Source organism: Mesorhizobium sp. dw_380 (assembly GCF_018588885.1).
Classification (GTDB): domain Bacteria; phylum Pseudomonadota; class Alphaproteobacteria; order Rhizobiales; family Rhizobiaceae; genus Mesorhizobium.
In genome coordinates, this window is sequence record NZ_JAFFIW010000008.1 from 113416 (window position 1) to 170703 (window position 57288).

52 protein-coding genes, 1 tRNA gene, 1 pseudogene and 1 riboswitch (2 of these 55 cut by a window edge) are annotated in these 57288 nt (G+C 63.0%); of the genes and pseudogenes, 27 read left to right on the top strand and 27 right to left on the bottom strand.

Annotated elements, in window-relative coordinates; genetic code table 11:
* The 4 genes from JT360_RS10680 to JT360_RS10695 all read right to left on the bottom strand — a co-directional run.
* Positions 1-9 carry the 5' end (the start) of an Hsp70 family protein gene (locus JT360_RS10680; RefSeq protein WP_214471534.1) on the bottom strand. The gene continues 1248 nt to the left of window position 1, outside the view, so 9 of the gene's 1257 nt are visible here — the first part of the coding sequence; it begins with the start codon at positions 7-9; its stop codon lies off the left edge, out of view.
* A 183-nt stretch (positions 10-192) separates the two neighbouring features.
* Positions 193-984, bottom strand: coding sequence for a TIGR02186 family protein (locus JT360_RS10685; protein ID WP_214471535.1), 792 nt, complete (start codon positions 982-984; stop codon positions 193-195).
* Entirely contained in the window at positions 981-1907 is a 927-nt protein-coding gene (locus tag JT360_RS10690; RefSeq protein ID WP_214471536.1) for a sulfite exporter TauE/SafE family protein, read from the bottom strand. The genes JT360_RS10685 and JT360_RS10690 overlap by 4 nt, the downstream gene beginning before the upstream one ends.
* 196 nt (positions 1908-2103) lie before the next feature.
* Positions 2104-6120 (bottom strand): peptidoglycan-binding protein, encoded by a 4017-nt coding sequence (locus JT360_RS10695; RefSeq protein ID WP_214471537.1) that lies wholly within the window; start codon positions 6118-6120, stop codon positions 2104-2106.
* 468 nt (positions 6121-6588) lie between these two features.
* Here JT360_RS10695 and JT360_RS10700 point away from each other — a divergent pair, with 468 nt between their 5' ends.
* The 8 genes and pseudogenes from JT360_RS10700 to JT360_RS10735 all read left to right on the top strand — a co-directional run bounded on the left by JT360_RS10700 (position 6589) and on the right by JT360_RS10735 (position 15690).
* Positions 6589-7050, top strand: coding sequence for a MerR family transcriptional regulator (locus tag JT360_RS10700; protein ID WP_214471683.1), 462 nt, complete (start codon positions 6589-6591; stop codon positions 7048-7050).
* Between the two features lie 291 nt (positions 7051-7341).
* Complete coding sequence (locus JT360_RS10705; protein ID WP_214471538.1) at positions 7342-9132, top strand: acyl-CoA dehydrogenase; 1791 nt, start codon at positions 7342-7344, stop codon at positions 9130-9132.
* Between the two features lie 113 nt (positions 9133-9245).
* Positions 9246-10415, top strand: coding sequence for an acyl-CoA dehydrogenase family protein (locus JT360_RS10710; protein WP_214471539.1), 1170 nt, complete (start codon positions 9246-9248; stop codon positions 10413-10415).
* 33 nt (positions 10416-10448) lie between these two features.
* Positions 10449-11657: an acetyl-CoA C-acetyltransferase gene (locus JT360_RS10715; protein ID WP_214471541.1), complete on the top strand. Its 1209-nt coding sequence runs from the start codon at positions 10449-10451 to the stop codon at positions 11655-11657.
* Positions 11658-11671: 14 nt separating this feature from the next.
* Positions 11672-13891: a 3-hydroxyacyl-CoA dehydrogenase NAD-binding domain-containing protein gene (locus tag JT360_RS10720; RefSeq protein ID WP_214471543.1), complete on the top strand. Its 2220-nt coding sequence runs from the start codon at positions 11672-11674 to the stop codon at positions 13889-13891.
* A gap of 9 nt (positions 13892-13900) precedes the next feature.
* A pseudogene (locus JT360_RS10725) lies at positions 13901-14026 on the top strand (thioesterase family protein); the annotation flags it as partial.
* Between the two features lie 161 nt (positions 14027-14187).
* Entirely contained in the window at positions 14188-14826 is a 639-nt protein-coding gene (locus tag JT360_RS10730) for a S24 family peptidase (RefSeq protein ID WP_214471545.1), read from the top strand.
* Positions 14827-14835: 9 nt separating this feature from the next.
* Positions 14836-15690 (top strand): thermonuclease family protein, encoded by an 855-nt coding sequence (locus tag JT360_RS10735; RefSeq protein ID WP_352127071.1) that lies wholly within the window; start codon positions 14836-14838, stop codon positions 15688-15690.
* On the opposite strand, the gene JT360_RS10740 is transcribed toward JT360_RS10735, so the two are convergent.
* Positions 15656-17302: a lysine--tRNA ligase gene (locus tag JT360_RS10740; protein ID WP_214471549.1), complete on the bottom strand. Its 1647-nt coding sequence runs from the start codon at positions 17300-17302 to the stop codon at positions 15656-15658. The two genes, JT360_RS10735 and JT360_RS10740, sit on opposite strands and share 35 nt — an antisense overlap.
* A gap of 169 nt (positions 17303-17471) precedes the next feature.
* On the opposite strand from JT360_RS10740, the gene JT360_RS10745 reads away from it, so the two are divergent.
* Positions 17472-17885 (top strand): tellurite resistance TerB family protein, encoded by a 414-nt coding sequence (locus JT360_RS10745; RefSeq protein WP_214471551.1) that lies wholly within the window; start codon positions 17472-17474, stop codon positions 17883-17885.
* A 14-nt stretch (positions 17886-17899) separates the two neighbouring features.
* Here JT360_RS10745 and JT360_RS10750 read toward each other — a convergent pair whose 3' ends face one another.
* Positions 17900-18751, bottom strand: coding sequence for an ABC transporter substrate-binding protein (locus JT360_RS10750; protein WP_214471552.1), 852 nt, complete (start codon positions 18749-18751; stop codon positions 17900-17902).
* A gap of 279 nt (positions 18752-19030) precedes the next feature.
* On the opposite strand from JT360_RS10750, the gene JT360_RS10755 reads away from it, so the two are divergent.
* The 3 genes from JT360_RS10755 (at position 19031) to JT360_RS10765 (ending at position 21278) form a co-directional block, all read left to right on the top strand.
* Entirely contained in the window at positions 19031-19762 is a 732-nt protein-coding gene (locus JT360_RS10755) for a helix-turn-helix transcriptional regulator (RefSeq protein WP_214471553.1), read from the top strand.
* Between the two features lie 116 nt (positions 19763-19878).
* Positions 19879-20517 (top strand): acyl-homoserine-lactone synthase, encoded by a 639-nt coding sequence (locus JT360_RS10760; RefSeq protein ID WP_214471554.1) that lies wholly within the window; start codon positions 19879-19881, stop codon positions 20515-20517.
* Positions 20514-21278: an enoyl-CoA hydratase-related protein gene (locus JT360_RS10765; protein ID WP_250888714.1), complete on the top strand. Its 765-nt coding sequence runs from the start codon at positions 20514-20516 to the stop codon at positions 21276-21278. Before JT360_RS10760 ends, JT360_RS10765 begins: the two co-directional genes overlap by 4 nt.
* Positions 21279-21399: 121 nt before the next feature.
* Here JT360_RS10765 and ppk2 read toward each other — a convergent pair whose 3' ends face one another.
* Entirely contained in the window at positions 21400-22308 is a 909-nt protein-coding gene (ppk2, locus tag JT360_RS10770; RefSeq protein ID WP_214471555.1) for a polyphosphate kinase 2, read from the bottom strand.
* Positions 22309-22490: 182 nt separating this feature from the next.
* Between ppk2 and JT360_RS10775 the strand changes: the two genes are divergently transcribed.
* The 3 genes from JT360_RS10775 (at position 22491) to JT360_RS10785 (ending at position 25698) form a co-directional block, all read left to right on the top strand.
* Positions 22491-23756 (top strand): ATP-binding protein, encoded by a 1266-nt coding sequence (locus JT360_RS10775; protein WP_214471557.1) that lies wholly within the window; start codon positions 22491-22493, stop codon positions 23754-23756.
* Positions 23757-23869: 113 nt separating this feature from the next.
* Positions 23870-24595, top strand: coding sequence for a phosphate signaling complex protein PhoU (gene phoU, locus JT360_RS10780; protein ID WP_214471559.1), 726 nt, complete (start codon positions 23870-23872; stop codon positions 24593-24595).
* Positions 24596-24690: 95 nt separating this feature from the next.
* Positions 24691-25698, top strand: coding sequence for a magnesium and cobalt transport protein CorA (locus JT360_RS10785; RefSeq protein ID WP_214471561.1), 1008 nt, complete (start codon positions 24691-24693; stop codon positions 25696-25698).
* Positions 25699-25829: 131 nt separating this feature from the next.
* Here JT360_RS10785 and JT360_RS10790 read toward each other — a convergent pair whose 3' ends face one another.
* Positions 25830-26348 (bottom strand): GcrA family cell cycle regulator, encoded by a 519-nt coding sequence (locus tag JT360_RS10790; protein WP_115144759.1) that lies wholly within the window; start codon positions 26346-26348, stop codon positions 25830-25832.
* A gap of 359 nt (positions 26349-26707) precedes the next feature.
* Here JT360_RS10790 and JT360_RS10795 point away from each other — a divergent pair, with 359 nt between their 5' ends.
* The 3 genes from JT360_RS10795 to JT360_RS10805 all read left to right on the top strand — a co-directional run bounded on the left by JT360_RS10795 (position 26708) and on the right by JT360_RS10805 (position 29945).
* On the top strand, positions 26708-27907 hold the full coding sequence (locus JT360_RS10795) for an aspartate aminotransferase family protein (RefSeq protein ID WP_214471562.1): 1200 nt from the start codon (positions 26708-26710) through the stop codon (positions 27905-27907).
* Between the two features lie 16 nt (positions 27908-27923).
* Positions 27924-28835 (top strand): ornithine carbamoyltransferase, encoded by a 912-nt coding sequence (argF, locus tag JT360_RS10800; protein ID WP_214471563.1) that lies wholly within the window; start codon positions 27924-27926, stop codon positions 28833-28835.
* A 78-nt stretch (positions 28836-28913) separates the two neighbouring features.
* Positions 28914-29945 (top strand): Hsp33 family molecular chaperone, encoded by a 1032-nt coding sequence (locus JT360_RS10805; protein WP_214471564.1) that lies wholly within the window; start codon positions 28914-28916, stop codon positions 29943-29945.
* 187 nt (positions 29946-30132) lie between these two features.
* On the opposite strand, the gene apaG is transcribed toward JT360_RS10805, so the two are convergent.
* Both apaG and JT360_RS33530 read right to left on the bottom strand, forming a co-directional pair.
* A complete protein-coding gene (gene apaG, locus JT360_RS10810) occupies positions 30133-30525 on the bottom strand; it encodes a Co2+/Mg2+ efflux facilitator ApaG/CorD (RefSeq protein ID WP_214471565.1) in 393 nt (130 codons plus the stop codon).
* A gap of 86 nt (positions 30526-30611) precedes the next feature.
* Entirely contained in the window at positions 30612-30968 is a 357-nt protein-coding gene (locus JT360_RS33530) for a hypothetical protein (protein WP_250888740.1), read from the bottom strand.
* Here JT360_RS33530 and JT360_RS10815 point away from each other — a divergent pair.
* On the top strand, positions 30889-31977 hold the full coding sequence (locus tag JT360_RS10815) for a ceramide glucosyltransferase (protein ID WP_250888735.1): 1089 nt from the start codon (positions 30889-30891) through the stop codon (positions 31975-31977). The two genes, JT360_RS33530 and JT360_RS10815, sit on opposite strands and share 80 nt — an antisense overlap.
* A 28-nt stretch (positions 31978-32005) precedes the next feature.
* Here the strand turns inward: JT360_RS10815 and JT360_RS10820 are convergent, their stop codons facing one another.
* A complete protein-coding gene (locus tag JT360_RS10820; RefSeq protein ID WP_214471567.1) occupies positions 32006-33196 on the bottom strand; it encodes an O-succinylhomoserine sulfhydrylase in 1191 nt (396 codons plus the stop codon).
* Positions 33197-33253: 57 nt separating this feature from the next.
* A riboswitch (SAM riboswitch) is annotated at positions 33254-33331 on the bottom strand.
* Between the two features lie 138 nt (positions 33332-33469).
* Here JT360_RS10820 and JT360_RS10825 point away from each other — a divergent pair.
* Positions 33470-34564, top strand: a complete 1095-nt coding sequence (locus JT360_RS10825; protein ID WP_214471569.1) for a 2'-deoxycytidine 5'-triphosphate deaminase — start codon at positions 33470-33472, stop codon at positions 34562-34564.
* Between the two features lie 43 nt (positions 34565-34607).
* On the opposite strand, the gene araD1 is transcribed toward JT360_RS10825, so the two are convergent.
* The 4 genes from araD1 to chvE all read right to left on the bottom strand — a co-directional run bounded on the left by araD1 (position 34608) and on the right by chvE (position 39856).
* Positions 34608-35600: an AraD1 family protein gene (araD1, locus tag JT360_RS10830; RefSeq protein ID WP_214471570.1), complete on the bottom strand. Its 993-nt coding sequence runs from the start codon at positions 35598-35600 to the stop codon at positions 34608-34610.
* Between the two features lie 270 nt (positions 35601-35870).
* The gene (gene mmsB / locus JT360_RS10835) at positions 35871-37157 is read right to left on the bottom strand and encodes a multiple monosaccharide ABC transporter permease (RefSeq protein WP_214471571.1); all 1287 of its coding nucleotides are present in this window, start codon (positions 37155-37157) and stop codon (positions 35871-35873) included.
* Positions 37154-38686 carry a multiple monosaccharide ABC transporter ATP-binding protein gene (gene mmsA / locus JT360_RS10840; protein WP_214471572.1) on the bottom strand — a complete coding sequence of 511 codons (1533 nt, stop codon included), beginning with the start codon at positions 38684-38686 and terminating at the stop codon, positions 37154-37156. Before mmsA ends, mmsB begins: the two co-directional genes overlap by 4 nt.
* A gap of 99 nt (positions 38687-38785) precedes the next feature.
* Positions 38786-39856, bottom strand: a complete 1071-nt coding sequence (gene chvE, locus JT360_RS10845) for a multiple monosaccharide ABC transporter substrate-binding protein (protein WP_214471573.1) — start codon at positions 39854-39856, stop codon at positions 38786-38788.
* Positions 39857-40269: 413 nt separating this feature from the next.
* On the opposite strand from chvE, the gene JT360_RS10850 reads away from it, so the two are divergent.
* The 3 genes from JT360_RS10850 to JT360_RS33535 all read left to right on the top strand — a co-directional run bounded on the left by JT360_RS10850 (position 40270) and on the right by JT360_RS33535 (position 42709).
* Positions 40270-41259 carry a LysR family transcriptional regulator gene (locus JT360_RS10850; protein WP_214471574.1) on the top strand — a complete coding sequence of 330 codons (990 nt, stop codon included), beginning with the start codon at positions 40270-40272 and terminating at the stop codon, positions 41257-41259.
* 106 nt (positions 41260-41365) lie between these two features.
* A complete protein-coding gene (locus JT360_RS10855; RefSeq protein ID WP_214471575.1) occupies positions 41366-41698 on the top strand; it encodes a protamine-2 (modular protein) in 333 nt (110 codons plus the stop codon).
* A gap of 528 nt (positions 41699-42226) precedes the next feature.
* Positions 42227-42709 (top strand): Stf0 family sulfotransferase, encoded by a 483-nt coding sequence (locus JT360_RS33535; RefSeq protein ID WP_250888737.1) that lies wholly within the window; start codon positions 42227-42229, stop codon positions 42707-42709.
* Between the two features lie 86 nt (positions 42710-42795).
* On the opposite strand, the gene JT360_RS10865 is transcribed toward JT360_RS33535, so the two are convergent.
* The 9 genes from JT360_RS10865 to JT360_RS10905 all read right to left on the bottom strand — a co-directional run bounded on the left by JT360_RS10865 (position 42796) and on the right by JT360_RS10905 (position 51591).
* A tRNA-Gly gene (locus JT360_RS10865) sits at positions 42796-42869 on the bottom strand.
* Between the two features lie 97 nt (positions 42870-42966).
* Positions 42967-44853, bottom strand: coding sequence for an acyltransferase family protein (locus tag JT360_RS10870; protein WP_214471579.1), 1887 nt, complete (start codon positions 44851-44853; stop codon positions 42967-42969).
* A 208-nt stretch (positions 44854-45061) separates the two neighbouring features.
* A complete protein-coding gene (locus JT360_RS10875; protein ID WP_214471580.1) occupies positions 45062-46552 on the bottom strand; it encodes a hypothetical protein in 1491 nt (496 codons plus the stop codon).
* 49 nt (positions 46553-46601) lie between these two features.
* Positions 46602-47021, bottom strand: a complete 420-nt coding sequence (locus JT360_RS10880) for a GtrA family protein (RefSeq protein WP_250888715.1) — start codon at positions 47019-47021, stop codon at positions 46602-46604.
* Positions 47022-47095: 74 nt separating this feature from the next.
* On the bottom strand, positions 47096-48121 hold the full coding sequence (locus tag JT360_RS10885; protein WP_214471584.1) for a glycosyltransferase family 2 protein: 1026 nt from the start codon (positions 48119-48121) through the stop codon (positions 47096-47098).
* Between the two features lie 127 nt (positions 48122-48248).
* Positions 48249-49679: a sensor histidine kinase gene (locus JT360_RS10890; RefSeq protein ID WP_352127080.1), complete on the bottom strand. Its 1431-nt coding sequence runs from the start codon at positions 49677-49679 to the stop codon at positions 48249-48251.
* A complete protein-coding gene (locus JT360_RS10895) occupies positions 49676-50350 on the bottom strand; it encodes a response regulator transcription factor (RefSeq protein ID WP_214471586.1) in 675 nt (224 codons plus the stop codon). Before JT360_RS10895 ends, JT360_RS10890 begins: the two co-directional genes overlap by 4 nt.
* 49 nt (positions 50351-50399) lie before the next feature.
* Positions 50400-50792: a hypothetical protein gene (locus tag JT360_RS10900; protein ID WP_214471588.1), complete on the bottom strand. Its 393-nt coding sequence runs from the start codon at positions 50790-50792 to the stop codon at positions 50400-50402.
* A gap of 181 nt (positions 50793-50973) precedes the next feature.
* Entirely contained in the window at positions 50974-51591 is a 618-nt protein-coding gene (locus JT360_RS10905; protein WP_214471590.1) for an outer membrane protein, read from the bottom strand.
* A gap of 476 nt (positions 51592-52067) precedes the next feature.
* Between JT360_RS10905 and JT360_RS10910 the strand changes: the two genes are divergently transcribed.
* Positions 52068-52331, top strand: coding sequence for a DUF6460 domain-containing protein (locus tag JT360_RS10910; RefSeq protein ID WP_214471592.1), 264 nt, complete (start codon positions 52068-52070; stop codon positions 52329-52331).
* A gap of 17 nt (positions 52332-52348) precedes the next feature.
* Here the strand turns inward: JT360_RS10910 and JT360_RS10915 are convergent, their stop codons facing one another.
* Entirely contained in the window at positions 52349-53251 is a 903-nt protein-coding gene (locus JT360_RS10915; RefSeq protein ID WP_214471593.1) for a histone deacetylase family protein, read from the bottom strand.
* Positions 53252-53380: 129 nt separating this feature from the next.
* Between JT360_RS10915 and JT360_RS10920 the strand changes: the two genes are divergently transcribed.
* Positions 53381-54721 (top strand): MATE family efflux transporter, encoded by a 1341-nt coding sequence (locus JT360_RS10920; RefSeq protein ID WP_214471594.1) that lies wholly within the window; start codon positions 53381-53383, stop codon positions 54719-54721.
* Here JT360_RS10920 and JT360_RS10925 read toward each other — a convergent pair.
* Positions 54714-55793, bottom strand: coding sequence for a quinone-dependent dihydroorotate dehydrogenase (locus JT360_RS10925; protein ID WP_214471595.1), 1080 nt, complete (start codon positions 55791-55793; stop codon positions 54714-54716). The two genes, JT360_RS10920 and JT360_RS10925, sit on opposite strands and share 8 nt — an antisense overlap.
* Positions 55790-56140, bottom strand: a complete 351-nt coding sequence (locus tag JT360_RS10930; protein WP_214471596.1) for a DUF952 domain-containing protein — start codon at positions 56138-56140, stop codon at positions 55790-55792. The genes JT360_RS10925 and JT360_RS10930 overlap by 4 nt, the downstream gene beginning before the upstream one ends.
* A gap of 107 nt (positions 56141-56247) precedes the next feature.
* Here JT360_RS10930 and JT360_RS10935 point away from each other — a divergent pair, with 107 nt between their 5' ends.
* Together JT360_RS10935 and JT360_RS10940 are read left to right on the top strand one after the other, a co-directional pair.
* Positions 56248-56682 (top strand): hypothetical protein, encoded by a 435-nt coding sequence (locus JT360_RS10935; protein WP_214471597.1) that lies wholly within the window; start codon positions 56248-56250, stop codon positions 56680-56682.
* Between the two features lie 122 nt (positions 56683-56804).
* A protein-coding gene (locus tag JT360_RS10940) for a response regulator transcription factor (RefSeq protein WP_214471598.1) crosses the window boundary here: on the top strand, positions 56805-57288 show its 5' portion. 176 nt of this gene lie beyond the right edge of the window; 484 of the gene's 660 nt are visible here — the first part of the coding sequence; the start codon lies at positions 56805-56807; its stop codon lies off the right edge, out of view.

Genomic DNA, 57288 nt, shown 5'->3' on the forward strand with positions numbered 1-57288 from the left:
TGGTCGCAAAGCAGCCTCCTGTCATTGGTGGCAGGCAGGGGATCGGCGCTCGCAGGAAGCGTGCGCTGCGGTTTCGGGCGACCGAACCACTCTGTCGAATTGACCACTCTGCCGAATTGAATTGCTTGCCCGTTGGGCGGGGAGGTGCGGTCTACAGCATGATCCGCGAAAGGGGAACCCCTTTCGGACGGTTCAATCCCTGCGGAAGACCAGCCTGCCGAGCCAGCCCGTTATCATGGCCAGCGATATGGCGAAGACGCCATAAAGGAAGGAATAGTCATGGGCGACGCGGAAGATCGACTGTTCGAAGCCGGACTTGCGGATTTCGAGCTGCGCCGAGCTCTCCTTGATGAACAGGCCGCTCTTGAACAGGAAGGCGCGCGCCTTGTGAGTGCCGACCGGAACATTCGGCGCCAGCCTGACGGTGGCGCGGAACAGGTTCTGCGACAGGAATTGCACGCCGCCGACATTCTCGCTGTAGAGCCCGGCCGCCGCCTTGCGCTCGCGCAACGCCGCGGTGAATTCCTCGATCGTCGCCGGGCTGTCGCCGGCATCGGCGGGCTGCATGTAGAGGTTGGAGGCGCCGAGCGACAGCTGCTTGTAACTGTTCGGTTCGGTGATGTCCTGCAGCGGCCGCGTCGTCGCCACCGAATAGGAGACCGGGACATTCTCGAAGGTCTCGGAGTCCAGATTGACCCAGACGCCGAGAACCCGGTCCTTGCGGCGCACCACCACCGGCTTGGCTGGCCCTTCGAGCACGACGATGACGTCATAGCGGCCCTGGCGCGCCACCAGCGGGTCGGGATTTTCCAGCGAGCCGAAGATGGTCAGGTCGGCGCCGGAAAAGCCGGCGGTGATCGAGACATTGTCGGTGGAGAGCCCGATCTGGATGCCTTCCGTCAGCGGCGTCTGTGCCTTCGTCGGCATGACGACCGCAAGCAAGGACAGGAAGATGGCCGCTGCGAAGGTTCCCGGTCCCTTCATCCGCTGAGGCCCGCGCCCGACAGCGAATAAAGATTGGGCGGCGTGACGAAGAGGTCGATCGCAAGCCGGATCGCCACGGCCAGCACCAGCAACGCCAGCAGCGCCCTCAATTGCTCGCCGCGCAGTCTCTGGCCGGCCTTGGCGCCATATTGCGCCCCGGCCACGCCGCCCGCCATCAGCAGAAAGGCCAGCATCACATCGACGGTCTGGTTGGTGGTGGCGTGAACCAGCGTCGTATAGGCCGAGGTGAAGATGATCTGGAACAGCGACGTGCCGATGACGACGTTGGTCGGCACCTTGAGCAGATAGATCAGCGCCGGCACCATGATGAAGCCGCCGCCGACACCCATGATCGAGGACAGGAAACCGATGCCGGCGCCGAGACCGAGCACCGGAATGACGCTGACGAACAGTTTGGACGCCCTGAAGCGCATCTTCAGCGGCAGCCGGTGGATCCAGTTGTGCTGACCGGATTTCTTCAGCACCGGTGCGGCACCGCTGCGCGTGGCGCGTAGCGCATTGACGCTTTCGACCAGCATCAGCCCGCCGACCGTGCCGAGCAGCACGACATAGAGCAGCGAGATGAACAGGTCGAGCTGGCCGAGCCTGCGCAGGATGGCGAACACGTAGATGCCGCCGGTGGACCCGACGATGCCGCCGGCCAACAGCACGCCGCCGAGCTTGAAGTCGAGCGTACCTCGCTTCATGTGCGACAGCGCGCCGGAGAAGGAGGAGGCGATGACCTGGTTGGCGCCGGTGGCGACCGCGATCGCCGGGGGGATGTTGTAGAAGATCAGCAGCGGGGTGATGAGAAAGCCGCCGCCGACGCCGAACATGCCCGACAGGAAGCCCACCGCGGCGCCCATGGCCAGCAGCACGAAGACGTTGACGGAAATTTCCGCAATCGGGAGATAGATGCCCACCCGTCAGTCTCGATCAGTTTGCCTGTCGGCGAATACAGCCGTTGCAGCCAGTCTCGCACCGAAAAGCCAATTTTTTCTTGCACCGACGCGGCGGCGGCGGAGTTTAACTCCGCCGCCGCGCCGAAACAAAAAACATCTCAAGCAGTTAACAGGCAAATGTGTGGCAAGAGCATCGTGGAAACGACGCTTCTCCCCGTTATTTGCGCGCCAGCAGCGCCCTGACCAGTTTTTCATCGACGGCGCCGGTCGCCGGCAGCTTGTTGTCGGTCTGGAAAGCGATGATCGCGTTCTTGGTCTTGTCGCCCATGACGCCGTCGGCGCTGCCGGCATCATAGCCGTTCTTGTTGAGGATGAGCTGGATGTTCTTGACGGCCTTCTTCATGTCGATGCCGGCGGTCGTCTGCGGCGTGCCCTCCTGCCAGGATTCAGGGACATCGGCCGAGTTGGCCGCCGCGTTGAGTGGCTTGGCCTTCCACAATTCGGTCGCGGCGCGGGCGCGCTCGAGCTGTTCGGGCCGCAGCGCATTGGCGATCTCGTCGCGCTTGGCGGCAGCGTCCTTGTCGCCGGTCTTGGCGACGAGCGCGAACCATTTGTAGGATTCCTCGAGGTTCTGCTTCATGCCGACACCCTTGGCGGCGAGGATGCCGAGATTGAACTGGCTGTCCTTGACGCCGAGGTCGGCGGCCTCCTGGAACCAGTGCGCGGCCGATTCATTGTCGGTCACGCCATCGGCGGCCATGGCGAACAGCACCGCCAGATTGTGCATGGCGCTGGCGTTGCCCTGCTCGGCGGCCATCTGGTACCAGGTCTTCGACTTCTTGATGTCGCGCGCGACGCCGATGCCCTTCTCATAGAAATTGCCGATGCGGTATTCGGCCGGCGCAAAGCCGAGTTCGGCCGATTTCTCGTACCACTTGGCGGCCGCCGCCATGTCTTCCTTGACGCCGCGCGACTCGGCATAGCGCGAGCCGACCTCGAACAGCGCCTTGGCGTCGCCGCTGGCGGCGGCATCACGCAGCGCCGCCGGGCCGGCATCGGCCGGAATGTCGAACTTGGCCGTGGCTGCCGCTGCCGGCGCATTGGTTGGCGCAACGGCACCGGTGGTGTCCTTGGCCGTGGTATCGGTGGCCGGCATTGGGACGGCTGCGGCCGGCTGGGCATCGGCATCCGTTGCTCGCGCGCCGGCGATGGTCGCCGGTGCCGAAGCCGTCGGGGCCGGGGCGGCGGAAATGGGGTCAGCTGGCGTCGGCGTAGCCGAAGCCATGGCGTCGGAGGCGGTCGCGCTCGGGCCGGGAGCCGGAGCGGGCTGGATCGCCGGCGCTGCATTCGCCATTGCATCCGTGTCCGACGGCACGGCCAGAACGGGCTGCGCCACCATATCGTCCTTGGTCGTGGACACGGATGGTTCGGCCTGCCGGACGGCACGGGCCGCCGCGCTGTCCGTTGCCGCCGGCTGCGCTTCCGTCTTCGGCTGGCTCGTCGTGTCGAGCGATGCCGTTTGCACCGGTTGCGCGGCGACGATCGGTGCCGCGTCGTTGCTTGCCACCTGGGCGGGATCCGAGAGAAACGCCTTGCCGAGCTGCAGGCCGGCAAGCGCCAGCATGATCGCCGCCGCCGCCATCAGGATAGGCTTGCGCCGCGCCTTGAGCAGGTCGCCGATCCTGAGCGCCTTCACCGGCCCCTTCATCGTCGACTGGCGCTTCAATGCGTCGGCCTCGGCCGCGGCGGCCTGGGCGGCGCGGCGCGCTGCCGCGATGAAATCCGACTTCGCGGCGTCGCTATCGCCGAGCTTTGCCGGTTGGCCCCGCTCGTCGCGGACACGCTTCATGATGGCGTTGAGGTCGGGCGCGCCGGAGCCGGGCTCCAGCGGGCGGTTGGCCACTTTCGGGTCGAGCGGCTCGTCGAGATCGACAGTCGGGACATCGCTGCTCGGCGCCGAGCCGGCCAGCGGCGGAACATCCGCCGCCTTCTTGCCCTTGAAGGCGCGCGCCAGCCCGCCGAACATCGATTTGCGGCCTGCGGGCGGGTCTTTCTCGGCGATGGTGTCGGAACCGAGTGCGGCCATGGCGGCCGCAGCGGCGGCTTCCGCGGGTGTGCGCGTGCCCAGGTCGCTGCGTAGTGAGGCGGCGGCGCGGCCATCAAGATCGGCCATGTCGCCGGTCAAAGGCATTGGCGCGTCGATATCCATTGACGGCGCCTCGACAGCCATCTTGGCGGTCCGTGCGCGGCGCTTGCCGACTGCCTCGTCCGACCGCGTCTCCAGGAGCTCGCTCACCGCTTCCGACGGCTCGCTGGTCTCCAGCGAACCCAGCCTGTCGACGATCTTGAGCAGCGTGTCGTGGATGGCCTCGAAAGTTCTCGAATTGCGCTCGTCGGAACGCCGCGTCAGCGTTTCCAGGGTTTTCAGGTCCTGGGCGAGGCCGGAAACGGCCGTCGTGTTGGCAGTCGATCCGGCCAGCGAACGCACTGCGCTCTCGGCCGCCTCGCGTGCCGCGCCGAGGATGGAATCGCGGGTGCCGGCCAGCGCCTTCTCGATTTCGTCTAGGCGCGGGCTGATGTCCTCGAATTCCGGCAGCGGCGTGCTGGGCTTGGAAAGGTGGGCGGACAGGCCGGCGACCTGCGCCTCCAGGCTGCGGATCAGCGCCGGATCGATGCCGGCCACCTGGGCTGCCGATGCGTCGAGCCGGCTGGAAATATCCTCGAGCCGGCTTTCCAGGCCACGGATCGCCGCTTCGCCGGCAGGATCGGCAGCGCGCTTCTCCATGCGCGTCGCGAGTGCGGTGAAGCGGGCGTCGATGGCGTCCATGATGCCGGCGCTGTCGACCTGCGGCATGCGCTGGTCGAGCCGGTCGGCTACCTCGTCCAGCCGGCGCTCGAGATCGCGGAACAGCATGTTGCCCTGTTCGATGGCGTCGCCCTGGCGGCGTTCCATCATGCCGGACAGCACGTCGAAGCGCTGCTCGAGTCCGTGGAAGATATAGTCGGCGTCGGGCATGGCCGGCGCCTGGTCGATCTTGTCGGCGATGAGCGTGATCTGCTTGGCCAGCCGTTCCATCGCTTGTTCCGGCAGATTGGCGCGGCCGGCGAGTTCGTCGACCCGGTTCGACAGCGTGCTCAAGCGATCCATGACCGCGTTGCCGGGTCGGTCTTGCGCCACTTCCTCGATCTGCCGGGCGAGCGAATCGATCCGTTTCTCGATGCGCTCAAAGGCTTCGTGATCGACCGAATTGGCCTGTGCCGCGACGGTCGAGGCAACGATGGCACGGGAAATCTCGTCCAGCCGCTCGTCGATCATGGCAAGCGTGTCGCCGCCGCGATTATCCTGCTGGCTGGCGAAGTGATCGACGGCGCCGGCCAGTGTACGGACCTTTTCCTCCAGCGAGCGCAGCGACAGCGATTCCGGCAGGTTGTTGACGGCGTTGCTGATCTGCTCCAGCCGGTCGGTCAGGGCCGCAAGGGCAGGGTCGTCGGAGCGCTTGCGCTGATCGGCGTCGACACGGTCCTCGAAAGCCGTCCAGCGGCGGTCGAAATCGTCCCAGCGCCGGTCGACCTTCTGCACGCTCTCCTCGCGCGCCAGCGTGTCGAGCGCGGCCTTGACCTGCTCGAGCTCCAGCCGCAGCAGGTTGACGCTTCTGTCGTCGCTCTTCTCCGACAACGACTTGATGGCGCCGGAAAGCCGTTCGAATTCGACGCCGAGTTCGGCGCTGCCCTTGCTTGATGCGCCGGATTTGGCGCCTGACTGGAAGGCACGGTCGATATCCTTGCGCAGCGCATCGAATTCGCGTTGCAGGCCTGATGTCATCTGGTTGCGCAGTTCCTCGCGCATGCCGCGCAGTTCACCGGCGATCTTGCCGACCATGGCGACGCTGTCTTCCTGGCCGCGCACGCGGTCGATGTCGCGGGCGATGGCCTGGTAATTCTGGTCGAAGGCGGGAGCCGGCGCCGGGTTTTGCTGGCGCGGTGCCGGCTGCGGATCCTCATACCAGCGCTGCTGGCCGGTTGGCTGGGCGGCCGGATAGCGCGGGTCTGCGGCGGGATAGCGTGGGTCGGCGCCGTATTGACGGGGAGCGGGACGTGCCGTCACCTCTTCGCGGGTCTGCCCCAGTCGCTGTTCCAGCGTCTCCAGTGAGCGGTTCAGCTGCTCGAGCGTGGTCTGCGGCCTGCGCTGCCTGCCGGCGTTGAGTGTATCGAGATAGGACCGCTTGCTGTTCATCGGTGCGTCCGTCTTTCAGATTGGCCGGCTTGCGACCAGCTCCCCAAGTCCCTGCCGGAACGAAGGCGACCGCGCTTCCATGCCACGGTGGAAGACAAGCTTCCCGGGGTTCACCCGCGCTCCGAAAAACCGTGAAAATTCGATACAGGATAAACACGGATAGCCGACGCGCCCACATTTCCCCCAACGTGGTAAACAACGCGTTAACCAAGCTTAAGAAGTTGCAAGGAAGTTGGCTGCCGCTGCCTCCGGTGCGGCATAAAGCACCGCCCGCCGAACGCCCCGCAGAACGCCCTTGCGTCATGAGGCGGCTATCGGTATAGAATTGACGTAAACGTAAAAGGCGCATTGAGTGTGCTGTTTTGCGATTTGTTTGTCGAAACCACGGCCGGAAGCACGCCCCCGCTTCCAGTCAGGCGACGCATGGTCCGGGACCGCGACGCCACCAAACGGGGAAAGCCAGTGACTATGAAGCTTATCTCGGCCGGCGAGACCGCGGCCAACACCAATAATATATCTGTCGAAGCTGGTGAGGATCTTGTCCGCATCGGTGAAATGGCCAAGAAATACGGCGTGACGCTGCGCACCCTGCGTTTCTACGAAGACAAGGGCCTGCTCAACCCGCAGCGCGACGGTTCCACCCGTCTCTACACGCGCCGCGACAAGGCCCGGCTGAAGCTGATCCTGCTTGGCCGCAAGGTCGGGTTCTCGCTGCGCGACGTCAAGCAGATGATGGATCTCTACGATCCGACCGGTTCCAACACCAAGCAGTTGCGGCTAGCGCTGGACAAGTCGGAGAAGCAGCTTGCCCGCCTGCAAAAGCAGCGGGCGCTGATCGACGACGCCATCAACGAGCTCAGCGGCTCGATGTCGGCGGTGCGCCAGATGCTGACCGAGCGCACGACGCCACAGGCGAGCGTCGCGAGATAAACAGATCTGCCGGTTCTGACTCTGTCGGATCCTTGACCATCAAAGCCGCGTGGCTCTGCCGCGCGGCTTTTTCGTTGTCTGCCCCTGCCTCTCCGGTCCGTCAGCGCTGGCTTGCACCACCCTGCGCCGCTACGCTCACCAAGCTTGGGAGGGGTGGAAATCTTGTCGCATCGAAAAATTGACGTTTACGCAAACGTCAATTTTTGCTATCCCGGCTTCAACACGGGTCCGCATGCTGCCCTGACATGAATTCGGGGCTTTCGGACCAGGTCCGCAGGGTGGAGAAAAAGCATGCCGATCTACAGGGCTCCGGTCCAGGATACGCTGTTCGTGCTCAACGAGGTGCTGGGCTATCAGCGCTATTCGAACCTCCCCGGATTTTCGGATGCCACGCCCGACGTACTGGAGGCGATCCTCGCCGAAGGCGCCAAGCTCGCCGAAAACGTCATGCATCCGCTGAACCGTGTCGGCGACATGGAGGGTTGCGTGCGCCACGACGACGGCTCGGTGACGACGCCCAAAGGTTTCAAGGAAGCGTTCGGCCAGTATCGCGAAGGCGGTTGGATGGGGCTGGCGGCACCTGTCGAGTTCGGCGGCCAGGGCCTGCCCTATGCCGTCCACACCGCCGTCGCCGAATACATGGTGTCGGCCAACATGTCGCTGATGATGTATCCGGGCCTGACGCAGGGCGCGATCGCGGCGATCATCACCCATGGCACCGATGAGCAGAAGGCGACCTGGCTGCCGAAGATGATCGAAGGCGCCTGGACCGGAACCATGAATCTGACCGAGCCGCATTGCGGCACCGATCTCGGTCTGCTGCGCACCAAGGCGGTGCCGAACGGCGACGGCACCTACAAGATTTCAGGCCAGAAGATTTTCATCTCCGCCGGCGAGCACGACATGTCGGACAACATCGTCCATCTGGTGCTGGCCCGCATCGAGGGCGCGCCGGAAGGCGTCAAGGGCATCTCGCTGTTCATCGTGCCGAAGCTCAAGCTCGACGCCTCGGGCAATCCCGGGACAAGAAACACCGTCTCCTGCGGCTCGATCGAGGAGAAGATGGGTATCCACGGCAATTCGACCTGCGTCATGAACTATGACGAGGCCGAAGGCACGCTGCTCGGTGAGGCCAATGGCGGCCTGAAGGCGATGTTCACGATGATGAACGAGGCGCGGCTTGGCGTCGGCCTGCAGGGCCTGTCGCAATCCGAGATCGCCTACCAGAACGCCGTCGCCTACGCCAAGGACCGCCTGCAGGGCCGTTCGCTGTCGGGGCCAAAGGCGCCTGACAAGAAGGCCGACCCGATCATCGTCCATCCCGATATCCGCCGCTCGCTGATGACCATGAAGGCCTTCAACGAGGCTGGCCGCGCGCTGGCATTGTGGACGGCGATCAAGTCCGATATCGCGCATCGCTCCGCCGACGACAAGGATCGCCAGGCGGCCGATGACTACACCGGCCTGATGACGCCGGTGGTCAAGGGCGTGCTCACCGACAAAGGTTTTGATCACGCCGTCATGGCGCAGCAGGTGTTCGGCGGTCACGGCTACATCGAAGAGCACGGCATGAGCCAGTTCGTGCGCGATGCCCGCATCGCCATGATCTATGAAGGCGCCAACGGCATCCAGGCGCTCGACCTCGTCGGCCGCAAGCTCGGTTTGCATGGCGGCCGCGCCGTGCAGGCCTTCTTCAAGGAGGTCGGCGAATTCTGCGAGGAGAACCGCGCCGACGAAAAGATGGCGCCCTTCACCAAGGGCTTGAAGAAGGGCCTCAACGATTTGCAGGCGGCGACCATGTGGCTGCTGCAGAATGGCATGACCAAGCCGGACAATGCCGGTGCCGCCTCGACCGACTACATGCATCTGTTCGGCCTTGTGGCGTTGGGCTACATGTGGGCGCAGATGGCCAAGGCAGCACAGGGTAAGACCGGCGCCAACGGCTCCCAGCCTTTCTATGACAACAAGGTCGTGACGGCGCGCTTCTTCATGGAGCGGATCATGCCGGAGACGTCGGCGCACCTCGCCCGTATTTCGAGTGGTGCGGACACGCTGATGGCCCTGCCGGCGGAAGCGTTCTAAAGATGGTTCCCTTCCCCCCTTGAGGGGAGGGTGGCCCGAAGGGCCGGGTGGGGTCCTGCGTGAAATGCGCCGACCTCGACTCTGACGAGGCGCTCTGGGAGGAGTATCATAGCATGACCAACCCAGCCGAAATCCTTGGCCTTCCCAAGCCCGCCTGGGCGGCGGACGAGGTCGGCATGCTCTACGACATGGCAACCCGCTTCATGTCGGAAGAAATCGCGCCGCGTTACGACGAGTTCGAAAAGAACGAGATGGTCGACCGCGAGAGCTGGCTGAAGGCAGGAGCCGCCGGCCTGCTCTGTGCCTCGATGCCGGAGGAATATGGCGGCTCGGGCGGCACCTTCGCGCATGAGAGCGCCATCATCGAGGCGATCGGCCATGTCGGCGTCGACGGCTTCGGCATTGGCCTGCACAATTCGATCGTCGCCCCTTACATCCTCCACTACGGTTCGGAGGAGCAGAAGAAGAAATGGCTGCCGAAGCTCGCGACCGGTGAACTGATCGGCGCCATCGCCATGACCGAGCCGGGCGCAGGCTCCGATCTGCAAGGCGTCAAGACGCGGGCGCAGAAGGATGGCAATCAGTACAAGATCAACGGCTCCAAGACCTTCATCACCAACGGCCAGCTGGCCAACTTCATCATCGTCGTCGTCAAGACCGATCCGGAAAAGGGCGCCAAGGGCACCTCGCTGATCGTCGTCGAGACCGACCAGGTCGAAGGGTTTGAGCGCGGTCGCAATCTCGACAAGATCGGCCTGAAGGCCAACGACACGTCGGAACTGTTTTTCAACGATGTGCGCGTGCCGACCTCCAATCTGCTTGGTCACGAGGAAGGGCAGGGCTTCGTCCAGCTGATGCAGCAGCTGCCGCAGGAGCGGCTGCAGATCGGCACAGGCGCCATCGCCATGATCGAGCGGGCGCTGGCGCTGACCATCGACTACGTCAAGGAGCGCAAGGCGTTCGGCAAGGCGATCATCGACTTCCAGAACACCCAGTTCAAGCTGGCCGAGTTGAAGACGGAAGCCACCATCGGCCGTGTCTTCTACAATGACTGCGTCAGCCGCCACATCAATGGCGGCCTCGATCCGGTGACGGCGTCGATGGCCAAGTACTGGCTCAGCGACCTGCAGGGAAAGGTCGTCGACGAATGCCTTCAATTGCATGGCGGCTATGGCTACATGAATGAATATCCGATCGCCCGCATGTTCCGCGACGCCCGCGTCCAGCGCATCTATGGCGGCACCAACGAGATCATGAAATTGCTGATCGGACGCTCGCTCTGAGAGCGACGACCGGCGAACCCAAGGAGCACGAAAATGGCCGAAGCTTATGTCTATGACGCGGTGCGCACGCCGCGCGGCAAGGGCAAGAAGGACGGATCGCTGCACGAAGTGCCGGCGGTGCGGCTCGCCGCCAAGACGCTCGAAGCGCTGCGCGACCGCAACGGGCTCGACACCGCAAACGTCGACGACATCATCTTCGGCTGCGTCGACCCGGTCGGCGAGGCAGGCTCGGTCATTCCGCGCGCCGCCGCCTTCGAGGCCGGCTACGACACCAAGGCGCCCGGCATGCAGATCTCGCGCTTCTGCGCCTCCGGTCTCGACGCCATCAATTTCGGCGCCGCCAAGATCGCGCAGGGGGCGGACGAAATCGTCATTGCCGGGGGCGTCGAATCGATGTCGCGCGTCGGCATGGGCGCTTCCGGCGGTGCCTGGTTCATGGACCCTTCGGTCGGCCTGCCCGGCTGGTTCGTGCCGCAAGGCATCTCGGCCGACCTGATCGCCACCAAATACGGCTTCAGCAGGGACGACGTCGACGCCTACGCGGTCGAGAGCCAGAAGCGCGCCGCCAAGTCCTGGGCTGATGGCCGCTTCAAGAATTCGGTTATTCCGATCAAGGATCAGAATGGGCTGACCATCCTCGACCATGACGAGCACATGCGGCCTTCGACCGACATGCAGTCGCTGGCTTCGCTCAACCCATCCTTCGTCATGCCCGGCGAAATGGGCGGCTTCGACGCGGTCGCAGTTCAGAAGCATCCCGAAGTCGAAGAGGTCAACCACGTCCACCATGCCGGCAATTCGTCCGGCATCGTCGATGGCGCGGCCGCCGTGCTGCTCGGCTCCAAGAAGGCGGGCAAGGCGATGGGCCTGAAGCCCCGCGCCCGCATCCGCACCTTCGCCAACATCGGCTCCGAGCCGGTGCTGATGCTGACCGGTCCGGTCGACGTCACCGAGAAGCTGTTGAAGCGCGCCAAGATGAAGCTGTCCGACATCGACCTGTTCGAGCTCAACGAGGCCTTCGCCTCAGTCGTGCTGCGCTACATGCAGGCTTTCGACATCGATCACGAGAAGATCAACGTCAATGGCGGCGCCATCGCCATGGGCCATCCGCTCGGCGCCACCGGCGCGATGATCTTCGGCACGGTTCTGGACGAACTCGAGCGCCGCGACCTCAACACCGCGCTGGTGACGCTGTGCATCGGCGCCGGCATGGGCACCGCAACGATCATCGAACGCGTCTGACGGGGAGAGAACCTATGAGCTACACCAATTTCACCCTCGACATCGACGCCGACGGCATTGCGCTGGTCACCTGGAACAGCCCGGACCGCTCGATGAACGTCTTCACCGAAGAGGTAATGCGCGAGTTGAACGCCATCGTCGATCATGTCGCCGGCGATGCCGCCATCAAGGGCGCGGTGATCACCTCCGGCAAGGACACGTTCTCCGGTGGCGCCGACATCACCATGCTGCAGAAGATGCTGACGACTTTCGCCACGGACAAGGGCAAGGATGCCGAAAAAGCCACCAAGGCGCTGTTCGAGAATGCCGGTTATATGACCGGCCTGTTCCGCAAGCTGGAGACGTCAGGCAAGCCGTGGGTTTCGGCAATCAACGGCACCTGCATGGGCGGTGCCTTCGAAATGTCGCTGGCCTGCCACGGCCGCGTTGCCGCCGACTCCGACAAGGTCAGGATGGCGCTTCCTGAAGTGAAGATCGGCATCTTCCCCGGCGCCGGCGGTACCCAGCGCGTGCCGCGGCTGACCGATCAGCAGCAGGCGCTGCAGATGCTGACCTCCGGTCAGACGCTGTCGCCGCAGAAGGCCAAGTCCATGGGCCTGATCCATGAGATCGCTGAGCCGGCCAAGCTGGTCGAGACCGCCAAGGCGATGATCAGGAACGGCCTCAAGCCGGTTGCGCCGTGGGACGAGAAGGGCTTCAAGCTGCCCGGCTGCCCGATCTATTCGGCGGCTGGCGCCAATCTCTGGCCGCCGGCCATCGCCATCCTGCGCCGCGAGACCTATGGCAACTACCCGGCCGCCGCCGCGATCCTGAAATGCGTCTATGAAGGCCTGCTGGTGCCGTTCGACACCGCGCTCAGGATCGAGCAGCGCTATTTCACCGAGATCATGCAGACCAAGGAAGCGGCGGCGATGATCCGCTCGCTGTTCGTCTCGCTGCAGGAGTTGAACAAAGGCGCCCGCCGCCCTGCCGGCGTGCCGGAAACCAAGTTCAAGAAGATCGGCATTCTGGGCGCCGGCTTCATGGGCGCGGGCATTGCCTATGTCACGGCCAAGGCCGGCATTCCCGTAGTGCTGCTCGACCGCGACATGGAATCGGCCGAGAGGGGCAAGACGCATTCCGACAGCCTGGTCTCTGATCAGGTCAAGAAGGGCCGTGCCAAGCCCGAGGAGCGGGACAGGCTGCTGTCGCTGATCACGCCGACATCAGATTATGCCGATCTCGCTGGCTGTGACCTCGTCGTCGAGGCGGTGTTCGAGGATTCGGCCGTCAAGAAGGCCGCCACCGAACAGGCGGAGGCCGTGCTGAAGTCGTCGGCGATCTTTGCCTCCAACACCTCGACTATCCCGATCACCGGTCTGGCGAAGAATTCGGCGCGGCCGAAGAACTTCATCGGCATCCACTTCTTCTCGCCGGTCGACAAGATGATGCTGGTCGAGATCATCCTGGGCAAGAAGACGGGTGACAAGGCGCTGGCGACGGCGATCGATTTCGTCCGCGCCATCAAGAAAACGCCGATCGTCGTCAACGACACGCGCGGTTTCTACGTCAACCGCTGCGTGCTGCGCTACATGTCGGAAGCCTACAAGATGCTGATCGAAGGCGTCCCGGCGCCGATGATCGAGAATGCGGCGAAGGCCGCCGGCATGCCGGTCGGTCCGCTGGCTCTCACGGACGAGACGGCGATCGATCTCGCCCAGAAGATCATGAAGCAGACCATCAGGGATCTCGGCGAGAAGGCGGTCGACCCCAAGCAGATGGCGCTGATCAACACCATGGTCGACGACCATGGCCGCTTCGGCCGCAAGAACGGCAAGGGCTTTTACGACTATCCGGCCAAGCCCGCCAAGAAGAAGCTGTGGCCGGGCCTCAAGGATCTCTATCCGCAGCTCGCGGCCGAGAAAGTCGACTACGAGGAGCTGCAGCAGCGGCTGCTCGTCACCATCGCGCTGGAAGCGGCCCGGGTGATGGAAGAAGGCATCGTCACCGATCCGCGCGAGGCCGATGTCGGCTCGATCCTGGCCTTCGGCTTCGCCCCCTACACCGGCGGTGCGTTGTCCTACATCGACGGCATCGGTGCGGACCGCTTCGTCAAGATCGCCAAGGGGCTGCAGAAAAAGTATGGCGCGGAATTCAAGGCGCCCAAGCTCCTGCTCGACATGGCCGAGAAGGGCGAAACCTTCTACGAACGCTTCGACCCCTACGCAAAGGGCGACGTGAAGCAGGCCGCCTGACGCTAGGTTATGTATGTCTGGGCGCGCATGGCGCGCATGCTGGCCACGGCACAGAGCCGTGGCCCCTACGTGATGGGCGGTGAAAGCCGGCTGGCCTTTCGCTGCCTGCCGACCGACATCTTCATGACCTCGCATCAGGGTTTGGGCAGCCTTGCCAAGCGGATCGACTGATCCCGGCGATCGGTCTTTCCTCGGCGGGAAGGAATGTGCGCCGCTGGAGCGCGGCCGGTGGACAAACTGGCGCTCGAAGACTAGAAGGAAAAGGCATTTTTTCCTGTCTCGAAGGAGAGCACGACATGCTCTCGCACGACCGCGTCTGGGCTGCCATCGATGCTCTTGCCGAGCGTTATTCGCTTTCGGCTTCGGGTCTGGCAAGGCGCGCCGGGCTCGATTCGACCGCCTTCAACAAATCGAAACGTCTGTCTTCTGACGGCCGGCCACGCTGGCCATCGACCGAATCTCTGGCCAAGATCATCGAAGCGACCGGTGCTTCACTCGACGAATTCACCGGACTGATCGAAGGCCGCATTGGTGCACCACCCGCGCACAGGCGCTCCGTGCCGTTGCTCGGCTTTGCCCAGGCCGGCGCTGGCGGTTTCTTCGACGATGCCGGCTTCCCGGCGGGGCAGGGCTGGGATCTGGTCGAACTGCCGGCGCAATCGACCGAAAGCTCCTATGCGCTGCAGGTGCAGGGCGATTCCATGCTGCCGCTTTACCGCAATGGCGACGTCCTGATCGTGGAGCCGGGCGCTGTGACTCGCAAGGGCGATCGCGTCGTCGTCAAGACCACCGCCGGCGAGGTGATGGCCAAGGTGCTGGAGCGCCAGACCGTCAAGTCGATTTCACTGGTCTCGCTCAATCCCGATCATCCCGACCGCGACATTCCCATGCGCGATGTCGAATGGGTGGCGCGGATTGTCTGGGCAAGCCAGTAGGTCGGGCTGGTGCGGCTTCCTCATCTTGCCCTGGCGGTTCTGATGGTTCCCGTGATGGGGGCTCTGGTCGTCGTCGGTGGCCGCACGCTGAAAGGCAGCGAAAGCACCGTCACGGTGGACCAGATCGATCCAGGCGCCGATACGATCTCTCAAGCTGGCACCGACGCGGGGCCCGACGAGCCGGCCACATCAGCCATTCCCGCGCCTGCCGCTCCGCAGCCGCCAAAGCCCGCGGTGCATTCGAGGGCGATCGATCCCGACGTCGTCGCGCCACCGGAACTGCCCGCCGGAAATCTCGAGCGGGTCGAACCGCGCGAACCGTTGAGCAAGCTGGCGCTCGCCATGCCACCCAAGCCGAAGATGCCCGACGACTGGAATGGCACCAAGCTGTTTCAGCCGGTCGCGCCGGCAGCCGGCCTGATCGAGGCGAAAGGCTATTCGGTCGCGGTTTCCGGCATCGATGTCATCAAGCAGGACGAAACCTGCACCACGGACGGCAAATCCTGGCCGTGCGGCATCCGGGCGCGCACGGCATTCCGTGCTTTCCTGCGCGGCCGGGCGGTGGCCTGCACGGTGCCGCCCGAAGGCGGACGCGACCGGATCGCGGCGCAATGCCGGATCGGCAAGCATGATGTGGGTCAGTGGCTGGTCGAAAACGGCTGGGCGCGCGCCGCCGAGGGCGGGCCCTATGTCGAGGCCGGCGAAAAGGCTCGCAACGAAAAGAAGGGCATTTTCGGACCGGCGCCGAACCTTGCTGGCATCTCGGCGGTGCCGCCCGCGCCTGCGCCTCAGGCGCCGGGCTCGATCCTGGAAGAGGTCGACGGCGTCCTCAAACCAGCTGCCCAGCCAGCGCCTGCTGAATGAGCGCGCGGGTCTCGGCGACGCCATAGAGCGCGGCGAACGACCCGAAGCGCGGGCCGCGCTCCTGGCCGATCAGCACCTGATAGATCATCTGGAAGAACGCACCCGAAACGCCGGGGCCGCCTTCCGGGCTCTGCTTGGAATGATCCTGATAGCGTTCGATCTTGCGAGCGACGTTGAGCGAAGCGTTCTGGATCGCCTCGCCATTGGCGTCCGCCGGCAGCGCCCGAAGCGCCGTGTCAAGGGCTGCCAGCGCCGCGCGCTCGACCTCGTCGGCGGGCCGAAAGGTTTTCGTCGGCTTCACGAAATCGTCGAAATAGCGGATTGCATGGCCGACCAGCCGGTCGAGCTCGGGATGCGTTTTCGGTGTCACCCCCACCGTATGGCGCGAGATGAAGCCCCAGAGCACATCCTTGTTCTGCGCGTTGGAGGCGCTGACCAGATTGAGCAGCAACGAGAACGGCACCGGCATGTCTATGGCGGGCGGGTTGCCGTCATGCATGTGCCAGACCGGGTTGCCCAGCCGCTCCTTCCAATCCTGCCGGGGGTAGGCGGCGAGGAAGGTGTAATACTCGTCCACCGCCCTCGGGATGACGTCGAAGTACAGCTTCTTGGCCTGTCGCGGCCGCTGGTACATGTAGAGCCCGAGGCTTTCGGTCGGCGCATAGGTCAGCCAATCATCGATGGTCAGACCGTTGCCCTTGGACTTCGAGATCTTCTGGCCGTTCTCGTCGAGGAACAGTTCATAGACGAAATGCTCCGGCGCCCGTCCGCCCAGAATGTTGCAGATGCGGTCGTAGACCACGGCATTGGTCTGGTGGTCCTTGCCGAACATTTCGAAATCGACGCCAAGGGCGGCCCAGCGCATGCCGAAATCCGGCTTCCACTGCAGCTTCACCCGGCCGCCGGTGATCGAAAGCGTGGTCTCGGTGCCCTCGTCGTCGAAGGTGATGGTGCCGGCCTTGGCATCGACCTGCTTCATCGGGACATAGAGCACGCGGCCGCTTTTGGGTGAGATCGGCAGGAACGGGCTGTAGGTCGCTTGCCGCTCCGGCCCGAGCGTCGGAAGCATCACCGCCATGATCTGGTCATAGCGCTCGGCCGCGCGCAGCAGCATCGCATCGAAGCGGCCTGACTTGTAGTACTGCGTCGCGCTGGCGAATTCGTAGTCGAAGCCGAACGTGTCCAGGAAGCGGCACAGCATCGCGTTGTTATGGTCGGCGAAGCTCGCATAGTCGCCGCCGAACGGATTGGGAACCGAAGACAGCGGCTTGTGCAGGTGCGGCTCCAGCGCCGCGCGGTCCGGCACGCTGTCGGGTATCTTGCGCATGCCGTCCATGTCGTCGGAAAAGCACAGCAGCTTGGTCGCGACCTTGTCCTGCGTCAGCACACGAAAGGCATGGCGCACCATCGACGTGCGCGCCACCTCGCCGAAAGTGCCGATATGCGGCAGGCCCGACGGCCCATAGCCGGTCTCGAACAGGATCGTTTCGGGAAAGTCGGCGTCCTTGTAGCGCTCGATGATCTTTTTGGCTTCCTCGAACGGCCACGCCTTGCTCTCGGCCGTTGCCGCCAGCAGTTCGGGGTTGAGATCGAGGATGTTTGATCCCGCCATGATCCTGTTTTCCAAATTATTCGCCGGCCAAATTCGCCGATATGGCCGCAGTGTCGATTTTCAACCGGTCTCTAGGCGTACGTGGCCGGAGCGTCAACGATCGCGGCGCTTTTTCCTTGCGGCCCTTGGCGTCCGTTCCTACCTTCGGAGCCCGTACAAGGAGCAAAGAATGCCATTGCCGACCCCGCATGAAGCCCTGATCTACCTGATGGTCATCACCTCGGCCTCCGACCGGGACATGACCGATGTCGAACTGGCGCGGATCGGCGACGTTGTCCGCTCATGGCCGGTGTTCGAGGACTTCAATCAGGACCGGCTGGTTTCCGTCGCGCAGGAATGCCAGAAAATGCTGCAAGAAAAGGACGGGCTGGAAGGCGTTCTCGCCAATGTTGCCGAAGCCTTGCCGGAGCGCTTGCGCGACACCGCCTATGCCGCCGCCTTCGAAGTGGCCGCCGTCGATCTCGAAATGCGCATGGAGGAGGTGCGTGTGCTGCAGCTCATCCGCCGCCAGCTCGATCTCGATACGCTGACCGTCGCGGCAATCGCCCGCGCCGCCAAGGCGCGGCTGCGCACGCTGACCTGAATCTCAACAGCCTGCTAGAAAAAACTGACCGGGAAGTAGCGCAGGTAGAACTCGGCAAAAGTGCCTTTCATCGAAATCTCCTGCAGCGCGTAATCGAGTGCCGCGGCCAGCGCCGGATTGTCCGCCCTTGTGGCGATGGCCATGCCCGTGCCCAGATATTCGGGCGCCAGATAGGGACCGCCGGCAAAGCGGCAGCAGCCGGCCGCATCCGAGCCGCCCAGCCAGAAGGCGAAGCGCATGCCGTCGCCGAAGGCCGCATCGATCTTGCCCGCCTTGAGATCGCTGTAGAGAGCTTCCGGTCCGTCGAAGGAAACGAGTTGGACCGTGTTGAAGTAGTCGCGCAGCATGCGCTCATGCGCCGAGCCAGCGATCACGCCGACGCGCTTGCCGTGCAATTTGTCGAAGACCGGTTCCGTCACGGCCTTGCTTTTCAGCATGATGAAGCGCGCCGGAAATTGCAGATAGGAGCGCGAGAAGGCATATGTCTGGCGCGATTGCGGCGTCGCCGCGATGCCGGCGATGATGGCTTCGCCTTCGCCTTTCTCGAGCGCCCCTTCAAGCTCGGCCCAGGGCAACGCCTGGATCTGGCATTTGTCGACGATGCCGAGTTCAGCGCAGATGGCACGCGCCAGGTCGATGTGGAACCCGGACAGCTTTCCAGAGCCATCGAGAAAATTGAACGGCGGAAAATCCGTGGTCGTCAGGAATCGCAGCCGTGGCAGTGCCGAAAGGTCCGGTTTGGGCAATCGTTCCTTGGCGTCCCACAACACCGGGACTTGGGGTTCCGCCGCACGTGCACCGAGGGCAAATGGCAGTGCCGCGATCAGCGTCGACGCTAGGACCAGGGACCTCCATTGGAACGCCACGATACAACTCCGCCGCACTCGTGCTCGCATCGGTTTTGGTACGAAAATGGTACAGGCACAATGGTTTTTGATTTCAACGCGGGTTTTTGATTTCAACGCGCCGATTTCAGGATATGCTTTAGCGCGTTTGCAAACAGCGGTGGCTGCTCTGGTGGGGGTACCAGGGTCGAGAACCACAACCGGAGACGGGCGCGTTGCAATCCGTGGTCGGTGGCAAAGTGCAGACAATGCATGGACCATCGATTCCAATGCATGAGGCAACATGGGGTTGATGTTGCGATGGGTCAATTCGATCGTACGCTGGAATATATAGACCAACTGCAGCACGCCGGAACGGCGGCGGCGGTTTGCGAGAAGCTATTGGGCATAACGTCGGATTTCGGTCTGACCGCGCTGATGGCTGGAACCGTTCCGCAGCCAGGCACGCCGGCCGGGCAGCAAAAGCAGCATGTGCTGCTTTGCGACTGGCCCGTCGAATGGCTGGAACGCTACGTGGCGCGCAACTATGTCGATCACGATCCGGTGGTCAGCCACATGAAGCAGCTGCAGGCACCGTTCCAGTGGCGCGAGGCCGCCCAGGACATTCGCTTCGACAAGAGCAGCGGCGAAGTGATGGGCGACGCCGGTGCTTTCAAGCTGCGCGACGGGCTGGCCTTCCCGCTGATCACGCTCGACGGCCAGATCGTCATGGTGTCGCTGGGTGGCGAGGCCGTGGAGCTGTCGGCGGAGGAGTTCGGCCTGGTGTCGCTGGTCTCGACCTATGCCGTTGGCCGCGCCATGCAAATCCACACCATGGCGGCCAAGACCATCGACCATATCGAACTGACGCCGCGCGAACGCGAGTGCCTGCAATGGGCCGCCGTCGGCAAGTCCGAATGGGAGATTTCGCAGATCCTCGGCATCTCCGAACACACGTCGGAGAAACATCTTCTTAACGCCAAAAGCAAACTCGGTGCCGTCAACAGAGTTCAGGCTGTCGCAGAAGCGATAAGACGCGGCTACATTAGCTAGGTCGGCCGTGCCGACCTAGAACACCCGCCTGCGTGATCACGCTCCCGCCTACGTGATCACGCAATTTTCTCATCAAAGCACGGCCGTATCATCCTCTGAACACAGGAGACGGCAGAATGCTTTTTTGTCTTACAACCCAGGAATTGATGGAACGTCCCGATCTTTGGGAGGCAGTCCACCGGCTGCGCTATCAGATCTTTGTCGAGGAGATGGGATGGGAGGATCTGCGCCGCCCGGACGGATTCGAGGTCGACCAGTTCGACCATGACGAGGCGGTGCATCAGATCGTCGTTCGAGGCAACGAAGTCGCGGGCTATCAAAGGATGTTGCCGACCACGCGGCCACATCTGCTGACCGAGGTTTTGACCGACCTTTCCGAAGGAACGCCGCCATCGGGTCCAAACATCTGGGAATTGACCCGCTATGCGGTGGCTCCCGGTTTTCGCGATGGCCGTCGCGGCGTCTCGACCGTCGGCACCGAACTGATCGCCGGCTTCGTCGAGTGGGGGCTGAAGCGCGGCGTCGACAAGGTGATCATCGAGTTCGAGCCGATGTGGGTGTTGCGCGCCTTGCAACTGCATTTCCTGGCGACGCCGCTGGGCTATCAGCGCACCTATGGCAATCAGCAGGTCGTGGCGACGCTGCTCTCCTTCAACGAGCACACCCTGGATGTGGTGCGTTCGCGCCGCAATCACCATGCCGCTGTTCTGGCAAGGGGATATCCCGACATGTTCGGCCAAAGGAGGGCGTCATGAGATCGGAGATAGCCATGAGCGCGCACCCGCAGCCTGAACTGCGCAACCACACGCTGATCGTCACCGTGTCGTCGAATGATGGCCGGCCGGTGCTCGACAGAAGGGCTTATGAAAGCCTTGCAAGGACCTTCCACGAAGCCGCCGACAATGACGAGGTGCGTGTCGTCGTGCTGCGTGGCCTGGCAGGTTGCTTCTGCCTTGGCGGCGACTTTTCCGAATTCCTCGACGCCACCAAGCATCAGAAGCTGATCGCCGCCGTTACCGACATGTTCCGCACGCTGGCGACGTTCCCCAAGCCCATTCTGGCCTGCGTCGACGGCGATGCCGTCGGCGTCGGCTGCACCATCCTGTTCCACTGCGACATGGTGATCGCCTCCAATGAAAGCACGTTCCGGGTGCCGTTCGTCGATTTCGGCCTTGTGCCAGACGCGGCGACCAGCATCCTGGCGCCACAGAAGCTCGGCTATGCCGGCGCCTTCCGCTTCTTCTGCCTCGGCGACACGCTCCGCGCCGAGGATGCCAGGGCGCTCGGCCTCGTGGGTGAGATCGTGCCCGACGGCGTGGAGGAGGCGACGCTCGGCCGGGCCAGGCAGCTCGCCAAGAAGCCGGTTGCTGCCTTGCTGCAGACCCGTGGCCTGCTCAAGGGAAACACCGGCGCGCTGTGCGACCGCATCGATCAGGAGATATCGCTGTTCCAGCAGGCGCTGCAGGACGACACCACGCTGCGGCGCCTGCAGCGCATTGCCAGGCTGGCCGCCTGAGCAGTTCCGGGAAAAGTGTAAAATGGTTTTCCCACAGGAATTGCGCCACAGTGAACGGTGAACCGCTCTGGCGATCGCGAAGGATGCTGTGCCGCTTGGACGCCACGCGGCACAGCAGGCGTCAGCCTTCCTTGCCGAGGAATGACGGCCCTTCGCCGATGATCTTCTTGTCTTCCTTGCCGACGACATCGAGGTCACGGCCCTCATAGGGCAGCGACAACAGGATGCGCCGCATCACCGCCAGCCGGGCGCGGCGCTTGTCATTGGCCCGCACGATGATCCATGGCGCGAACTCCTTGTGGGTGCGCTCGAACATGGTGTCGCGCGCCCTGGTGTAATCATCCCACTTGGTGATGCCGGCGATGTCGATTGGCGAGAATTTCCAGCTCTTCAGCGGGCTGTAGCGGCGATCGTGGAAGCGCTCGAGCTGCGTCTCCTGGCCGATGTTCAGCCAGAATTTGAAGAAGTGGATGTCGTCTTTGACGATCATCCGTTCAAAGTGCGGCGTCTCGTCGAGAAACTTCTCATGCTGTTCGGGCGTGCAAAAACCCATCACCGGCTCGACGCCGGCGCGATTGTACCAGGAGCGGTCGAAGGTGACGAACTCGCCCGATGTCGGGAACTGGTCGACATAGCGCTGATAATACCATTGCCCCAGCTCGGTTGGGGTCGGCTTGGTCAGCGCCACGTTGCGGGCCGTGCGCGGATTGAGATACTGGCGCAGCACGAAGATCGTGCCGCCCTTGCCGGCGGCATCGCGGCCCTCGAACAGCGCCATCACCCGTTTGCCGGTCGCCTGCAGCCATGCCTGCGCCTTGACCAGCTCTATCTGCAATTTCTCGAGCGTCCCGTCATACTCGTCGCTTTTCATCTTCTTGTCGTAGGGATACCTGCCCGCGGTCAGCTTGTTGTCCTCGACCCAGTCCGGAAGCTGGGGATTCTCAATGTCGAACTCCCGCTCCTTGCTTCCGATCCTGATCTTCAGCGGACCCGAAGTCGGTGCGGTGGAATTTTCCTCGGCGTTTTTCATCAAGACGAACCCTTTTAAGCATTCGGACTCATGCTATTGAGAGCCACGATAGCGCCGCGCATCCGTTTGGACGTGCAAAGGACGCTGTAGCACTTTTTGATTTTGCGCATGATCCTTTGCGGAAATCGATTGCCGATTTTCGGGCGACCGGTGGACGGTATGGGGCGCGGGCACGCGAGCGGATGACGGATCTGGACGCAGAGCAGAAAGGCATGGCGCAAACCTTAGCCGCCCGGCTGTGGAACAGCCGCTGGCTGCTTGCGGCGGGTGTAATAGCAGTCCTGATTGCCTTTGCCTTCGCAGGTATTTCCGCCTACGTGCTGGTGCCGGCGCTGCTCCTGTTGCTCGCAGCTGCGATGCTGCCGGCTGCCGGCATGCGCCAATCCGCCGAGGGTGCTGCGGCGATCGAGGCGATCGGCCTGCAGCGCCTGTCGGGCGAATATCTGGCGGCGGCCGTCGCCGACCCGCTCATCATCTTCGACCATGCTGCCACCATCGTTCACGCCAACGCTGCCGCTTTTGCCGCCTTTGGCGGGATCGCACCGGGCATGTCGCTGCCGCTGAAATTCCGGGCGCCGGAAATGCAGGCCCTGCTCGACAACGTGCTCTCGGGCACCGTCGCTTCGGATGTCGTCGACTATACCGAAAAGCTGCCGGTCGAACGGGCCTACCGGGTCAGCGCATCCTCGGTCGGGCACGGCACCGATCTCTACGTGCTGGTGTTCAAGGATCAGAGCGAAGCCCGGCGCATCGATCGCATGCGCGCCGACTTCATCGCCAATGCCAGCCATGAATTGCGCACGCCGCTCGCCTCGATCGCCGGTTTCATCGAAACGCTGCGCGGACCGGCCCGCAACGATCCGGCCGCGCGCGAGCAATTCCTGCAGATCATGCAGAACCAGACCGGCCGCATGGCGCGCCTGATCGACGATCTGCTGTCGCTGTCTCGGCTCGAGATGAAGCCCTACCTGAAGCCTGGAACCGAAGTCGATCTGCGCCAGACCGTCGACAGCGTCATCGATTCACTGGCCCCGCTTGCCCGCGAAAACAGCGTCGTCATCGAGCGCGATTTCGCCTTTGGGCCCCTCAACGTGCCGGGCGATCGCGACGAGCTGTTCCAGGTTTTCGAGAACCTCCTGGAAAACGCCTGCAAATATGGCCAGTCGGGCGGCCGCGTCGTGGTGTCGATCGCGCGCGGCGATGACGGTTCCGAACCCGGCATCGACGTGACGATCAGGGATTTTGGCCCCGGCATTCCCGAGGAGCACATTCCGCGCATCACCGAGCGCTTCTACCGCATCGACGTCGAGACCAGCCGGACCCAGAAAGGCACGGGCCTCGGCCTGTCGATCGTCAAGCACATCCTGACGCGTCACAATGCCAGGCTGACGATCAAGTCCGAGCTTGGGCAGGGCGCCGCTTTCTCGGTTCATTTGCCGGCGGCCTGAACCGCCCTAGTTCCAGATGGGCATTTCTTTTTTCTGTCATCCCGTTAGCGTATCAGCGGGGATTCGAGGAACGACTCAAAGATCAAGAAATCCCGTGGGAAGGCATTTCATCCATGCAGTCCGTTCACATTGTCAGCGCCTATGACGAGGAGCTGAAATATCTGTCGAAGCGCATAGCGGCGATGGGCGGCCATGCCGAGCGCATGGTCGAGCAGGCGGTCACCGCTCTCGTCAACGCCGATCCGGGATTGGCTGAGAAGGTCATTCGCGACGACGCCGTGCTGGATGAAGGGCAGCGCGAGATCGATGACAAGGCGATCATCATCATCGCCAAGCGCCAGCCGATGGCGACGGATCTGCGCGAAATCATTGGCGCCATCCGCATTTCCGCCGACCTCGAACGGGTCGGCGACCTCGGCAAGAACGTCGCCAAGCGGGTGGCTGCCGTCACAGACGGCCGCCAGCCGACCAGCCTGTTCCGTGGCCTGGAAGCCCTGGCTAACCTCGCGCTCACCCAGCTCAAGGAAGTGCTCGACGTCTATGCGTCGCGCACGGTCGACAAGATCAGCTTCGTGCGCGACCGCGACGACCAGATCGATGCCATGTATACGTCGCTGTTTCGCGAATTGCTGACCTACATGATGGAAGATCCGCGCAACATCACGCCGTGCACGCATCTTCTATTCTGCGCCAAGAACATCGAGCGCATCGGTGATCACGCCACCAACATCGCCGAGACCATCTACTACATCGTCACCGGCGACCAGATGCCGGCCGATCGGCCCAAGGGCGACAAGACGGACAAGATCAGCCTGTCAGCTGATCTGACGGCGAAATGAACGCTCTTCCTCTCGAACGCTAGATCATATTGCGCTAAACTATCGCAGCGTTAAGCTTCTCAGGCCTAATGAAGGTCTGCTTTCCGGAGGCTGCGATGGAATATGTCCGAGAGTTCAAGCCCGCGGCGCCGGCATCGAGCATCATCGCTTCGAGCGTCTACACCGCCGGGCGACGTATCGCCGACATTCCGATCGAGGAAGCCGGCGAATGGGCCAAGAAATCAGGGCACGTCGTCTGGATCGGGCTGCTCGAACCTGACCGCGATCTCCTGTCGCGCGTCCAGGCGCAATTCCACCTGCATGAGCTGGCGATCGAGGATGCCGAGCATCCGCATCAGCGGCCGAAGATCGAGCAGTATGGCGACGCGCTGTTCATCGTCGCCCGCACCGCGCAACTGATCGAGGGCCGCGTGACTTTCGGCGAAACGCATCTGTTCGTCGGCTCGGGTTACATCGTCAGCGTCAGGCATGGCCCGTCGACGTCCTATGCCGCCGTGCGCCAGCATTGGGAAAGCTGCCCGCATTCGCTGGCCAAGGGCGAGGATTTCGTCCTCTATGCCATTCTCGACTTCATCGTCGACAATTACATGCCCGTGCTCGAGCAAATCGAGGACGAAGTCGAAGCGATCGAGGATAAGGTCCTTTTGAAGCCGATGACCGGTCCCGATATCGAGCGGCTCTACATGCTGCGCCGCGATCTCCTGCGTCTGCGCAACGCGGCACTGCCGCTGGTGGAGGTCTGCCGCCGGCTGACCAGTGCCGAGCTGCCGCAGATCCATTCGGCCATGCATCCGCTGTTCCGCGACGTGACGGATCATATCCGCACCGTCCAGGAAAAGATCGACAGTTTGCGAGAGGTGCTGGCATTCGCCTTCGAGGCCAGCCTTCTGGTCGGCCAAAGCCAGGAAACGGCGATCTCCAAGAAACTCGCCTCATGGGCGGCCATCCTGGCGGTGCCGACCGCCTTCGCCGGCATTTACGGCATGAACTTCACCGATATGCCGGAACTGAAGATGGAATATGGCTACCCGATGGTGCTGACCATCATCGCGCTGATCTGCGCGTTTCTGTACTGGCGGTTTCGCAAGAATGGGTGGCTGTGAAAGAGCGAATAGCGAATAGGGAGTAGCGAATAGGGAAAACAGACTTGCCTCCCTCGCTGAGGCTTAATTTGTTTCTATTCGCTATTCGCTATTCGCTATTCGCTATTCGCTATTCGCTATTCGCTATTCGCTCAGCGATTGCGGCGCCGCTCCGCCGCCGGCTGGAACGCCACGCGGGCGTGGTACTTGCAGTAGGGGCCGGTTTCGGCGGCTTCGTTGCCGCAGAAGTTGAAATCTTCCGAAAGCGGATCGCCGTTCGGCCATTTGCAGGTGCGCTCGGTCAGCTCGACGAGCTGCAGATGCCGTGAGATCGGCACCACCACATTCTCAACCGGGCGGATATAGTGCCGCGCCACCGGTTCGGCATCAAACTGGGTCTGCAGGGCCGTCGCGCCGATCGACGTCGTGACGTGGCGTGCTGTGCTTGCGGCGCGCGCCACCGATTTCTGGACGGTCGACCCCTGCGCCGTCTTCTTCTGGCGAGCTGGCGTCGCCGTGGCGCGACCACGGCCCGACAGCTTCAGGCGATGCACCTTGCCGATGACGGCATTGCGGCTGACCCCTCCAAGCTGGGCAGCAATCTGGCTTGCGCTCAGACCCTCCGACCACAGTTTTCTAAGAAGTTCGACCCGCTCGTCAGTCCAGTTCATGAGACCGCGCTCCTGCTAAGCGTGCGGCATTCAGAATCCTTTCCCGACCCAGCACCACTGCTGGGGCAGACACCACATATATCTGGTGATTAGGTCCGCCGCACGAAATCTAGTTATTTCTCGACTACAATTACCTTATGCGCTGACTCGGTGACAAGAGTCCCAAGTGCAACACGAATCGGTTTTTTCGGTTTTCCCCAACTTGCCCGGTCGCTTTATGAGCCGGCGTCTCGTCAGGGGGCTTGCCGCATGCCACTACGCGACGTTTTCGTTGACTTCATGGCCGAAAAACACGATAAGCCGCACAAGGCCGCCGCTTTGGCGGCTTTTTTGATTTTCCGGTACCGGAGACGCATATAATGAGCGGTTCGGCGCTTTACGAGACCTTTGCTCGCGCACCCCTGGCCTTCGACCACGGGGAAGGCACTTGGCTGGTTACCGACAAGGGCGAGCGATATCTCGATTTCGCCGGCGGCATCGCGGTCAATTCGCTTGGCCACAGCCATCCGCATCTGGTCGCGGCCCTTACCGAGCAGGCGGCAAAACTCTGGCACGTCTCCAATCTCTACGAAATTCCAGGACAGAGCAGGCTCGGCGAGCGGCTGGCCGATGCCACCTTCGCCGATAAGGTGTTCTTCACCAATTCCGGCGCCGAGGCGCTGGAATGCGCCATCAAGACGGCGCGGCGCTACCACTTCGTCAAGGGGCATCCCGAGCGTTTCCGTGTCATCACCTTCGAAGGCGCCTTCCATGGCCGCACGCTGGCGACCATCGCGGCTGGCGGGCAGTACAAATACCTCGAAGGCTTCGGGCCCAAGGTGGAAGGCTTCGACCAGGTCGGCTTCGACGACATCGATGCCGCCGAGAAGGCGATCACGCCGGAAACCGCCGCGATCCTGATCGAACCCGTCCAGGGCGAGGGCGGCATCCGCCCGGTGCCGACACAGTCGCTGAAGCGGCTGCGCCAGCTTTGCGACCAGCACGGCCTGTTGTTGATCTATGACGAGGTCCAGTGCGGCATTGGCCGTACCGGAAAACTGTTCGCGCATGAATGGTCCGGTGTCACGCCGGACATCATGGCGATCGCCAAGGGCATTGGCGGAGGCTTTCCGATGGGCGCCTGCCTTGCCACCGATGAAGCGGCCGTCGGCATGACGGCAGGTGTGCATGGCACCACGTTCGGCGGCAACCCGCTGGCCATGGCGGTCGGCAATGCCGTGCTCGATGTGGTGCTGGAAGACTTCTTCCTCGAGGATGTCCAGCGCAAGGCGCTGCTGATGAAGCAGGGTCTGGCGGCGGTCGCCGACGAGTTTCCCGATGTTATCGAAGGCATTAGGGGTACGGGCCTGATGCTTGGCCTCAAATGCGCCATGCCCAACACCAAGGTGAACATGGCGCTGCGCGACCAGCATTTGCTGACGGTTCCGGCCGGTGACAACGTCATTCGCCTGTTGCCGCCGCTCACCGTCACCGACGCCGAGATCCACGAAGCGCTCAACCGCATCCGCGCTGGTGCCAAAGGCCTGGCGGATGCCATCGCCGTGGCCGCCGCGAAGTAATTCCGGAATATTGCCGATGTCAGTTCGCCATTTCACCGATCTTTCCACCGTTTCCGCGGGCGATCTGCGCTTCATGCTGGACGACGCGGTGGTGCGAAAGGCGCGCCTCAAGGCCGGCGAGCGGACCAAGCCGCTCGAAGGCAAGGTGCTGGCGATGATCTTCGACAAGCCGTCGACGCGCACGCGCGTCTCTTTCGACGTCGGCATGCGCCAGCTTGGCGGCGAGACCATCATGCTGACCGGCACCGAGATGCAGCTCGGCCGCTCCGAAACCATCGCCGACACCGCCAAGGTGCTGTCGCGCTATGTCGACGCGATCATGATCCGCACCACCTCGCATGAGCGGCTGCTGGAACTGACCGAGAACGCCACCGTGCCGGTGATCAACGGATTGACGGACGACACCCATCCTTGCCAGCTGATGGCCGATATCATGACCTTCGAGGAGCATCGCGGTCCGGTGGCCGGCAAGACCATCGCCTGGACCGGCGACGGCAACAATGTGCTGCACTCGCTGCTGGAAGCCTCGGCGCGGTTCCGCTTCAACCTCAACGTCGCCGTGCCCGAAGGCAGCGAGCCGGCGCAGAAGCATGTCGACTGGTCCAAGGCGCACGGCGGCAAGCTGCATTTCACCCGCTCGCCCGAGGAAGCCGTCGACCAGGCCGATTGCGTCGTCACCGACTGCTGGGTATCGATGGGCCAGGAGCATCGCGCGCGCGGCCACAATGTCTTCTCGCCCTATCAGGTCAACGCCACGCTGATGGCGAGGGCGAAGCCGGACGCCTTGTTCATGCATTGCCTGCCGGCGCATCGCGGCGAGGAGGTGACCGACGAGGTCATCGACGGCCCGCATTCGGTCGTCTTCGACGAGGCCGAGAACCGGCTCCATGCCCAGAAGGCGGTGCTTGCCTGGTGCCTGGGCGCTTGATCTGCGGCAGCGCGATGCCTATCTGCGCCGCATCACGCAAATCAAGCGCGTTTGGACGCATGCTCCCGAGAGGACGGCATGGCCGCGCCCCGGAGCTTTGTCATGTTGGAAATGCATCAAGTGACTGAACATCACCCGAAACTCGGCGAGTTCGGCTACGCCGGCGACGACCATGTCGTGCCCTTCGAGGTCGGCCCGCTCGACGTGCGCGGCCGCACGGTCCAGCTCGGGCCGATGCTCGACGCCATCCTCGGCCGCCACGACTATCCCGAGCCGGTCGCCCGCCTGCTGGCGGAAGCTTGTGTGCTGACGGTGCTGCTCGGCACCTCGCTCAAGTTCGAGGGCAAGTTTATCCTGCAGACCCGCACCGACGGGCCGGTCGACATGCTGGTAGCGGATTTCTCCACGCCCTCGGCACTGCGTGCCTATGCGCGCTTCGATGCGGATCGGCTCGAGGCTTTGGTCGCGGCCGGCGAAACGTCGCAGCAAACGCTGCTCGGCGGCGGCGTTCTGGCGCTGACCATCGACCAGGGCGCCCACACGCAGCGCTATCAAGGCATCGTCCAGCTCGATGGCGAAACGCTGGAAGACGCCGCGCGCACCTATTTCCGCCAGTCGGAACAAATCCCGACGGATATCAGGCTCTCGGTCGCCAAGCTATTGACGCCGGGCCCCGGCGGCGCGCGCGAGCAGTGGCGTGCCGGCGGCATCCTGGCGCAGTTCCTGCCGCAGTCGCCCGAGCGCATGCGCATTCCGGACCTGCATGGCGGCGATGGCGATCCACGCGAGGAGGTCCATGATCCTGCCGACAATTCCTGGCAGGAATTGCTGGCGCTGCTTGGCACGATCGAGCCGACCGAGCTGATCGATCCGACGATCGGCGCCGAGCGGCTGCTCTATCGGCTGTTCCACGAGCATGGCGTGCGGGTCTTCGGCGGCGTCCCCGTCGCCGACCAGTGCTCATGCTCGCGCGACAAGATCCGCGGCATCCTCGAGGGCTTCTCCGCGCAGGAGATCAAGGAAAGCACCGAGGATGGCGGCATCCACGTCGCCTGCGAATTCTGCTCGAAGCAGTATGACTTCGATCCCACAGAATTTGCGGCGCAGTAAAGTTCCTGCCTTCTCCCCGTTTACGGGGAGAAGGTGCCCGAAGGGCGGATGAGGGGCGGCGCGACTTTTCGATAAATGGCCGCACCTGACTACTCAGACGTTGTCGCGAATGGGAGATAATTTCCTGGGCTCGGCGCCGCCCCTTGCACTGCCGGGCATTTCTCCCCGTAGAACGGGGAGAAAGACGCTAATTCACCGTCCGCCTTGTCCCCGGCAGATCGAGCGAGAAGGCGGGGATGGCGATGTCGAAGGTCTCGCCCCGCTTGTTGCGCATCGTGTAGTGCCCGACCATGATCCCCGAAGGCGTCGAAAGCGGGCAGCCTGACGTGTATTGATAGCTGTCGCCGGGGTTGAGTTCGGGTTGGTCGCCGACGACGCCCGGGCCGCGCACTTCCTCGACCCGGCCAGTGCCGTCGGTGATGTGCCAATAGCGCGACAGAAGCTGCACGAATTCGTCCGACTGGTTGTCGATCGTTATCTGATAGCCCCAGACATAGCGGTTCTCTGAGGGATCCGAGCGGTCCTCCAGATAGAATGGCCTGACCTGCACTTCGATGTTGCGCGTAACGGCGCTGTACATAAGCGGCTCCAAAACAATCTCGAGCATGATCCCGAAAAGTGGGAACTGGTTTTCTCGGACAAACGGGGTTTGTCCAGAGATCATGGTCAAACAAACAGAATTTTCGGCGCTCCCGGCGGAGAGGTCAACATGCGCGTCTTGTCGCGCCTGGCCTTGAAAGGCAGGTGGCGGCAAAGAATGTCATTTAAGTGACACATGACAATGGTGGTGTGCACGAAGCGGGCGACTCGGCGCTCTGTCGAACTGTTGAAAACGGCCACGATTGCGGGCCGCCTTTTCTGGAGTGACCAGATTTCGATGGAACTCACTCTTATCGCCGCCTCGCTTTCGACTGGGCTCATCCTCTCAAACGCCGCCAGCATTTTGCTTGCCGCTTCACAGCTGAGACGGCGAACCGCAATCGCGCCGCCAACCGGCAAATCGCAGCCGGTGTCGATCGTCATACCATCGCGTGGTGTCGAGCCGTTCACGCACGAGACACTGGAACGCGCCTTCTTGCTCGACTGGCCGCGCTACGAATTGATCTTCTGCGTCGCCCATGCCGACGATCCGGTGGTTCGTCTGATCAGACAAGCCATCTCCCGTTTCCCAAAAGTGCCGGCCCGGCTGTTGATCGGTGACGATCGTGTCAGCGCCAATCCCAAGCTCAACAATTGCGTCAAGGGCTGGGAAGCCGCGCGGCACAATTGGGTCGTCCTGGCAGACTCCAACGTGCTGATGCCCAGGGATTACATTCAGCATTTGATGGCGGCTTGGCGGACGCATACCGGCCTCGTCTGCTCGGCACCGATCGGTTCGCGGCCGGAGGGCTTCTGGGCAGAGGTCGAATGCGCCTTCCTCAACACGCTGCAGGCCCGCTGGCAGTATGCCGGCGAGGCGCTCGGCCTTGGCTTCGCGCAAGGCAAGAGCATGCTGTGGAACAAACCGATGCTGGATGCCAATGGCGGCATCCGCGCGCTGGCCGCCGAAATCGCCGAGGACGCTGCCGCGACCAAGCTGGTGAACGGCCTCGGCCTGCGCGTCAATCTCGTCGCCGCGCCCTTCGAACAGCCGCTCGGCCGGCGCACGCTTGGCGAGATCTGGTCGCGCCAGGCGCGCTGGGCGCGCCTGCGCCGCGTCACCTTCCCGCTGTTCTTCGCGCCTGAAATCCTGACTGGCGCGGTAGTGCCGCTGGTGCTTGCGCTGGCTGCGGCGGCAAGCGCCGGCGTCAGCCTGCCGCTGACGGGGTTTGCCGTACTGGCGGCCTTCTACCTTCCGGAATGCGCCCTGGCCTGGTCCCAGGGCTGGTACGTGTCGTGGCGCATGGTCGCGGCCATAATGGCGCGCGACCTGATCCTGCCGGCGATGTGGGCACGCGGCTGGCTCGGTGGCGCCGTCAACTGGCGCGGCAACGCGATGACCATCGGCACCAAGGCGGCCGACTTGGAAGAGACACCCTCGCGCGCCTGGTAGCCCCGCGGACGACGCTGCCTGGATGCTCCTATTTGGCGGCCTTCAATGCCTGCGCAATATCTTCCAGAAGGTCGTCTGCGTCCTCCAGGCCAACCGACAGCCTCAGCGTACCCGGCCCGATGCCGAGTTCGGCGCGCGCCTCGTCGCTCAAATTCTTATGCGTCGTCGTCGCCGGATGCGTGATCAGGCTCTTGGCGTCGCCGAGATTGTTCGAGATCAACACGATGTCGAGCGCGTTCTGCAAGGCGAAGGCCGCCTGCTTGCCGCCCTTGACGTCGAGGCAGATCAGCGTCGAGCCGCCGGACATCTGCTTCCTGACGATATCAGCCTGCGGGTGGTCGGCGCGGCCGGGATAGATGACGCGGGCGATCTGCGGCTGCTCGGCCAGGAAATCGGCGATCTTGCCAGCACTTTCCGTCTGCTGGCGCACGCGCAGCGGCAGCGTCTCCAGGCCCTTCAGCAGCGTCCAGGCATTGAACGGCGACAGGCTGGGGCCGGTGTGGCGGAAATAGTCGTGCAGGTTCTCGTCGATCCACTTCTTGTCGGACAGGATGACACCGCCGAGACAGCGCCCCTGGCCATCGATGTGTTTGGTCGCCGAATAGACGACGATATGGGCACCGAGCTGCAACGGCTTCTGTTGCAAAGGCGTGGCAAAGACATTGTCGACGACAAGCCGCGCGCCGATCGAATTGGCGAGCAATGCGACGGCGGTGATGTCGACCACTTCCAGCGTCGGATTGGTCGGGCTTTCCAGGAAGAACAGCTTGGTGTTGGGCCTGACCGCCTTTTCCCAATTGGCGATGTCGGTGCCGTCGACCAGGGTCGCCTCGATGCCGTAGCGCGGCGCCAGCGTCTCGACCACCCAGCGGCAGGAGCCGAACAGTGCGCGTGCCGCCACGATATGATCGCCGGCCTTGACGCTGCACAGCAATGCCGCGGTCACCGCCGCCATGCCTGACGCCGTTGCGCGGGCGTCCTCGGCGCCTTCCAGCGCGCACATGCGCTTTTCGAACATGTCGACGGTGGGGTTGGCGTACCGCGAATAGATGAAGCCGGGTTCCTCGCCCTTGAAACGGGCCTCGGCAGCCTGCGCCGTTTGATAGACATAACCCTGGGTCAGGTACATCGCCTCGGAGGTCTCACCGAAGCCGGAACGCAGGGTCCCGCCATGCACGAGTGCCGTTTGAGGCTTCCAGTTGCGCTTGTTGCTGCTCATCGCTCTTGTTCCAGACACAAAAAAACCGGCCGCGAAAGTCGCAACCGGTCCATACGGCCTTGCGGCCCGACGGTCCTTTAGCGACTTGTTTAACGTGGCTGCAAGCCGACCGGCCAAATCACCACGGGATAACGACCCTTTAGACCCGCGCCATGCTTGCGTCAATTGCCGGCTTCATTAAGAGGTTTGTACCAAGCAGGTTCCGCAAAAATGTTCCACGCTTTTGCGGCGAGAACCTGCGATATTAGTATAGCCCGGCCCAGGAGCGGAGCTTTGCGGCAGACAGGCATCCTTCCCGATCAGGACATCTCGGCGCTGTTCCAGTCTGGCGCGCTGAAGTCGCCGCGCGCGCTCGATGCCGACCAGATCCAGCCGGCCAGCCTCGATCTGAGGCTCGGCGAGAAAGCCTGGCGGGTACGTGCCTCCTTTCTGCCTGGCCCCAACCACAAAGTGTCGGAAAAGCTCGACCGGCTAAAGCTGCACGAGATCAATCTGGCCGACGGGGCGGTGCTGGAAACCGGCTGCGTCTACATCGTGCCGCTGCTCGAAAGCCTGGCCCTGCCGTCCAATATTTCCGCCTCGGCCAACCCGAAGAGCTCGACCGGCCGGCTGGACATCTTCACCCGCGTCATGACCGACCGCGGCCACGAGTTCGACAAGATCGCCGCCGGCTATCAAGGGCCGCTCTATCTGGAAGTCAGCCCGCGTACCTTCCCGATCGTCGCGCGCACCGGCTCGCGCCTGTCGCAGATACGTTTCCGCACCGGCAATGCGCTGCTCTCGGAAGCCGCATTGCACGAATTGCACCGTGCCGAGACGCTGGTCGCCACCGAACCGCCCAATATTTCCGGTGGCGGCATCGCGCTGTCGATCGATCTCAATGGCGACAAGGACGGGCTGGTTGGCTATCGCGGCAAGCATCACACCGGCCTCGTCGATGTCGACAAGCGTGCCGCGCAGGATGTCGTCGACTTCTGGGAGCCGATCCACAAGAGCGGCGCCGGCGAACTGGTGCTCGATCCCGACGAATTCTACATCCTCGTCAGCCAGGAGGCGGTGCATGTGCCGCCGCTCTATGCCGCCGAAATGACGCCGTTCGATCCGCTGGTCGGCGAATTCCGCGTCCATTATGCCGGCTTCTTCGATCCCGGCTTCGGCCATTCGGCGGCCGGCGGCACCGGCAGCCGGGCCGTGCTCGAAGTGCGCAGCCACGAAGTGCCGTTCATCCTCGACCATGGCCAGATCGTCGGCCGGCTGGTCTACGAGCACATGCTGAAGCGTCCGCAGGCGCTCTACGGCACCGATCTCGGCTCCAACTACCAGGCCCAAGGCCTGAAGCTGTCGAAGCATTTCCGCGCCGCGCGCTGAAGCCGAAGCTGCTGATTTCCCCCACAAGGGGGAGATCATGCTTTCACAGCGCCTTAACCGCCACTTTTACCGGCTTTTCAATCTCGAGCGGGTTGCGCAGCGGCAGGCCGAAATCTGCGGCTTCGATCTCGAACACATCTCCTGCCTCGGTCTTGATGCCGTCGGCGAAGGACAGTGTCGCGGTGCCGAACATATGCACGTGCACGTCGCCCGGCTGGCGGAATGCCGAATATTTGAAATGATGGTGTTCAAGATTGGTGATGGTGTGCGACATGTTCGCTTCGCCCGACAGGAACGGCTTTTCCCACAGCGTCTCGCCGTCGCGCACGATGCGCGATGTGCCGCGGATGTCGGCCGGCAGGTCGCCGATCAGGATCTCCGGTCCGAACGAGGCATTGCGCAGCTTGGAATGGGCGAGGAAGAGATAGTTGACGCGCTCGGTCACATGGTCGGAAAACTCGTTAGACAGCGTGAAGCCGACGCGGAAGGGGGCCCCGTCATCGCCGATGACATAGATGCCGGCGATCTCGGGTTCCTCGCCGGCGTCCTTGGCGAAGGCTGGTGACAGGAGTGCGGCGCCCGGCGCCACGGCCATCGTGCCGTTGCCCTTGTAGAACCATTCCGGCTGCACGCCGATCTGGCCCTTGGCGGGCTTGCCGCCCTCCAGTCCCATGCGGAACATCTTCATGGAATCGGTGAGTTGCTCCTCGCCGTCGGCGCTGAGCTTCTTGTGCATGGAATCGCGCGTCGCTGCCGAGCCGAGATGCGTCAGTCCGGTGCCGGTGAGATGCAGATGCGCCGGATCGGGATGGTTGATCGGCGACAACAGCCGTCCTTTCTTGTAGGCCGCGTCGAGATCGACCGTCTCGCCGAGCCCCTTGCGCTCGATCAGGGTCGCAAGGCCGACGCCGGTGCGGGCAGCCTCCATGGCCAGCGAATAGACGCTGCGCGCCCCATTGATGATCCGGGTCTTGCCGCCGCTGCGGGCAACGACACGGATGGTCTCGGCGTCGTCGAGAATCTGCGAGATCAGCATGATCAATCCTCTCTCATGTGTCTTGGCTCGGCCGCCGGCTAGGCAAACCCTCCCAAGCGCGGCCGGGACGTTGTCCATGCCACGGGTGAAATTCTCCGTTCGGATTGCGCTCGCGGGGCCCGGTTCCTTGGGGGGTTGCCGGCAGCACCGCGATGTGACCCGTATGCCTTCCTTGTTGCCTCGCCGGAGCGGTTCGACCCGCTCCCAGCATTTTATTTCTACGCAATTCCTGTGGGAAAACCGCGATGCACTTTTCCTGGAATTGCCCTGTCAGGCCTTGTTCTTGTTGTAGACGTCGAAGATCACGGCGCCGAGCAAAACCAGGCCTTTGACCACCTGTTGCCAGTCGACATTGACGCCCATGATCGACATGCCGTTGTTCATCACGCCCATGATGAAGCCGCCAACCACTGCGCCAATGACCTGGCCGACGCCGCCCATGGCCGAGGCGCCGCCGATGAAGACGGCGGCGATGACATCGAGTTCGCTGCCCAGACCCGCCGCCGGCACCGCCTGACCCAGACGAGCCGCGATGATCAGGCCGCCCAGCGCCGACAGCACGCCCATATTGATGAACACCATCAGCGTCAGCCGCTCGGTGTTGATGCCCGACAGTTGCGCCGCCTTGGGATTGCCGCCCATCGCGTAGATGCGGCGGCCGATGGTCATGCGCTTGGTGACAAAGACGAACAACGAGATCAGCACGCCCATGACGAGCAGCACCACCGGCAGGCCCCTGTAGCTAGCGAACTCATAGACCAGGAACAGTGCCAGCGCGCTGGCGACCAGCGTCTTGATGACGAACAGGGGGAAGGGCTCGGCCTCATAGCCGTGGCGTTCGCGCTTGCGTCGCGTCCTCACCCCGAAATAGGCATAGGCCAGCACGGCGATGAGGCCGAGCACGATCGTTGTCATATGGAGTGTCAGGCCGCTGCCTATGATCGTCTTGCCGGCGGCATTCACCGTTGGCGGGATCAGCGTCAGCGGGCCGATAACGTCCGGTATGAAGCCGGAGCTGAGCGCCTTGAAGTCGTCCGGAAGTGGCCCCACCGAGGATCCGCCGCCCAGCAGCGCCTGGCAGATGCCGCGGAAGATCAGCATGCCCGCCAGCGTCACGATAAAGCTCGGTATTCGATGATAGGCGATCCAATAGCCTTGCGCCGCGCCGATCAGGCCGCCCACGATCAGGCAGACGATCGAAACCACCAGCGGATTGCTGAGCGGTCCGAGCTGCCAGATGACCATCATGTTTGCCGCCAGCGCGCCGATGAAACCGGCGACCGATCCGACGCTGAGGTCGATATAGCCGGAAACGATGACCAGCAGCATGCCGAGCGCCATCACGATGATGAACGAGTTCTGCTGCACCAGGTTGCTGAGGTTAACCGGCTTGAACAGCGTTCCCGACGTAGTGAACTGGAAGAACAGCATGATGACGATCAGCGCGATAATCAGACCGTATTCGCGCAGGTTCGTCGTCAGCGCCGAGACGGCGATGCGTGGACGCTGTTCTTCGGCGACGGTACCCTGCGGGGCGGGGGCAATCTCGGTGCTCATGCTGCTTTTCCTTCTCCCCGGACGATGGCGCGCATTATTTTTTCCTGGCTTGCGTCCGCCGCGGGCATTTCGCCCACCATGCGTCCTTCGTTCATGACGTAGATGCGGTCGGTGATGCCAAGCAATTCCGGCATTTCCGACGAGATGACCACGATCGCCTTACCTTCGGCGGCGAGCCGGGCGATGATCGTATAGATTTCGTACTTGGCGCCGACATCGATGCCGCGCGTCGGCTCGTCGAGGATCAGCACTTCCGGGTCAGCGAACAGCCATTTCGACAGCACCACCTTCTGCTGGTTGCCGCCGGAAAGATTGCCGGTCATCTGATAGACGCTCGAAGCGCGGATATTGGTCTTCTTGCGATAATCGTTTGCGACGCTGAGCTCGCGCAGGTCGTCGATCACGCTATGGCGCGACACGCCGCCGAGATTGGCCAGCGTGATGTTGTGCTTGATATGGTCGATGAGGTTGAGGCCGTAGGTCTTCCGATCCTCGGTGACATAGGCGATTCCGTGTTCGACCGCCTTGCTCACCGAGGAGACATCGACCTGTTTGCCTTTGAACAGCACTTCGCCGGTGATGTGACGGCCATAGGAGCGGCCGAACAGACTCATGGCGAATTCGGTGCGGCCGGCACCCATCAGCCCGGCAATGCCGACGACCTCGCCCTTGCGCACGTTGAGATCGATGCCCTTGATCACCTGCCGTTCTGCATGGATCGGGTGGTAGACCGACCAGTTCTTCACTTCGAACACAACCTCGCCGATGTCAGGCTCGCGCGGCGGATAGCGGTCGTCGAGCGAACGGCCGACCATCGAGGTGATGATGCGGTCTTCGGAAATGTCCTTCTTGACCAACGTCTCAATGGTCCGACCGTCGCGGATGACAGTGACCTTGTCGGCGACCCGGTTCACCTCATTGAGCTTGTGCGAGATCAGGATCGAGGTCATGCCTTGGCGTTTGAATTCGAGCAGCAGGTCGAGCAACGCTTGGCTGTCTTTTTCGCTGAGCGACGCGGTCGGCTCGTCGAGGATCAGCAGCTTGACTTCCTTGCTCAGCGCCTTTGCGATCTCGACCAGTTGCTGCTTGCCAACGCCGATATTGGTGATCAGCGTCTTGGGATCCTCCTTGAGGCCAACTTTCTTCAACAGCGCGCCGGTGCGCGCCTCGTTGGCGTTCCAGTCGATGACGCCGAATTTCGCGTTTTCATTGCCGAGGAAGATGTTTTCGGCGATCGACAGCATCGGCACGAGCGCAAGCTCCTGGTGGATGATAACGATGCCCTTGTGTTCGCTGTCGTGGATGCCCTTGAAGTGGCATTCCTGGTCCTGAAAAATGATCTGGCCGTCATAGGTGCCTGAGGGATAGACGCCTGACAGCACCTTCATCAGCGTCGACTTGCCGGCCCCGTTCTCGCCGACCACGGCATGGATCTCGCCTTCCTCCACGCTGAGGTTGACGTTCGACAGCGCCTTCACGCCGGGAAACGTCTTGGTGATGTCGCGCATCTCCAAAATCGTCGAGGTCATGGGCAGTAATTCTCCTGCGAGGTCCGCAACAATACCGGGGTCGCTGGTGAACGAAAAGGGGCCCTGCGTTGCGCAGGACCCCTGGCTTTGCGACCGAAATTACTTCAGTTCGTCGGCCTTGATGTAGCCGGAGTCGACGACCAGCTTCTGGTAGTTCGACTTGTCGACGTCATGCGGCGTCAACAGGATCGAGGGAACGACCTTGACGTCGTTGTTGTAGGTCTTGGTGTCGAGACCTTCCGGCTTGCCGCCCGAGAGGACCTTGTCGACGAGTTCGACGGTGGCCTTGGCCAGTTCGCGGGTATCCTTGAACACGGTCGAGTACTGCTCGCCCGAGATGATCAGCTTGACAGAAGCGGTCTCTGCATCCTGACCGGTCACGATCGGCCAGGGCTGAGCGGCCGTGCCGTAACCGACAGCGCGCAGCGATGCGGTGATGCCGCGCGACAGGCCGTCATAGGGCGACAGAACGCCATCGACGCGGCTGCCGTCCGAGTAGTTGGCCGAGAGCAGATTGTCCATGCGGGCCTGAGCGGTGGCAGCGAGCCAGCGCAGCGTGCCGACCTTGTCCATGCCGGTCTGGCCGGACTTGATCTTGATCGAGCCGTCGTCGATCAGCGGCTGCAGGACGGAAATCGCACCGTTGTAGAAGAAGAAGGCGTTGTTGTCGTCGGGCGAGCCGCCGAACAGTTCGACGTTCCACGGCTTGGTGTTCGGGAAGCGCTCCTTGAGGCCCTTGACCAGCGAGTTGGCCTGGATAACGCCGACGCCGAAATTGTCGAAGGTGGTGTAGTAGTCGACATTGGCCGTCTTCTTGATCAGGCGGTCATAGGCGACGACGACGACACCGGCGTCGGCGGCCTTCTGCAGCGCGTCAGACAGCGTAGTGCCGTCGATCGAAGCGATGATCAGCGCCTTCGGGCCCTTGGTGATTTCGTTTTCCAGCTGGCTGAGCTGGTTGGGGATGTCGTCCTGCGCATATTGCAGATCGACCGTGTAGCCCAGCGCCTCGAGCTGGGACTTGACGGCGTCGCCGTCATTGATCCAGCGCTGCGAGGTCTTGGTGGGCATCAGCACGCCGACGAGGCCCTTGTCGGCTGCGTAGGCGGTGGCCGACATGGCCGCGATGCTGACCGCCAAGGCGGCGACTAACGTCTTGATGATTTTCACTTAACTCTCCCTGGTTGATGGACGCGGCACCCGGGGGTCGCGGGCCGCTCAATCGTGCAGAAGCGCCAAGGCACTGCTGCCGTCATATCGATCCCCGGTATCCTCCCATGGTCCCGAAATGTTTGATTTCAATCGATACGATTTTCACGTCGGCGATCGTCACCTCTCGGAACGCGCTGACGTTGTGACGCTTTTGCCATAACTGTCAAATGCGATCTTTGATGTTTGCTATATCACACTTGGTATGTGCTATTGAGATCGAGCGGGATGGCACGACTGCCGCCTGGCTCATGCATGTCGCCCAAAGCCACCTCGGTTTCGGGCGAACGACATGAATGAAAACAAAGAACCTAAAACGCGTCGGATGGCTCCGTTTCGAGGCGACGCACTTCAGGAAGGACGCAAGAAACGCGATGGCGACGCTACGAGATTCAGGCGCGGTTTCAGACAGTTACAGCGAGACGCCGGGTGATGGCGAAACCCTGCTGCGCAGTGGTCTCAGCCTGCGTCACATGCGCATGATCGTCGCGCTCGACGACCATGGCCGGGTGAGTGCGGCGGCGCAGGTCATGAACATCTCGCAGCCGGCTGCCTCGCGCATGATCGCCGAGATGGAGGCGGTGCTGGAGGTCAAGCTGTGCGAAAGGCTGCCGCGCGGCATCACGCTGACGCCCTACGGCAAGGCACTGGCCAGGCGCGCGCGTTCGATCCTGCTGGAGATGCGCGAGGTCGATCGCGAAATATCCGAGCTCAAGGCAGGCAAGGGCGGTTCCGTGTTTCTCGGTGCCGTGACCGCGCCTGCGATCGAATTGGCGGTGCCGGCGATCCGCGAAATCCGCCGCATCTATCCGCGCATCGAGATCACCATGCAGGTCGAAACCTCCAATGTGCTGGCGCGCGAACTGATCGCCACGCGCCATGATTTCATCATTGCGCGCATCCCCGACGACCTCAATCCGCGACTGTTCGAGTCGCGCGTCATCGGCGTCGAGAAAGCCTGCCTGATCGTGCGCCGTGGCCACCCGCTCACCAGGGGCGACATGGTGCGGCTGGAAGACACGGCTGCCTATGACTGGGTTTTCCAGTCGGGCGGCTCGCCCCTGCGCCAGGCGATGGAGAGCAATTTCCTGAACCGCAACATCGCGCTGCCGGACCGGATCCTCAACACCAGTTCGCTGCTGCTGACGCTGGTCATGGTCGCGCAATCGGACGCCATCGCGCCGGTTTCGGTGCAGGTCGCGAAGTTCATCCAGAATCCCGACGGGCTCGCCGGCGCCATTGACGTCGTCCAGACCGAATTCGACATCGAGGTCAGGCCCTACAGCCTGATCACGGTCAGGAACCGCGTGCTGTCGCCGGCCGCCAAGATGCTGCACGATTTCATCCTGCGCGAAGTGGGGTGACGGAACAAGAACAGCAGTCGCGCGTTCAGCGAAATCGGCATGCTCGCTGGAGCCCGTTTTGGGTGGGGGACCGAGGCGCCGATGGTCGACAACTCGGGAGGTTTTGATGGAACGTCGATTGTTTCTCAGCGGAATGTTTGGCGTTGCGGGGGCAGTTGCATTTGCCAGTGTAGCCGGACCCGGTCGCGCGGTTGCCGGTATTCCCCAGGGCAATGGAATTCTCGATGAGCTGGACAAGCCGGACCCGGCTGTCTTCGAAGGCGATGACGACGTCGAAGTGGAGCAGGTCTCCCATCGTCGCTGGCATCGCCGCTACTATCACGGCCACTATGGCCGGAGACGGCGGCGCGTCTGGAGACGGGTCTGCCGTCGCTACTGGCGCTATGGCCGCCGTCACGTGCGTTGCTGGCGCGCGCGTGTCTGGGGCGGGTGGTTGTAATCGGCTTCCGGCGGACGCAAAGGCCGGCCACCGCAGCGTGGCCGGCGTCGGCGGGTGGATTGGCATCGATCACCCAACACCGCGACGGAATCGCGTCCGCACTTAGCCTAAGACCGAATTGACGAGTCATATTAGGTTTCACTAATTGAATTGCCGTCTGGCCGTAGGTGTGATCATGCCGAGGGCCGTCAAGGAGCAGAACCGTATAATGCCGGCTACACGACTACAGGTTAGGAGCAATCGGCACGCATGAGGGGTGTGGCGATACTGACCGAAGCTCGCAGCGGCTCCGAATGGCTCGGCAGCCTGGCAAACAGCACCGGGGCATTGGGCCGGTCGGCCGAATGGCTCGACACGGATACGCTGGGATGCAAACCGAAGTCCTTCGACGGACTCCTGTCCGCGGTGATCGATCGCGGCGGAACTGCCAATGGCAGGTTCGCCGTCAAGCTGTTTCCACGGCATCTTCACTGGTCGCAGGGCAAATATGGATCCGATTTCCTCGCCGAATGCGTCCGGCGCCACGCCATGGGTTTGGTCCTTCTCGAGCGGCGGGATCGTCTTCGCCAGGCGATCTCCTATTGCCGGGCGAAGGCATCAGGTCGTTGGAGAAGCACGATGGACGGCGCGGATCTGGTTCCGCAATACGACTTCGCCGGGATCTGCCAGGCTTATTTTCTGATCGAGCAGAGCTATGCCTTCTGGGAGGCCTATTTGCGCCTGGCCGACCTGCCTTACGACCATCTGTTCTATGAGGACCTGTTGGACGACCCTCGTCCTTACGTCGCATCGGTGGCCCGGCAGTTGGCGGTTGAAATGCCCAGCGGCGAGTTCAAGACGAATTTGCGGTTGCAACGCGATGCCTGCACAGAAGACTGGGCAGAGCGGTTCCAGAATGACGCCAGATCCGGCGACCTGCTGGCGCATCTCCCCAAGAAGGTGGCACCTCGAAATATCGACAACCTCGCCCGATTCCTGCTCAAGAAGCAGATGCGCATCGGCCAGGCTTAGATATGCCCTGATCAGTCCTGTGCCGGCCCGCCTTCTGGACAGGTTCACAGCACCATCAAGTCAGTAGCGAAACTTCGGCTTTGGGATGGAGCGGGTAGCGGGAATCGAACCCGCGCGTTCAGCTTGGGAAGCTGACAAGCTACCATTACATCATACCCGCACGCGTCCTCGTTATCATGAGGTCTGGCCTTCGGGCAATCGCAAAGCGGCTCTCGAAACGCACTCTTCGGCAGTTCCCTGAACGCTGGTCCGCGTTTTTATTTTGCCTTCGCGACTTTGTTGCTGGCGGCAAAGCTTGGCCAGTATTTCGAGATGGCAAGCGTCGCGCCCGCGGAAGAGAAATGACCGTAGTCGAAGTAGAAAAATTGCCTGGTGCCAGGGTCGGCGTAGGAACAGCCGGCCGCATCGCACAGATAGGTCAGCGGGTCGATGAAATCAGCGCCCTTGACGAATGGAAGCACCTGCTTGTTGATGTTCGGATCCATGGCCATCGGCCAGGATGTATTCGCGACGTTTTCCCGTCTTGCGAAGAAGGCGATTTTCTGGACGTCGGCGATGAATTCCGGAGACTGGCCGATAACGTAGACCTTGACGCCCATGTCGCGCAGCCTGTCGATCGTCTTCTGCAAGCCGTCGAAGCCCCTGGCCTGGTAGTCGGTCCACCGGCCGCTCAGGATCACGGCCTGGATGTTGGCATCGCGGATGATCGAGAGCGCCCGTTCGTTGAAACGCGTGCAGGCGGGCCGGGCATAGGAGAAGTAGCTCAGGTTGGGTGGGCAGCCGGCATAGGTATACTGGATGACATTGGCCTGGATTTTCTCAGCGTTGGCCTCCAGACCCGACACATAGTGAGCGGCGAAGGAATCGCCCCATAGCAGCACATTGGTGGGGAAGCCGTGCGTGCGGGTGCAGTCGGCAAGATTCCAGTTCTCGATCTGGCTCGCCCCCTCGTTGAAACAGACGCCGTTGCGCCAGTCACCCACCAGGATCCGTTCCGTCGAGAAGTCCGGGAACCGTTGCGGAAAACCCTTGCCCAGCGCACCGGCCACACCGGCGACGCATAAGAGGGCGATCGCCGTCGCCGAGAAGGCGAAGATCGGCCGCGGGGCGGTGAAGGCCCGCTTCTGACGGAAGGGCTGCTCGACACATCTCCAGGAAAATGTCGCCAGGGCGACGCTGGCCACCATCATCGCGATGATCGTCGGCACGCCGATGGCTTTCAAGGAGAGATAGTGGACGAAGGAATTGATCGGCCAGTGAACGAGGTAGAGCGAATAGGAGATGAGGCCGACCCAGACCAGCGGCGCCAACCGAAGCACGCGCGTGGCGACAGGGACCGGCCTGTCCGCGTGAGCCTGGCCCGCATAGATGAGCAGCGCCGTTCCGACACAGGGAAACAGGGCATTGTAGCCCGGAAACGGGTCGCTTTCCGAAATCGTCAGAAAGCCCACTGCAATCAGGCCAAAACCGGCCAGGCCGGTCAGTTCCGTCAACGGGCGACTGGCAAGCGCCGGCGGTTTCTTCAGCATCAGCATCGCGCCGAGCGCCAGTTCCCAGATGCGCGTCGGCAGCAGGTAGAAGCCGGCGGTGGGTGCCAGCGTGGTCGCCATCACCGCCAGGGCAAAACTGCCGATGGCAATCGGCAGCAGTATCGTCAGCCAGCGTTTCGAGGCGTATCGGTAGATCAGATACACAAGGATCGGCGCGAAGATGTAGTACTGCTCCTCGACCGAAAGCGACCATGTGTGCAGCAGTGGCCGCAGTTCCGCGTCGATGGAGAAATAGTTGGTCGTCTTCCAGAAATAGATGTTCGACCAGAAGGTCGACGCCGCGATCACGCTGAGGCTGAATTCGTGAAGGTCGGACGGCAGCAGGATGAACCAGGCCGCGATGCTCGCGAGCAGGATGACGAAGGTCAGCGCCGGCAGGATGCGCCGTGCACGGCGCCAATAGAAGCGGCCGATCGAGAACTGGCCGCGTTCGAGATCATCGAGCAGGCTGCCGCTGATCAGATAGCCCGATATCACGAAGAAGATGTCGACGCCGGTGAAGCCGCCAGGAATGGCGGACACGCCGAAATGGAAGAGCACGACGGGCAGCACTGCAACAGCCCGCAGGCCATCGATGTCGCGCCTGTAGTTCATTCGACCGGTCCGTACGCCGCGGCCGGCCGTAGTCGTGCGACGGAGACTGACATGCCCCTCATGCGGCGATCCCCCATCGTGTCAAGAATTGTGGCCGTGGGTCTCACAGACTGTGCTCTGCAACAGAAGTTTGCTGCACTGCAATATCCGTGTCAAGCCGGATGCCAGGTTTGAACGCTGCCGAAGGCGGTTTGGGGGACGTGATAAATCAGGCGCCGGGCAGGTAGATCACGGCATAGTCGTCCGCATAGGCCCGCTTCCAGCCCAACTCCGTGAAGAAGGGGATGCGGGTGTCGTCGGCTGTAAGCAGTGCCCAGCCGATGGTGTATTTCTTCAACTGCGCCTCGAGCAGCGGTCTTCCGTCGCTCTTCCCCGTCGCCTCATCGGTTTTCGTGAACCCGCCCAGGAACAGCTGGTCCGTCCTGCCGTCGATGTAGGTCTTGATGTCATGGAAAATCAGCGTGCCGCCGAAATTGTAGGAATTCAGCACGTTGCCGGACAAGTGGTGGTCCCTGGCGAAGGCGAGGGCGCCGCTGGCGGATGTCTTCTGGCTCGGCGCCACCTGGTAGGCATTGCCGAGGATCAAGACCGCGCCGACCAGCAGGACAGCCATTGCGCCGCAGATCGCGTAAAACCGGCTGGCGAAGACCTTTTCCAGCCCGTCACGCTTTTCCACCAGCCAGGCCGTGGCTGAGAGCGAAGGGTATTGCTGCGCGATCTCGACCGCGATCACCAAGGGAATCAACAGGAAGGGCAGATACACAAATCGCAGATGGGCGAGATAGACATGCAAGGTGAAGGCGATGAACAACGCCTTGCCCCAGCCGATCCGAAGCCTCGATACCAGGAGCCCGAAGAGCGCCAACAGCATCGCTGCTTCCTGCAAGAGCTGCTCCTGGGCATTGAATGGCCGCCACTCCAGGATAAGCGGCACCGCCTCGTTGCCATAGGCCACGGTGAACGTCGCCAGGATGGCTTTCACCCCATAGGGATGAACCAGGCTGACCAATGGGCAGAGCAGGCCGAAAGCGACCCATTTTGCCAGGAGGACGGGTTTCGACAGGCCAGAGCGCGCCAGGAGACCGAGCCCGGCAAAGGCAGCGATGACGAAGCTCAGGGTGAACGTGGCGTGCAGGTTGGCCCACAAGACGACAAGAATGAGCAGCCACAGGGGCGGGGCTTTCTCTTCTTGCGCGGCACGAAACAGCGTGGCCGTCCAGACGACGATGATCGGCAAGGTGAAGACATGTGGGCGCGCCGTATAGATCGGGGCGATCAGGAAAGCCGCGGCGAAGGCCACCGCTATCGCCAGTAGCGGTTTCAGCCATGCGCTGAGGAACCAGCCCATCAGGAAGACCGTCAGGCCGACGCTGGCGATGATCAGGGTGACGACGCCATTCCAGCCCCCCGCGCGGTAGGCAAGGGCCAGAAAGACCTGTCCCAGCCATTCCTTGGCGATCCAGGATTGACCGGCAAACGTGTAGGAATAGGGGTCGACGGCCGGAAACGTCCGGTTCTCCAGAAAGTCCAGCCCGACCTTCACTTGCCACCAACTGTCGGGATCCTGCAGGGTCTCGCCGGCAAAGGCGGCGAGCACATAGGCCACGAGGCAGGCGCAGAGAAGGCAGAGTATCAGCCTGATGCGTTGTGCGTCCGCGAGCGACGGCGTCGCCGTCGCGATTGCAGCGGCCTGGTTCATGTTAAGGCTCCAGGTGGCGGCGTCGCCGTCACGATTGCAGCGGCCTGGTTCATGTCACGGCTCCGGGCCATTTCACGTGCGTTGCGGCCAGTGCATCGGGGTCATCCGCGCCGCCGACGAAGACGAAACGGGACGACCCCAGGTAGAAGATGATCGAGTAGAGGCAATTTCCCGCCAGATGGACGAACGGGTTTTCGATGATGCCGGCAGACATGGCGGCGATCACTATGGCCAGGTTGGCGCCATAGGCGACAATGAAGGTGATCGCATATCGAGCGACCGCGCCGGGGCGAAAGCCGCCGGCACGTCCGAACGTCCATTGGCGATTGAGGAAGAAGCCAAGCGTGAAGCCCGCGGCATAGCCTGCCGCATTGGAAACGATATCACCGAGGCCCACAGCCAGCCCGGCCAGGATGAGCGTATAACCAAGCGCCGTGTTGAGAAGCCCGACGGCGCCAAAGCGCAGCATCCGCGAGAAATCAGACGGAAGAGCCGACCGCATCCTGCCCATGCCGTTCCCGTTGCATCCGGTCGACCTTCGCCTCAGCCACGCGCGGCTCTTTTCGCCATTTCCTGCAGGCGATGGACAGGCAGGTCGCGGTCCTTGGCTGGCTGGTCGCGTGAAACGATTTCGTTGACGAAGTAGAGCGGCCGCCGCTTCGTCTCCATGTACATGCGGCCGAGATACTCGCCGAAGATGCCGAGCACCAGAAGCTGGACGCTGCCCAGGATCAGCATGATCGCGGCAAGGCTCGTCCAGCCGGGCACCACATTGCCCCTGGACCATTCGAACAGCGTGTAGCCGAGCACGACCAGGCCAAGCAGGCCGAACATCATCCCAAGCAGCGAGGCAAACCGCAAAGGCACGATCGAAAAGCTGGTCATCGCATCGACCGCCAGAAGAACCATCTTCTTCAGCGGATAGTGGGTTGTGCCGGCAAAGCGCCGTTGCCTCTCATAGGGGAAGGCAACTTGCCTCAACCCGATCCAGCTCACCATGCCACGAATGAACCTGTAGCGTTCGGGCATCGCGTTCAGATGGTCAAGCGCACGGCGGCTCATCAGCCGGAAGTCTCCGGAGTCCGGCGCGATCTCGACATCGACCATCCGTCCGAGCAAGCGATAGAACATCGAGGCGGACGCCAGCTTGAACCAGCTTTCGCCGTCGCGCTTCACCCTCTGGCCGTAGACGACATCGAAACCTTCATCCATCTTCGCCATCATCGCGCCGAGCAGTTCGGGCGGATCCTGGAGGTCGGCGTCGAGAATGAGAATGCGCTCGCCGCGGCAGAACTCCAGCCCCGCGCTGAGCGCGATCTGATGGCCGTAATTGCGGGCAAGATCGATGGCGACGACATGGTCGTCCTTTTCGGCCAGTTCGAAAATGGCCTCGCGGGTACCGTCGGTCGCCCCGTCGATGATGAGCACGATCTCGTAGGAAGGGCTTTGCTCGAGGCATACGGCACTGACGCGTCGGTGAAGCTCGGCCACCCCGTCGCGCTCGTTGTAGCATGGCACGACGACCGACAGCATGACCGCGCGGTGCGCGCCGATTTTTCCCGTTCCCACCAAAGCCTGGCTCCCGCTCTTGGCATGGCAATAGCGGTAATTGGTTAGAAAACAGATAAGCCGGGGATCGACATTGGGGTCATCGGCCGACCGGCCACCATGCGTTCGGCGCTATCGGCGGCCATCGTCACGAACGCACCGGCAACTTCATGCGGATGCGTGCGCCGCGCCAAGAGCCCGTCAGGATCCGGATCGTCCCGTCATGCAGCAGCGCGATCTGCCGGGCGAGGTTCAGTCCCAGTCCCGCGCCGCGCGACTGCGGCTGCAAGCGGTAGAAGGGCTCGAAGACGTTCTCGCGCTCTTCCTCGGGAATACCCGGGCCTTCGTCGCGCACCTCGATGCCGCCGGTCCCGTCGATGGCGATCGTGATCGTGCCGCTGCCGCCGCCGTGCTCGATCGCGTTGCGCACGAGATTGGCGAGCGCCCGCTCGATTTGCAGCACGTTGACCTCGACAAAGGCCTTGTCAGGCGACGGCTCGAAGGCAAGGTCATAGCCGGCCTCGATGGCGAGCGGAGCGAAGTCGGCGGCGACCCGGCTGACGAGATCGTCGAGATCGACGATCTCGCGCTGGTCCGCCGGGCGGTCGAGCAGCTGATGGTCGAGCAATTGCTGGGCAAGATGCGACAGGCGCTCGATATCATGCAGCAGGCGCGCGCTCTGTGGTTCCTGCTTCAAGAGTTCGGCGCGCGTGCGCAGGATGGCGATCGGCGTGCGCAGTTCATGCGCCGCGTCGGTGAGGAAGCGGTTGTGGCGGTCGTAGCCCTGCGCGAGGCGGGCGAGCGCCTCGTTGAAGGCGTGCACCAGCGGCGCGATTTCCTGCGGCACCTGCTTGACCGGCAGTTGCATGGCCCGCGTGCCGATATCGATGCGTGCCGCCTGGCGCACGGTGTCGACAAGGCCGGCGAAGGAACGGCGCACCACGGCTGGCGTCGTCACCAGCGTCGTCGCGCCCATGACCAGCACAATCGGCAACAGCATGATGATGACAATGACCGCAAGGGCGGGCAGTGCTTTCTCCCAGTTCCTGCTCCCGTCAGGATTCCTTGCGACGTCGATGGTGGCCGAAATGTTGACCTCGAGGCCGTCTGTTTCGCCGCGCGATGACCGCGTCGCGGCAATGATCTGCACCGTGCCGGCCTTGGTCTCGGCCTTTTCGAGATAGGCCTCTGGCCTCAAATCATCTTCGGAAAATCCGATGGTGGCGTGATCAGCCTCGCCCAGCAGGTCGCCAAAATTCCTGGCGTAGACGTCAGGCACAGTGCCGGCGCGCACGCTCTGGCCGCCGCCATCGCGAACGATGTACCAGACATTGGGGAAGCCATCGCGAAACGCGGTGAGTTCTTCCGTTTCACGCACGATCAGCCTGCCGTCCTTGTCTCTGTCGACAGCGTCCCTGACGGCCGCGACGGCAGCCTCGTTGTCGATCAGCAGGCGTGGATTGGCGATCCAAAGTGCAGCCGCGCAAAGCACGATGAAGATGAGAAGCGTCGCCGCCTGCAGCAGGATCAGCCGCCGGACCAGGATCCATTGCAGCGAGCCTGTGCGCGCCGTCTTCACGATGCCGCCCGCAAGAGATAGCCAAGGTTGCGGATCGCACGGATCTCGATGCCGGCGGCGACATCGTCGAGCTTGCGGCGCAGCCGCGAAATATGCGCGTCCAGCGCATTGGAGCCGATCTCGTCATCGAGTGCATAGACGGCTTCCTCGAGGGCGCTGCGCATGATGGTCCGGCCCGGCCGGCGGATAAGCGTTTCGAGCACCAGCCTTTCGCGCCGCGGCAAATCGAGCGCCTGATCCTCGACCAGCGCCTCGCGATGGCGGAAATCATAGGTGAGGCGGCCGACGATCGTCTGGTTGGCGCGCGAGGTGAACGAGCGCCGGTGCAGGGCATGAAGCCGCGCAACGAGTTCCACCGTGGCGAAGGGCTTGACCATGTAATCGTCGGCGCCGGCATCGAGCCCGGCGACCCGGTCCTCCAACCCGCTCATCGCCGTCAGCGCGATCACCGGCACATCCAGATGCAAGGCGCGCAGGCGCGGGATGAGGCTGAGACCGTCGCCATCCGGCAGCCGGCGGTCCAGCACCACGGCGTCGTGATAGCCCAGGCGAGCCACCGCCTCGGCGTCGGCCAATGTCGCGGCATGGTCGACGATGATGTCCAAACGCTCGAGAGCGGCCTTCAGCACCGAGGCCATTTCCGGTTCGTCCTCGATCAGCAGGACGCGCATGGGTATTCTCCTCTATCCGCGGCCGGTCGGGTATGCGGCCGCGGGGAATTCATTCGCATTCCAGCTTTGGCTGGCGGAAATTGGTGATGAACCAGCGGTTGCCGGAAGCGCGGGCGTAGAATGTGTAGAAGCATTCCTGACGCTCGATATAGCCGGGCGTCTCGGTCTCTTCATAGACGGTTCCGTGCTTTGTGTGACGAACCTCGCCGCTCGATGTTCCGGAAACCGCTGACGTCGATATCTTGCGCCACTGATAGGCGCGCTCGCCCTGGCCGAGATCGACGATCGCTGTTGGCGGACCGTAGTCCAGAACGAGCGATTCGACCGGCTGCCCGACATAGTTCTTCATGACGTCGGAGGCACAGCCGGTCAGCGCCAGCACGATTGCGACGAAAAATGCCTTCGAGGCTCGAATAAGATGGTCTGAACCGTGCATGGACATAGTTGATTCCCGTCGTGAAATTTACGCACGGGACCTAGATCGCGAAGATTGCATCGACATTGCGGGGACGCGCGGGAACAGGATCCACTGCGGAAAGCCGGCGTCCTGCATGCCGCCGCACATCGAAATAGGCGACTGCGCGTTGCTCCGGCGAGCACCGCGCAGTCCAACTTGCCCTGTCCTAGAACCGGTAGTTGATGCCGGCCTTCAGCTCGTGGCTGCCGATCGCCGTCTTGGATTTGCCAAGGGTCGAGGTCGTCTCGACGCCGGGGGTGCGGACATAGTCGTACTCGACCTTGGCGGACAGTCCGCCTGCAAAACCCTGCTCGATGCCGGCACCCAAGAGGTAGCCGACCTTCCATCCATCGCTGCTGCTGACGTTGTCACCCTTGTCGAACTTGGTCAGGGCCACGCCGCCGGTTCCAAACAGCAGCGTCTGGTCGAAGCTCAATCCTGCCTTGGCCTTGGCGGCACCGCGCCATTTCTCCTTGATCTTGCCGCCCTGGACGCTGTGTTCGGCGCCGCCGAGATAGGAGCCCTCGATCTCGGCACCGAGAACGGCAGGACCCATCTGCTGGTTGTAGCCGGCTTGGACGCCGCCGCTGAAGCCGTTTCGGCCGGCGAACGGATTTGGCATCTTCGTGAACGCCGTGCCGCCATGGACGCCGACATAGGCGCCGCTCCACTGGAAGGCGGGAGGCTCGTTGTACGTGGGTGGAAGGTCGGCGGCCATCGCCGGCCCGAGAAGGCAAAAGGCGATGGCACCCGCCGTGAGGACGATCTTTGCTTGAGAGAACACGAGCATTACTCCAACACAAACGCGCATCCGACAAAATCGATGCGCAGGTTAATTCCCGGGGAGCACGACCGTTGGGGCGATCAGGGCTCCGATATTGTGGCTTTCAGCGACGGTTGCGCGTTTCTGGAGGCCGGCTCTCGCCGGCTGTGATAGGGAGGCAGGGCGCCGCACGGTCCGTCACCTGAAAGACGTGGAGTGTCTCGCAGGCGAAAATTGCACGCACATTGCGCAAAATTCGAAAATTACGATTTTGTGCTTTGTTTTCAATAAATTATAGCAATCGTGTTTACACAATTTTAACGCTTGTTTCCGGCGGCCGTCCACTCGGTCACTGCTGGAAGATACAACGTCCGGATCGAAACCCGGATTGCAGTGCACACTCGCAGGCCGACGAAGCTCGGCTTGAAGCCTGAGGGCCAAGTGCGTATTTCTTCATCGTGGCCCGAATCGGGTCGGCCCAGAGTCGGAGACAGGCCTTGTCCGCACTGACGCGCTTTCTCGGCGACTCGCCGCTCAGGGTGGTCCTGAAGCTGCTGGTGGTGTCGTTCCTCGTTGGCCTTGTCATGAATGCCTTCGGCTGGTCGCCGATGGATGTGCTCTACGGCATCCAGAAGTTCTTCATCGATCTCTGGAACCTGGGCTTCCACGCCATCGACCGCTTCCTCGGCTATATCCTGCTCGGCGCCGCGATCGTCGTCCCGGCATTCATCCTGCTCAGGATCGCCAACTACCGTAAGTAGAGTATGGTCCCGAACCGTCAGGCGTGGTCCGAGGCGACCTCGAACAGGATGGCGTGGCGCGCGGCGAGTGCCGGCACATCCGTGGAATAGCCGCCGCCGATGACGCCGCAGACGGGAATGCCCAGCGCACGAAAATGGCCGATGACCATCTCGTCGCGGGCGCGCAGGCCGTTGTTGGAAAGCGCCAGCCTGCCAAGCCGGTCCTGCGCATGGACGTCGACACCGGCATTGTAGAAGATGATGTCCCAGCGCGCGCTGGCCGACAGTTCCGGTAGAATCGTGGCCAGCCGTTCAAGATAGGCGGCATCGCCCGTGCCATCGGGCAGCGCGAGGTCGAGGTCGGAGGCGATCTTGCGCACGGGGTAGTTGCGCTCGCCATGCATGGAGAAGGTGAACACGCGTGGCTCATCGCTCAGAATATCCGCGGTGCCGTCGCCCTGATGCACGTCGAGGTCGACGACCAGGATGTTCCGTGCGGCACCCTCTGTGAGCAACACCAGCGAGGCGACGGCGACGTCGTTGAAGGTGCAGAAGCCGGCACCTTGCGCGCGCCGCGCATGATGGCTGCCGCCCGCAGTGTTGCAGGCGATGCCGTGGCGCAAGGCAAGCCGCGCCGCCATTATCGTGCCGCCGGTGGCAAGCAGCGCGCGCAGCGAGACGCGTGGTCCGACCGCAAAGCCGATCTCGCGTTCGATTTTTTCCGGTACTGAGCAGCTGATAACCTGGTCGACATAATCAGCGGCATGGGCAAGCTTCAGCCATGACGCCGGCGCGGGTTCCGCTGTGTTCAGCGCGCCGGGTCCGGCCAGGCCGCGTGCGCGCAAGGCCTCCATCAGCAGCGGATACTTGCTCATCGGAAAGCGATGGCTGGTGGCGAAACCGGCGTCGTAGTCGGGGTGGTGGACGATCTGCAAGGGCATGAGCGGGGTCCGGCGGCTTCGCGCCAGACCGGGATTTCGGTTGGCCGTCGCGGGAAGAATGATTGCGCGGTGGCCGGAAAATGGGGCACATCGGCTCTTCGATCAAGCAGCAATCAGCAAGGCAATCCCTTGGACAAGGGCCTAATCCCAGCCGACGCGACAGTTTTCGCCGTCACCAACCGTTCCGTGCTCGCCATCGCGGTGCCGATGACGCTTGCCTATCTGACCACGCCGATGCTCGGCCTCGTCGACACGGCCGTGGTCGGGCAGTTCGGTGACGCAGCTCTGCTCGGCGGTCTGGCTGCAGGCGCGCTTGTTTTCGACGTCGTCTTCACCAGCTTCAATTTCCTGCGCTCCGGCACCACCGGCCTCGTCGCCCAGGCATTCGGGCGCGGCGACGCGCTTGAGGAACAGGCGGTGTTCTGGCGCGCCGTGCTGATCGCGGTCGTTGCCGGCATCGTGCTGGCGGCGCTTTCGCCGCTGATCGCCGTCGGCGGCCAGTGGTTCATGGATGCCGGGCCACGCGTCAGCGAAGCGATGGGCGTCTACATCAGGATCAGGCTGCTTGCCGCACCGTTCTCGCTGATCAACTACGCCATCCTCGGCTATGTGCTGGGTCGCGGCGAGGGCGGGCTCGGGCTGGTGCTGCAGCTGGTCTTGAACGGCATCAACATCGTGCTCTGCTTCCTGCTTGGCCTCAAGCTCGGCTGGGGTGTTGCCGGCGTCGCCTGGGCAACCGTCACCGGCGAATTCCTGGCCATGCTGCTTGGTCTGGCCATCGTCATCAGACGCTTCCGCTCGAGCCCGTCCTTGCCTCGCCGCCAACTGCTCGACATGGCCGCCTTCCTGCGCATGCTGTCGCTCAACCGCGACATCATGATCCGCTCGTTCTCGCTGCTCGCCGCCTTCGCGCTGTTCACCCGCCAGGGCGCGCAGTTCGGCACGGTGACGCTGGCCGCCAATGCGGTCTTGATGAATTTCTTCCTCGTCGCCGGCTATTTCCTCGACGGTTTTGCCACCGCCGCCGAGCAGCTCGCCGGCCGGGCGGTCGGTGCGCGTGCCGAGCAACCCTTCCGGCAGGCGGTGCGGCTGACCCTGTTCTGGGGCTTTGGGCTGGCCGGGGCCGCGACGCTGGTGCTGCACTTGGCCGGCGCCAATCTGGTCGCCATCGTCACGACATCGCAGGAGGTGCGCTCGGTGGCCGACATCTACCTGCCCTGGGCGGCGTTCACCGCGCTGAGCGGCGTGCTGGCGTTCCAGATGGATGGCGTCTTCATCGGCGCGACCTGGTCGCGCGACATGCGCAACATGATGCTGCTGTCATTCCTGGTTTTCGCCGCCGCACTCCTGACGCTGGCGCCGGCCTTCGGCAATCACGGCCTGTGGGCGGCTTTGCACGTCTTCCTGCTGGTGCGGGGCTTCAGCCTGCTGACGATGCTGCGCCTCAGGGTGCAAACGGCATTCAGTTGAGCGGTTTGACCGCCCACTGATCGAGACGGCTGTCGCGCAATTCGCGAATCGACTTGAGCCGCGCAGTCTCGGCAAAGCGTGCCATGCCGGCGACGATCCTGCCCGGAAGCGACGGCCCGGCATAGATCATGCTGGTGTAGAGCTGGACGAGATCGGCACCCGCGCGGATCTTTTCCAGCGCTGTATCGGCGGAATTGATGCCGCCGACGCCGATAATGGCCCGATGCGGGCCGAGCAGCTTGCGCACCTTCGCCAGCACGATGGTCGAGCGTTCGAACAGCGGTTTTCCCGAGAGCCCGCCGGTTTCGCCGGCGGCGTCAGTGCTGCGCAATGCCGGCCGCGAAATGGTGGTGTTGGAGACGATGATGCCGTCGATCTGCTTCTCGGTGACCTCGGCCGCGATGTCCTCCAGTTCGGCCTCGACCAAGTCAGGCGCGATCTTCAGGAAGATCGGCGGCCGCGCCAGTGCGGCAGCGCGTGCGGCGATGACGCGGGACAGCAATTCGCCGAGCTGCTCGCGCGCCTGCATGGTGCGCAGGCCGGGCGTGTTGGGCGAGGAGATGTTGACGGTGAGATAACTGGCATAGGGCGCGAAACGGGCGACGCCACGCTCATAATCACCGATGCGGTCGGTGCTGTCCTTGTTGGCGCCGATGTTGACCCCGACAATGCCCGCGCGCCCTCTGCGCGCGGCAAGACGTTTTTCGGCCGCCGCATGGCCTTCATTGTTGAAGCCCAGCCGGTTGATCACCGCTTCGTCCCTGGTCAGCCGGAAGATGCGCGGCTTCGGATTGCCGGCCTGCGGCAGTGGCGTGATTGTGCCGACCTCGGCGAAGCCGAAGCCGAGGCCAAGCAGCGCGTCGGGCACCTCGGCGTTCTTGTCGTAGCCTGCCGCCATGCCGAGCGGGTTGGGGAAATCGAGGCCGCAGACCGTCACCTTCAGCCGTGCATCCTGCACCGTGCGCGCGCCGACAGGCAGGCCGCAGCGCAGCGCCGCGATCGACAGGCCATGCGCGGTTTCCGGATCGAATGTGAACAGCAGTTTCTGGCCGAACCGGTCGAGCACGCTCATTGCCCCTCCAGCGCCGGGAATTGGTGGGTGCCGTCGGTGCCAAGCGGCAGCGGCTTGACCCACTTGACGGCTTTCAGCTCCAGCACGCCGTAGAGATGCGGAAACAGCGCGCCGCCGCGCGACACCTCGTATTTCAGGGCATCGCCCAGGCTGGCTCCGTCGATGGCGACCAGCAGAAGGTCGCTCTGGCCGGCAAAATGTTTTGCCGCGGTTTCCCTGACCTGCGCTGCCGTGGAGAAATGGATGAAACCGTCGGCAACATCGATCGGCGCTCCGGTGAAGCGGCCCTTGGCTTCGGCCTCGCGCCAAAGCGCTTCCGGGGTTATCTTGTAGATAATCTGTGACATGGTTGCGCTATAGTCCGAACCAGTCGTGCGGGGAAGGCCACGCCTAGGGTCTTCCCCATTTCCGGCGCAAACATGCGGTATTTCAGGCTTTGGCCAAGGAGGACAACATGCGTCTGCAGCACATCTTGATCCCCGCCGCGCTGGTTTCGCTGGTCGCGGCTTCAGCTTATTCGGAAGAAACCGACCGCTACCGGCTGGAAAAGTCAGATAATGGCTATGTCCGCATGGACACCCAGACCGGCGCGATGTCGATCTGCGAGGAGCGCTCGGGCCAGCTCGTCTGCAAGATGGCGACCGACGAACGCGCCGCGTTCCAGGATGAGATCGATCGCCTGCAGACCTCGATGAAGGCAATGGACGAGCGCGTCACCAAGCTCGAGAATTCGCTCTCCGCCCGCCTCGAATCGCAGCTGCCGAGCGAGGAGGATTTCAACAAGACGATGAGCTACATGGAGCGCTTCCTGCGCGGCTTCATGGGCATCGTCAAAGATATGGACAAGGACAGCGGCGGCGGCGTCCAGCCTAACTCGCAGAAGACCTGAGTGCTGGAGACAAGGGAAAACGCGGCGCGCTGGCTTTGCCGCTTGAAAACAGCGCGCGGCCCCTCATAATCGTCCAGCTGATCCCGCAAAAAGCAGTAAATCGGGGATCCGGGGAGGGACATTTGCCGTCAGGCTATTCTTTCGTCATCGCCGACGATCACCCGCTGTTTCGCGGTGCCCTGCGCGAGGCGCTTGCCGGCATCGGCAATGTCGCCGCCATCCACGAGGCCGGCGATTTCGAAAGCGCCAAGGCGCTGGTCGTCGCCAATGAGGACGTCGATCTGGTGCTGCTAGACCTGTCGATGCCTGGCGCCAGTGGCCTCTCCGGTCTGATCTCGCTGCGCGGCATCCATCCGGCCGTGCCGCTGGTGGTGGTCTCGGCGCATGACGATCCGGCGACGATCAGGCGCGCGCTCGATCTCGGCGCTTCCGGCTTCATCTCCAAATCGGCCAGCATGGAGGAGATCCGCAGCGCGGTGCAGTCGGTGCTTGCCGGCGATATCGCCGCGCCCGCCGGCGTCGATCTCGGCGTCGAGCGCGATCCCGAAATATCGGACCTGATCAAACGGCTGCAGGCGCTGACGCCGCAGCAGACCCGCGTGCTCG

Bases quoted from the DNA above. Each gene is read 5' to 3' on its own strand.
- JT360_RS10730 (WP_214471545.1), top strand. From the start codon at position 14,188: ATGCTCTCGCACGACCGCGTCTGGGCTGCCATCGATGCTCTTGCCGAG.
- JT360_RS10850 (WP_214471574.1), top strand. From the start codon at position 40,270: ATGGCGACGCTACGAGATTCAGGCGCGGTTTCAGACAGTTACAGCGAG.
- JT360_RS10915 (WP_214471593.1), bottom strand. From the start codon at position 53,251: ATGCCCTTGCAGATCGTCCACCACCCCGACTACGACGCCGGTTTCGCC.
- JT360_RS10795 (WP_214471562.1), top strand. From the start codon at position 26,708: ATGAGCGGTTCGGCGCTTTACGAGACCTTTGCTCGCGCACCCCTGGCC.
- JT360_RS10775 (WP_214471557.1), top strand. From the start codon at position 22,491: ATGACGGATCTGGACGCAGAGCAGAAAGGCATGGCGCAAACCTTAGCC.
- JT360_RS10760 (WP_214471554.1), top strand. From the start codon at position 19,879: ATGCTTTTTTGTCTTACAACCCAGGAATTGATGGAACGTCCCGATCTT.
- JT360_RS10745 (WP_214471551.1), top strand. From the start codon at position 17,472: ATGCCATTGCCGACCCCGCATGAAGCCCTGATCTACCTGATGGTCATC.
- JT360_RS10900 (WP_214471588.1), bottom strand. From the start codon at position 50,792: ATGTCCATGCACGGTTCAGACCATCTTATTCGAGCCTCGAAGGCATTT.
- apaG (WP_214471565.1), bottom strand. From the start codon at position 30,525: ATGTACAGCGCCGTTACGCGCAACATCGAAGTGCAGGTCAGGCCATTC.
- araD1 (WP_214471570.1), bottom strand. From the start codon at position 35,600: ATGCTGATCTCGCAGATTCTCGACGACGCCGAGACCATCCGTGTCGTT.
- JT360_RS10870 (WP_214471579.1), bottom strand. From the start codon at position 44,853: ATGAACTACAGGCGCGACATCGATGGCCTGCGGGCTGTTGCAGTGCTG.
- JT360_RS10925 (WP_214471595.1), bottom strand. From the start codon at position 55,793: ATGAGCGTGCTCGACCGGTTCGGCCAGAAACTGCTGTTCACATTCGAT.
- JT360_RS33530 (WP_250888740.1), bottom strand. From the start codon at position 30,968: ATGACGATCGACACCGGCTGCGATTTGCCGGTTGGCGGCGCGATTGCG.
- JT360_RS10715 (WP_214471541.1), top strand. From the start codon at position 10,449: ATGGCCGAAGCTTATGTCTATGACGCGGTGCGCACGCCGCGCGGCAAG.
- JT360_RS10700 (WP_214471683.1), top strand. From the start codon at position 6,589: ATGAAGCTTATCTCGGCCGGCGAGACCGCGGCCAACACCAATAATATA.
- JT360_RS10875 (WP_214471580.1), bottom strand. From the start codon at position 46,552: ATGAACCAGGCCGCTGCAATCGCGACGGCGACGCCGTCGCTCGCGGAC.
- JT360_RS10805 (WP_214471564.1), top strand. From the start codon at position 28,914: ATGGCCGCGCCCCGGAGCTTTGTCATGTTGGAAATGCATCAAGTGACT.
- JT360_RS10855 (WP_214471575.1), top strand. From the start codon at position 41,366: ATGGAACGTCGATTGTTTCTCAGCGGAATGTTTGGCGTTGCGGGGGCA.
- JT360_RS10685 (WP_214471535.1), bottom strand. From the start codon at position 984: ATGAAGGGACCGGGAACCTTCGCAGCGGCCATCTTCCTGTCCTTGCTT.
- JT360_RS10790 (WP_115144759.1), bottom strand. From the start codon at position 26,348: ATGAACTGGACTGACGAGCGGGTCGAACTTCTTAGAAAACTGTGGTCG.
- JT360_RS33535 (WP_250888737.1), top strand. From the start codon at position 42,227: ATGGGTTTGGTCCTTCTCGAGCGGCGGGATCGTCTTCGCCAGGCGATC.
- JT360_RS10880 (WP_250888715.1), bottom strand. From the start codon at position 47,021: ATGCTGCGCTTTGGCGCCGTCGGGCTTCTCAACACGGCGCTTGGTTAT.
- JT360_RS10935 (WP_214471597.1), top strand. From the start codon at position 56,248: ATGCGTCTGCAGCACATCTTGATCCCCGCCGCGCTGGTTTCGCTGGTC.
- JT360_RS10755 (WP_214471553.1), top strand. From the start codon at position 19,031: ATGGGTCAATTCGATCGTACGCTGGAATATATAGACCAACTGCAGCAC.
- ppk2 (WP_214471555.1), bottom strand. From the start codon at position 22,308: ATGAAAAACGCCGAGGAAAATTCCACCGCACCGACTTCGGGTCCGCTG.
- JT360_RS10705 (WP_214471538.1), top strand. From the start codon at position 7,342: ATGCCGATCTACAGGGCTCCGGTCCAGGATACGCTGTTCGTGCTCAAC.
- JT360_RS10710 (WP_214471539.1), top strand. From the start codon at position 9,246: ATGACCAACCCAGCCGAAATCCTTGGCCTTCCCAAGCCCGCCTGGGCG.
- JT360_RS10740 (WP_214471549.1), bottom strand. From the start codon at position 17,302: ATGGCGGGATCAAACATCCTCGATCTCAACCCCGAACTGCTGGCGGCA.
- JT360_RS10785 (WP_214471561.1), top strand. From the start codon at position 24,691: ATGGAATATGTCCGAGAGTTCAAGCCCGCGGCGCCGGCATCGAGCATC.
- JT360_RS10930 (WP_214471596.1), bottom strand. From the start codon at position 56,140: ATGTCACAGATTATCTACAAGATAACCCCGGAAGCGCTTTGGCGCGAG.
- JT360_RS10820 (WP_214471567.1), bottom strand. From the start codon at position 33,196: ATGAGCAGCAACAAGCGCAACTGGAAGCCTCAAACGGCACTCGTGCAT.
- JT360_RS10895 (WP_214471586.1), bottom strand. From the start codon at position 50,350: ATGCGCGTCCTGCTGATCGAGGACGAACCGGAAATGGCCTCGGTGCTG.
- JT360_RS10720 (WP_214471543.1), top strand. From the start codon at position 11,672: ATGAGCTACACCAATTTCACCCTCGACATCGACGCCGACGGCATTGCG.
- JT360_RS10765 (WP_250888714.1), top strand. From the start codon at position 20,514: ATGAGATCGGAGATAGCCATGAGCGCGCACCCGCAGCCTGAACTGCGC.
- mmsB (WP_214471571.1), bottom strand. From the start codon at position 37,157: ATGAGCACCGAGATTGCCCCCGCCCCGCAGGGTACCGTCGCCGAAGAA.
- phoU (WP_214471559.1), top strand. From the start codon at position 23,870: ATGCAGTCCGTTCACATTGTCAGCGCCTATGACGAGGAGCTGAAATAT.
- JT360_RS10695 (WP_214471537.1), bottom strand. From the start codon at position 6,120: ATGAACAGCAAGCGGTCCTATCTCGATACACTCAACGCCGGCAGGCAG.
- argF (WP_214471563.1), top strand. From the start codon at position 27,924: ATGTCAGTTCGCCATTTCACCGATCTTTCCACCGTTTCCGCGGGCGAT.
- mmsA (WP_214471572.1), bottom strand. From the start codon at position 38,686: ATGACCTCGACGATTTTGGAGATGCGCGACATCACCAAGACGTTTCCC.